Genomic DNA, 57,671 nt, shown 5'->3' with positions numbered 1-57,671 from the left:
CCTGATCGCCCATGAACTGTTCAAACACCGTCTGGTAAGCGCCGGGCAGCCAGCGGGCCGGGGCATACCAGTTCACGCAGGCAAGGAAGGCCGCGCCCGTGCAGCACCAGGCCAGAGGCTTTCTCCTTCCCCAATACTGCCATAGCGCCGCCCCCAGCACCAGATAAAGGGCTCCGGTGGGCAGCGGGCCGATGTAGCGGCTGAAGGCGGAAAGGGTCAGCGCCTCGCCCTCCTGGAACAGGTACACATAAGAATAGCACACCGATGCCGCATACACAACAAAAATCAATGTAAAAACTGTCAGCACCGGGCGCAGTCCGGTCCAGCGCAGCCGGGGCAGCAGGCAGGCCAGCGCCCACACCACTGCCAGCATCGCCAGGGCGGAAAGCCCCCATCGCTTGGCCAGCGGCTGAACCGCCAGCGCCCGCAAAAAGGAGGGGATCACCTGCCCCGCCAGACCCTCGCCCTTCAAAAAGGCGGTCAGATTCTCCAGCGTATAGGCCTGGGGCGCATCCTCGGTGAAATAGGAAACATACCCCTTTTCCACGCACAGCCAGCGCCAGCTTTGCCACAGACCCGCGGCAGCCGCCACGGCAACACCCGCAAAGGCAAGTCTGCAGGCCCGGCCTTTGCTGCAAAACAGCGCCCGCCGCCACAAAATCGCCGCGGCCAGCAGCCCCGCCGCCGCATACAGAATGCCGGTGCTCTTGGTCAGCACCAGCAGGCAGGCCAGCAGGCTCACGGTCAGCCCGTCCAGAAGATCCGGCCCGGTGCGGCTGCGCCAGGCAGTGTAAGCCATGCAGCCCAGCATCAGGCCCATCAAAGGCTCCACCACAAGGCTCTCGTTGTAATAGTGATTGAACACCGCCGGGAACAGCAGCAGGAACACCGCGCCGCCCACTGCGGCAGCGATTCGTTGCAGTCTACCGCCCTCGCCTGTTTTCTCCAGAAGGGGCAGCGTCAGGCCGGTGTACCACAGCAGCTGGCCCCAGAACAGCAGCGGATGGGAAAAGGGCTGCCCGATCTGCAAAAACACCAGCAGCATCTGGGCGCCGGGCGGATAGTCCGCATAGGCGCTGGCCAGCTGCGCTCCGTCGGGAAAGGCCTCCAGCCCGCACATCTGCTTGCTGAAAAGCGCCCAGTGGAGCAGGTCGTCCAGCATCACGAAACGGATCTGCCGCATCAGCAGCCAGCCAGCAGCCAGTGCCAGCACCAACGCCAAAACGGCCGGCCGCACAAGCACCGCCGTGCATCGGCCCGCGCCCGCTTTGCGGCAGCGAACCACCGCCGCAAGGAAAGCCACACCGGCGCACACTGCCATCACCGGCAGCGCCGTGCTTTTCTGCCCGGCCAGCGTGGCGCAGTAGGTCACAAGAGCGGCCCCGGCCAGAACAGCCGGGACCGTGCGTTCCATCGGCCGCTCCAGCGCCAGGGCCAGCGCCGCCGCCAGAACGAGCAAAATCAAAATCGTCACAGGGTTACTCCTTTTCCGGGCTCTCCGCCGGGTCGTTCACCGCCCAGGCGGGCGCTTCCCCGCTGCCCCGATAGATGGGCAGGCGCAGGGTCACAGTGGTGCCCTTGCCCAGCTCGGAGGCAATATCCGCCGAGCCGTCCAGCGCGGTCATGATCTCATCCACCACCGCAAGACCGATGCCGCTGCCGCGCACCGCGCCCTTGCCCTTGAAGAATTTCAGCTTCACATTTTCCAGATCGTCCGGCGCAATGCCCCGGCCCTCGTCCTTGATCAGCACGTATACATTCTCGCCGTCCTGCAAAAGATCCAGGGTGATGGCTCCGCCGGGCGAGGAATACTTCACCGCGTTGTCCATCACATTGATGAACACCTGGCGCAGTCGGCTCCCATCCGCCCAGATGGGCAAAGGCAGCTCCGGCTCCTCATACACCAGCCGCAGCCCCTCGGCGCGGATGCGCGCCTCCATGAACAGGGCCGCATCGGTGAGTTCGGCCACCAGATCCAGCGGCCGGCATTCCAGCTTCACGCCGCTCTGCAGCCGGGAAAAGCTGAGCAGCTCCTCCACCATATCATACAGCCGGTCGGTCTCCCGCCCGATGATGGACAGGCCCTTGCGGTAGTTTTCGTCCTCCGGGTCCCGGATATGGGCGATGGTCTCCACCCAGCCCCGGATGCTGGTGAGCGGAGTGCGCAGCTCGTGGCTCACCGACGAGATAAACTCGTTCTGCAGCCGCTCGGTCTTGGAAAGCTCCCCCGCCATCTGGTTGATGGTGTTGCACAGCCGCCCGATCTCGTCGCCGTCGCTGCCCTCGGGCAGGCGGGCGCTCAGATCGCCCCGGGCGATGGCATTCGCTGTCTGCTCCACCTCGTCCAGCGGACGCACGATGGAACGGATGAAAAACACGCCGCTCCAGACGCTGAACAGCAGAATCACCGCACCGAGGCCCAAAGCCAGCAGTATCCGCTCCACCATCATCTGGTCCACCATGGTCAGGCTGGTGACCATACGCAGGGCCGCCACATCCTCCGCCGGGTAGGGCACCATTACGGTAAGGGCCATCACCCGCTCGCCGGTCACGCTGGTGTACACGCTTCGGCCGCCGCTGTTGGAGGATTCCATGGCCATGAGAAAATCCTCGGGGGCCTTTTCGTAGCGCAGCGTTCCGCCCGAGGAGGTGGCAATCACCTGACCCTCGCTGTCCAGCAGCATGAACTCGAACTTGTCCTTCTCGTCGAACTGCTCCACCATCCGGCGCAGCAGGCTGCTCCGATTCTGGGAGGTCTGCTCCGCGCTCTGGCCGGTGGTGATCTTCAGCTGACCGCCCATGCTGGAAATTCGGCTGAGCATAGCCTGCTGCACCCCGTTGTAGCTGCCGGAGATCAGGGTATAGATATAGATGCTCACCGCACCCGCCACCAGCAAAAAGGTGATCAGAAGGCTGCTGCGCAGCCATCGTTTGGTGATGCTGTTCATGGCAGCCCCCTTCCTGCGTGTCTGCCTGTCATCCGTTCCAGCGGTAGCCGTAGCCCCACACGGTGAGGATGTGCTTGGGGCTGGAGGGCTCGTCCTCCACCTTCATGCGAAGGCGGCGGATGTTCACATCCACGATCTTCACGTCGCCGTAGTAATTCTCGCCCCAGACCCCTTCCAGGATCTTTTCCCGCACCAGTGCGGTGCCGGGGTTCTGGAAGAACAGCTCCATGATCTGGAACTCAACCTGGGTCAGATCAATGGGCTTGCCCGCCTTGTACAGCACCCGGCTTTTCTGGTCCAGAATAAACTGGCCGCTTACCATGCGGGTCTCGTCCGGCACAGGGGCCTCCGCCGCGCCCCGGTTGACCCGGCGGCACAGCGCCTCGATGCGGGCCAGCAGCTCGGATACGCTGAAGGGCTTGGTCATATAATCATCCGCTCCGATGGACAGCCCCCGGATCTTATCCTGCTCCATGCTCTTGGCGCTCAGGATGATGATGCCGATGTTCGGGTCGTCCCGGCGGATGGTCTCGCACAGGGAAAAGCCGTTCATACCGGGCAGCATCACATCCAGCACGGCAGCGTCGCACTTCTGGCCCTGGCTGAGCAGCGCCAGGCCCTGCTCGGCACTGCCTGCCTCCAGCACCTGATAGCCTGCCATCTGAAGATTCAAGGCGATCAGCTCGCGGATGCTGGTCTCGTCTTCCACAACTAACACTCTACGCATGCAATCAAACCTCCTATAAAAACGGGGCGGGCGGCTTTGAGCCGCTCACAGCATCCGGAAGCAGCCGGTCATTGCCGCCGGCTGCAGGTTTTCGCCGTTTTCGCCGATATGGGAAGCCAGAATCCTGGCCTGTACCTTTTTGCCGCCCACGTTCCCCAGGCGGAAATAGGACCCGCCCTCGGTGCTGGGCTCCACCACCCGGACCTCCAGGTAGCCGGTGCCGTCCTCCAGGCTGCGGATGGCCCAGCTGCCCTCCTGCGAGCCCTCCTTCACCTGGATCTTGCCCTCCCAGCTGGGGGGCAGCTCCAGATAAAAGCCGTTTTCCAGATCCACAATACCGAAGCTCTTCTCCGGGTCGGTGCTGGTGTAATCCATCCAGGCCACAAAGCTCAGGCGGCTCACCGAGATGTTTCCGTTGGCGTCCGGCAGCTCCACCGGAATCTCCACCGTTCCGTCGCCGTCGATGTCCCTGCTGGTGAGCAGGCTGGAATAACGGATGCTTTCGGTGTAGATATCCACCGGCAGCAGCGGAACATATTCCTCCAGCTGCTGGGTGGTCGCATTATAACCGAGCAGGATGCTGGCCAGCGCCGAGCCGGAACCCACGTAGCCGTCCAGCACCAGATAATAGCCGCCGTCCGACCCGCTGCTCAGATGCAGGCCCTCGCAGCTGGAAAAACGTTCCGGGCTCAGCCAGAATTCCTGGGCCATGGTAAATTCGCCCCGGATGGCCGTGAGCAGCTGCACCTTCATTCCGTCAACCGTCTGGGGGCCGATCAAAATCAGGTCCTTCAGGCCGCTTCCGGTGATGTCCTGCAATTCATACTGGGAATAAGCCTGCTCCATCACCTGGGTGAGGGTCTGGTCCTGATAGGCATACACCGAAAGATATTTTTCCCCGCTGGTGCCCACATAGCCAATCAGCAGCTGAACCCCGCCGTCACCGCTCATGGCTGCGGTGCTCACGCTGTCCACCTCGGCGGAAAGGCCCTCGATTTCCTGGGTCACCACCCAGCTGCCGCCGCTCTGCTCCAGAATTGCCAGGCAGACGTTCTGCATCCCGGAGCTCACATACAGCGCCGCCGCATCCATGGAGCCGTCGCCGTTCCAGTCTCCGAACAGAAAGGGGGAGAGGATATCGCCGTTCTGGGGGTATTTCAGCTGGGGCGCTTCGCCCAGATAGGCCGTGATCGCCCGCTGCACATTGGTCTGGGGACCGGCCAGCTGAGGGGCACGCAGAAGCTCCTCCACCCCGCCGCTCATGCTGCCGGTGCAGCCGCACAAAAGGCATGCCGCCAGCGTGAGCGCTGCCAAAGCCATTCGTTTCACGGCCGTCGCCCCCTTCCTGCCCGCGGCATCTCGTACCCCGAGCCAAAAAAGATAATCTGCTTTATTATATCACGATAATAAACTGATTCCAAGTAGCATCGTCAAAACCCCGGCCGCGAAGCCCGCCGCAGCCCGGGACCCTGGACCCAGCCGGTAGGCCATGGGCAGCAGCTCAAAGGCCGCCGCCCAGCACATCACCCCGGCCACTCCGGCCAGCATTCCGTTCAGAAAGCCCGGAGTGAGCAGAGACCCCAGCAGCCCAAAGGCCAGCACCGCCCCCAGCGGCTCGGCCAATCCGCTGGCAAAGGCCGCGCCCGCCGCCTTTGCCCGGCTTTTGGTGGCGTAATACAGCGGCGCAGCCACCGCCAGGCCCTCGGGCAGGTTGTGCAGCCCCACCGCCAGGCTCAGCCGCAGCCCCGCCGCCGGGTCTGCCACCCCTGCGAACAGGGTGAGTGCCCCCTCCGGAAGATTGTGGGCCAGCAGTGCCAGACCGGTGACCAGTGCGCCCCGAAACGCAGCCGCCCTGCCTTCTCCGCCCTGCTGTTGCTTTGCCTCGGGCAGAAGCTGCTCCAGCAGCGCCGCCGAAGCCATGCCCAGCAGTGCAAGGCTGGTCACCGCCAGCCCCGCGCCCACCGGACCCATAGCCTCCCGCCAGCCCGCCAGCGCATGAGGCAGCAGGTCCAGCAGGCTCACGGCCAGCATCACCCCCGCCGCAAAGCCGCTGCACAGCGCCATGGCCCGCCGTCCGGGGCGAAAGAGCGCGGCCACCAGACCGCCGATGCCGGTACTCAGCCCGGCCAGAACTGTCAACGTGAGCGCATGCAGCATACAACAACACCCCATATCCTTTTTGTACAAGGATATGGGGTGTGAAAAAGCGCTATGCGTACGGGCAATCAGCTCCGGCCGCTGAGCAGCACCCGGATCTTGGCCTCCAGCGCCAGCGCAAAGCGGGCCTGGCTGGCCGCGTCAAAGTGCATCCAGTCCGCCTCGCCCGGCTGCACGTAGGGGTTGCAGTCCATGAATTCGCAGCCGGTATCCCGGGCGGTCTGCTCCATCAGAGCGGGCAGCAGGCGGGATTTTTCCACGCAGCCCTCGCCCATCTCCTGGCCTATGCGGGGCACCTGATGTACCCGGGGATCGATCATGATGGGCGCCACGATCAGCACCCTGGGTTCGCCTGCCCACACCGGCAGCTGCTTTGCCCGGGTCACCAGACGGGCCAGCCCGTCGGCAATGTTCTGGGCAGTGGCGGAATAACGCTGCTTGCAGTCGTTGGTGCCCAGCATCACCACCAAGAGGTCCAGCGGACTGTGAGCGTTCAGCGCCGGGGCCAGGTGTGCAAAGCCGCAGAGGCCTTCGTTCAGCGGGTCCTCAAACACAGTGGTGCGGCCGCACATCCCTTCCTCCGCCACCAGATACCCATCGCCCAGCTGCTCCTGCAAAAGACGGGTCCAGCGCACGTCGTCCTCATAGCGGCCGCCGGTGGCGGCGCAGTAGCCCCAGGTGTTGGAATCGCCGTAGCATACAATGTGTTTTCTGTTCATGGATGTTCGACCGCCTTTTCCCGTTGTTTTCTGCCCCTATTGTAGCAGAGCCGGGAACGCAAAACAATGCCCGCGGGCAAAATTCATCCATCATCTACCCAGGTAAAGGGGCGATATTCCGGCACGTTGTTCCAGTAGTCCTCTTTCTCGATGAGAGCATAGTCTCCCCAAAAATACCGCTTCTGCTGCGGTTCGCCCGCTAGGCTCATACCAGCTCGAATACCGGTGTGATGCCGGCACTCCACCACGTAGCAGTTTCCCAGCGGGGCCAGCGCATGCAGCACATACTCCTCGCCGCTGCTTTCATTCATTCCCCGCAGTGTTGCCTCAGTGATGCTGCCGTCCGCCAGGTCCAGTGAACAGGCCAGCATGGGAAGGCTGGTGTTTTCCAAAAGGGCGTACCCGTCCCCGATGAACTGCACCCAGGCGATCGTCGCCGGTTTTTGCTCCTGCTGCCACACCAGCCGCTGCTTTCCGATGGACAGGTCCACTTCATACAGGCTTGCCGATTCCTGATCCTGAAAATACAGCATGCCGTCCTGAACCAGACTGAGATACCCGGTGGTATCCGGCAGGGTGAAAAGCTCGCGGGTTTCACCGGTGGCAAGATCCAGCAGCCAGAAAAAGTACTCCCGGTCCTCATTCCGCAGCCCACAGAACACCGGCTGCCCGTTCATTTCGCCGGTGAATATGCCGCAGGGAAGCGAGTCCGGGTATTCCACCCGGCGGGCAGAGGCTTCCTCCACGCCGCAGCGGTACACCTCCGGGCTGGAAAAGATATTGTCTCCCCGGTAAAAGAACCAGACCGCATCCTGCTGCGCAAAGGCCACCATGCGGGCTGCATCCGTCACCTGGCCGCCCAGGCGCGCATTTTCCAGCAGCCCCTCCCCGCCCGTCTCGCTCTTCCAGATCATTTTTGCGCCGCTGCCGTCCGGATTGCAGCGCCACACCTGTTCGCTCAGGTCAGGCGCATACTGGGTATCCGAGGTGGAGTAGTACAAAAATCTGCCGTCGGCGACCGGATAGCCGGTCAGATGTTCCCATGGCCCCATGGTCAGGGAGAGGGGGCGGGTGGTCATATCGGCAGTATCACACACCTCATTTTGGCCGGTGTAATACCGCTGTCCATCCCAGGGAAAAAGCCAGCCCTCCAACCGGGTCTCTTCCGCCTGCTCCGGCTCTGCCGAAGCCACAGGGGGCGCGGATTCGGTCCGCTGCCCGCAGCCCGCTATAAGCAGCAGTACCAGCGCCGATGCCAGCAACTGTTTTGCCCTTCTCATTCCGCCGCTTCCCCCTCCTGTTTAAAAATCCGATAGTCCGGCCTGCCCGCCCAGTAATCCTCTTTGGCAATGAGGGCCAGTCTGTTTTGGGGCGCATAGGAATACACCGGTTCCCCCTTTTCATTGATCCACAGCTGTTTCGTCCACCGGTCGCTTCCCACATCGATCAGGTAATATTCCCCGATCTGCGCCCGGATGTGCAGCAGCATGCCGTTCTCATCCGCCAGCACGTTTTCCACCCGCCGGCCGGTGGCGCAGTCCACATACCACACGTCACCTTCCGTATCCCGAACGCGCAGTTTTCCGTCCCAGATGTCCTGTATGCGGACGAGGGGCTCCCCCTCCTCCGAGCTGGCAAGCTGTTTGATATCTCCGGTTTCCAGATTCAGGCAGTTCACTTGATTTTTGCCGTCCGCACTGTCGGCGGCATAGCTTTCTGCGCAGACGAACTTTCCTCGGATCAGCAACGGCGGCCCCAGAAACAGGTCGGCTGCCTCGGCGTTTTCGCCGCTCAAAAGAACGGCAAGCTCCCCGGTCTCCGCATCCAGCTGAAACAGCCCCGCTTCCGGTTCCCAGGAATCCTCCAGCACAGCCCGGCCCTGATACTCGCCCCAGAAGCGCAGGTGACTGCCCAGCCGCTTCACCGGCTCACAGCTGCCGGACGCCGGGTCCCACGCATAAAGCCAGGTGGAATTCCCATCCTCCTCGGTCCATTGGTGTACAAGGAAGCAGCGCCGTTCACCGCTGCGCAGCAGGATGGGCCGTTTGCAGTATTCTCCCGCGCCGTCGGTATAGGCAATCCCGATCTGCTCATGCTCGCGGCATTCGTAAAGGATCTGTACCGCTCCATCCTCCAGCGGCATCCGGGCCAGCGCCTCACTGGCGGACTCTCCCGGCCGGGTCAGAACGAAATACAGCGCCTGGCCGTCCGAGACCGGGCCCTCGCCGGTTATCTGATATCCCCGGGGCAATTCTGGTCTCCAGGCGCGGGCGGTCATAGTTTCCAGATCATAGCGTATGTTTTGCGTGTAATAGCTCCGACTGTCTGTGCTGCGCAGCACCTGGGTCTGCGGCTCCTCGATCTGAACTTCGGGCGTTGGCGTGGGGGCTCCTGCCCCCAGGTCCTGCTCCTTTGCGCCACAGCCCGCCAGAAGCAGCAGAGGCAGCGCAACTGCCAACAGCCAATGATTCCGTTTCATTCAGGCCCCTCCTTCCGGCTTCATTTCTCCGTCAGGCTCACGTCCAGCTGGTCCAGCTCCTCCTTCTCCAGCGGGCAGACCCCGAACACCAGTGTGCCGTCCACATAATTTGCGTACAGATACAGCTTCGCCCCCGTCGAATACCGGGCTCGCAGCACGGCGGTGCTTTGCTCATCCACGGCAAGCTGCACGGTTACCTCCCGCGCCTGCCAGTCCTCCAGCGCATCCAGTCCGGTGACTGCCAGATATTCGTCCATCAGATGCTCCAGGTCCTGCCCGGTGTATTCCAGCGGGGTTCGCATCCGCATGCGTACCAGCTGCCCTTCGGCGCTCAGCTCCCATTGCAGAGAGAACCAGTGTTCCCCGTCCCATGTGGTGCTCAGGTTCCATGCGGAAAAACCCACGTTATCCGAAGCGGAACGCCAGGGAGGGGGTGCATTTGCTATTTGTCGTTCCAGTTCCGCCTGCTCCTCTTCGCCCCAGAAATCCATCTGGCCCAAAAAGTCATACAGCCGGTAAGGTGCGTCGCCCAGAGTTTCCTCGTCAGTCAGCCGCAAAATCGACCCCGCGTAGTTTTTGATTCCCAGCAGCTGGTCCCGGTCGTAAAGCTGGCGGGCAAAGTCGATGCTTCGGGCCTCGGCACTTTGCCCGTCGGCCGCCAGCTGGCGGGGCATGACCTGGGTATACAGCACCTCGTCGCTTCGCTCCATCAGGGGCAGCGGGGCGGCCAGCACCAAGGCCAGAAAAGCGAAAACTGCCAGAAAGGCCGCCGCTGTGAAAAGCTTTTGTTTCATACCGTCCCCTCCTGCAGGTTCAGTTCCACCACCGTGCCCTGGCCCAGCTTACTGGTAAAGTGCAGCTCACTGCCGTGGAGCCGTGCAATGCGGGCGCAGAGGGCCAGACCCATGCCGCTGCCGTTCTGAGCCCGGGCGCGGGATTTGTCCACCATATAAAAGGGCTCGGTGATGTGGGGCAGGTCCGCCTCCGGGATGCCCCGGCCCCGATCCGCCACCCGCAGCACGATGCCATTTTCGGTGCGGCCCGCCGTGATGTGCACCCGGTCGTCCTTCGGCTGGGCCCGGGCCGCGTTCACCACCAGATTGCGCACCAGGTCCGCCAGCAGGTCCCGGTCCGCCAGCACCGTGAGCGCCGGGTCACACCGGATCTCCAGCATGGGAGCAAGCTCGGGCAGGCTGGCCGCCGTATCCCGCAGCACCAGCGCAAGCCGCACCGGCTCCAGTGTGAGCTCCTCCTGTTCCACCAGGCCCATCAGCTGCATCAACTTGCCGCTCAACATTTCCAGCCGCAGGGCCTCTCGGTGGATGTACTGCACCGCCTGCCGCTGGTCCTCCGGGTCCATCTCGCCGCTGCGCAGCAGGTCGGAATAGCCCAGGATACTGGTCATGGGGGTCTTCAGCTCGTGGGTAAAGGCAGCCACAAACTGCTTTTGCCGCTGGATGGTGTCCTCCATCTGGTCCACCTTGTCCCGCACGGTGGCGGTCATGGCGTCAAAGCTGCGGCTGAGCGCGCCCACCTCATCCCGGCTTTTGGTGGCGGTGGATAGAGTATAATCCCCCGCCGCCACCGCACGGCTGGCCTTTTCCAGCTTTTTCAGCGGACGGATCATCCAGTTCACCGCCAGAGCCGCCGCCGTGCCCGCGAGGGCCAGCGCCGCCAGCTCCAGCCGGAACAGCTCTTGGAATTTGTCTTCCCGGGCCCGGAACACGCCCGTCACATCGTAGGCGCTCACCAGCCAGTATTCCTCACCGGCCACCTGTACTCCGCTGGCCATCAGCATATAGCTGCTCTCGCCCGCTTTTTGCAACAGCAATGCCTCTTCTCCGGCCTCGATGGCCCGGAGCACCTCCTGCTCCTCCAGCGCGCCGGGCAGGCTGGAATACAGCGACTCCTCGTTCTGATACACCGCGAAGCCGCCTTCCTCCTGCCCCACATACCGGCCCAGGCTTTCGCCGTAATCCACCACGGCCTGCCTGCTCAGCATTCCGTCACTGACCTTGACCAGCAGACCGTTCTGCAGCGAGTAGGTATCCCGCCGGTGGGCCAGAATATTCCGGGTGCGGGCCTGGTCGAAGTTCCTCTCAAAATCTGTTTTGAGCAGCCAGCCGCCGCCTGCCGCCAACAGAATGCCCAGCAGCAGCAGAATAGTCAGAACCAGTTTCGGCGCAAGTTTCATGGCGTTTCCTCCAATCGGTAGCCTATCCGGGGAATGGTACGGATCATGTGCTGCCAGCCCAGCTTTTTGCGCAGCCGGTGGATGTGAATGTCCAGAGTCCGGGTGTCCAGCTCGGCATCCCGCCCCCAGACCCGCTCATACAGGGTGTCCCGGTAGAGCGCAATGTTCTTGTTGTGCAGCAGCACCAACAAAAGCTGGTATTCCGTGGGGGTAAGTGCCACCTCCTGCCCGGCCTTTTTTACCTGACGGGTGGCCACATCCACCGTCACATCCCCGGCCTTCAACAGCGCCTGCCCCCGGCCGGAAAGCCGCAGCACGTTCTCCACCCGGGCCAGCAGCTCCTCGGGGGCGAAGGGCTTCACAATGTAGTCGCAGGCCCCCAGATGCAGCCCCTTCACCCGGTCGGCCACAGTGGTCTTTGCGCTGATGAAGATCACCGGGATGCCGGTGGGCCGGATGAAGTCGATCAGCTCGTAGCCGTCCGCCCCGGGGAGCATGATGTCCAGCAGTACCAGATCATACTCGTTTTGCTCCAGCAGCTCGGCGGCCCTCAGTCCGTCGAAAGCCATCTGGCAGGAATAGCCCATCCGGGCCAGCGTCATGGCGATCAGCTGCGCGATGGCCACCTCGTCGTCCACGATCAGAATCGGCTTCATGCTTCATGCCCCCTGTTTTCCGTTTCCACCCTGATGATAGCAGCGCTATCTTTCGGAGTTGTTACAAAATGTTCTGCTCTTCTCCATGATAGCAAACGGCACAACGAAAAAACAGGCCCCGGACCCTTTCCTCGGGTCCGGGACCTGTTTTCTCAGTTTTGCCGCGCTGCGTGCCGGTGTTATTGTTCATGGGACTTCCTGTCATTCAGGGCCTTCTGCACTGCGTCCAACTTTTGCAGCAACGCCAGCGTGCAGCCCACCACCAGGCCCGCCAGCAGCGCCAGACCGGTCATGATAGGGGCAAAATAGGAATTCACAAAGGCATCGCCCCCGATCAGACACAGCTGACCCAGCCCGCCCAGAAAATAGCTGTTGCCAAAGAAAAATACCACAAAGGTCAAAATCCCCGCCAATGCAGGCTTCATATCCGTTCCGTCCTTTCCTCTTTTGGGGATTATTCTTTCCGGAATGCTTCAATCACACTGAGCGCGAATCCGGCCAGTGTCACAGCAATACAGACCCCCAACGGAAGCTGTAGACGCATTCCCAGGAGGCAGCCGTACCAGCCGGTAATTCCGTTGTAGCTCCAGGGATTCATGGGGCTCAGTACCATGGCGCCGATCAGCAAAATCCCGCCAAAAAACCCCATACACATGAGGACCAACCCCAAAACCATTTTTCTGCTCATGCGTTCCCCTCCTTCTTGTTTGCCATTTCCAGGCATTCCATCACCGCGCTGCGCCATTCCTCCTGATTGGGTACGCTGCAGCGCCAGGTCTCGTCCGCATAGGAAATTTCCAGCGTTCCGTAAAAGTCATTTATCTCTACCAGCACCCCGCTGCCCTGAGTGCCGTCCGGCAGTTGGGTGTCGCCAAATTCCAGAAGCAGCAGCCATTTGAAGTCCTCCGGCTGCAGGGCATGGCTTTTGCCACCCAGCGGAAACAGGCTGAGCAGGCTGCGCCGGAAGGAGGCTGTTTCCAGCAGCTCGGTCACCTGCGCAAAGGCCGCGTCGTCCTTTTGCAGGGTAAGCGGGATTTCCTCCCCTGTATTCCCGCGCCGAAAGCTGGCCCGGACTGCCCGGCACTCCTCCAGCCGGATGCCCGGGCAGAGCTGCTCCAGGGTCATGGGCCTGGTGTAGCCCAACACAAAGCAGAGCCCCGCCAGCACCGCAAAAGCCGCCAGCGCACAGCCGATTTTTTTGCCCATACCGCCACCCCGTTTCCCTATTTGCTTTGAGTATAGCATCTCACGGGGGCAGTTTTCAACCAAAAGCGGGCCGCCGTTGGAAAACCCCGGCGGCCCGCTCAAAATTTTAATTGAATTAATATCCGCTGGACTCCAGGCCCTGCAGAATCTTCACTGCGCGGCTGGTGCCCAGACGATCAGCCCCCAGCTCCAGGAACTTCTCGATGTCCTCGATGGTGGAGATGCCGCCCGCAGCCTTGATCTTACAGCGGCCGCGGCAGCAGCGGGCAAACAGCTCGATGTCCGCAAAGGTGGCGCCGCCGGTGGAGAAGCCGGTGCTGGTCTTGATGAAGTCCGCGTCAGCCTCGCACACGATGTCGCACATCTTTTCCTTCTCGGCATCGGTGAGCAGGCAGGTCTCGATGATGACCTTCAGCACCTTGTCGCCGATGGCCTTCTTGATGGCGGCGATCTCGTCGCGCACAAAGTCATACTCGCCGTTCTTCAGGCGGCCGATGTTGATGACCATGTCCACTTCCTCGGCGCCGTTCTCAATAGCGGTCTTGGCCTCGAACACCTTGGTGGCAGTGTCGGTTGCGCCCAGAGGGAAGCCTACCACGGTGCACACAGGGATCGCGCCCTTCATGTATTCGCAGGCCTGCTTCACATAGCCGGGATTGATGCAGATGGAGGCGGTGTGGTTTTCCATTGCCTCGTCGCAGATCTTCTGAATGTCGGGCCAGGTGGCGTCGGCCTTCAGCAGAGTATGGTCAACCTTTGCCAGAATCTCTTTTTTATCCATTACTTAATTTTTCCTCCCAATTTGCACTGCTTGCACTGACGGGCCTTGTACATGCCCACCGCGCTGAACACAATCGCCGTTACGGACAGGATCACGCCCACGATCCCAAGGATCAGGCCGGTCAAACGAAACGCTTTCATAAACTCAACGATCTCCTTTCCCTGAGGTGCCGGGCAAAACAGCCTGCCGGTGGTGGCAGCGCCGCCCGCCCTGCTCTGGAATAGTTCCAGTATAGCATGTTTTCGCCCTGATTCCTAGTAGGTTACATGTAAATACTGGGCAAACAAAAAAACCGCCCGGCAGCTGCCGGGCGGCTTTTAAGCCATTTGATTATTCGGCGTCGCTGGCCTCGTCGTCCAGCAGAGCCTTCATGGACAGGCTGATGCGCTTCTTGTCGAAGTCCACATCCAGCAGCTTCACGTTGACCTCATCGCCAACCTTCAGCACGTCGCCAACCTTCTCCACGCGCTCGTTGCTGATCTCGGAGATGTGAACCAGACCGTCCACACCGGGCAGGATGCGAACGAAAGCACCGAACTTGGTGATGCTCACAACGGGAGCGGTGAACTCGCTGCCGATGGGATACTCGTTCTTCAGCTTCTCCCAGGGGTTGTCCTCGGCCTTCTTGTAGCCCAGGGAAACCTTGTGGTTCTCGGGGTCCAGAGCCTTCACATACACCTCGATGGTGTCGCCCACAGAAACGACCTCGCTGGGGTGCTTGATGCGGTTCCAGCTCAGCTCGCTGATGTGGCACAGGCCGTCCACGCCGCCGATGTCTACGAAAGCACCGTAAGCGGTCAGGCTCTTCACAACGCCGGTGTAGGTCTTGCCAACCTCAACGTCAGCCCAGAAGGCCTCACGCTTGGCAGCGTTCTCCTCGGCGGTGACCTTGTTGATGGAACCAACGATCTTGCGGCCAGCGCACTCGGTGATGATCAGCTTCACGTTCTGCTTTACCAGAGCGTTGATGTCCTCGTCACGGCGCATGGTAGCCTGGCTGCGGGGTACGAATACCTTCACACCCTTCACCAGAACGATCACGCCGCCCTTGTTGGTCTCGGTGACAACGCCTTCCATGACGGTGCCTTCCTCAGCGGCCTTGGCCACCTCTTCCAGACCCTTGCGGGCTTCCAGCTTCTTGCGGGACAGGTAGGCAACGCCTTCCTGATCGTTAACTTTTTCAACGACGAGGTCCAGCTTGTCCCCAACCTTGACCAGATCCTCCGCACGGGCTGCGGGGTCGTCGGTAAGCTCACTCAGTTTCACAAAACCGGTGTGTTTGGTGCCGATATCAACCTGCACCTCGTTGGGCGTAATGCTGGTAACAGTGCCCTCCACTACCTTACCTGCGAAAACAGGCTTGAGATTAGCCTCGCTTTCTGCGAACATCTCGGCAAAGCTCATCTCTTCACGGATTTCTTCACTCATACTGTTAAGTACCTCCTCAATTATAGACGATGGCGTGGAAGCCCCGGCTGTAACGGCCACTGTGCCCACACCCTCAAACCATTCCGGCAGAAGCTCCTTTGCGGTCTCCACCGTAACGGCCTTTGTGTGTTTTTCAGCGACTTTTACAAGCTTTTGGGTGTTGGAAGAATGATGACCTCCAATGACGACCATCAGGTCGCATTTTCGGCTGAGGTCTTCCGCCTCCTGTTGCCTCGTCCACGTCGCATTACATATTGTATCAAAAATCTCGGCGTTTGTATAGTCTTTTTTTATAAAGTTTGTACATTCTAACCATTTTGTTACCTGAAATGTGGTCTGTGCCACCACGATTATACCATTTTGCCCATTTTTCGGGCCCTGCCAGGCCTTTAATTCATCCAAATCGGCGAACACAAACACCTCGCCTTTGGTGTGGCCAACGATGCCCTGCACCTCCGGATGGGCCTTGTCACCCGCCACCAGCAGGGTTTTGCCCTCATCGCTGGCACGCTTGGCAATGCGGTGGATCTTGGCCACAAAGGGGCAGGTGGCGTCGTGCAGCACCAGGCCCTTTTCGGCAATGGCGGCATACACATCCGCGCCCACGCCGTGGCTGCGGATGACCACCTCGTATCCGTCGGGCACATCCTCCAGCCCGGCGGCGGTGACCACACCCTTGGACTCCAGGTCCGCCACGCACTGGGGGTTGTGGATCAGCGGGCCCAGGGTGGCCACCTTATGGCCTCCCTCGGCCAGCTGATAGGTCAGCTTCACTGCCCGATCCACGCCAAAGCAGAACCCGGCGGTCTTGGCTTTCAAAATCTTCATGGGTGCTTCTCCCTTTATTCTGCCCCGCCTGGGCGGGGTTTATTCAAACTTATTCTGCTGATACAGCTCTTCCCAGGCGTCGGCCAGCATAGCCTTGCACTCCCGCAGCTTTGCGGCAGACTTGTGTTCGCCCATGTCCAGCGCGGCGGCGGGGATGGGCTTGCCGAAGCAGACCTTCACCCCGCTGAACAGCTTCATATGGCCGTGCCGGTAGATGATACGGCAGGGGATCATATCCACCCCGGCGGCACTGGCCACCACAAAGGCGCCGCTCTTGATTTTGCCGGGCTCGCCGGTCTTGGAGCGGGTGCCCTCCGGGAAGATCAGAAGGCCCTGACCCTTCTTCACCTTATCAACGGCCACTTCCACCGCGCCGGTGTCGCCCTTGCCCCGCTCCACGCCGAACACGCCCACATTGCGGAACATCCAGCTCAGCACCGGATTCACCTCGAACAGTTCCTCCTTGGCCATGATCAGCATCCGTTTGCCCCAGAACCGGGCGATGACCACGAACACCGGGTCGATGGCGGAGATATGATTGGGGGCCAGTACAAAGCCCTTGCCGTCCCGGGGCAGGTTCTCCTTGCCCACCACCCGGATGCGGAAGACCAGATGCCAGATCAGCCAGGCGCCGGTCACCATAATCGCATAAAACATTCTCGCTTGTTTCCTTTCTCGATTTTGCTTGGATTGCAGGTGCTCAGACCCGGCTCAGGATCAGCTTCTTCATGGCCTGGAAGCTCTGTTCCAGATCCAGCTCGCTGGTGTCCACCAGAACGGCGTCCTCGGCCTGACGCAGCGGCGCGGTGGCCCGGTGACTGTCCTGATAATCCCGGCGGCGAATGTCCTCCAGCACGGTCTGGTAATCCGTGTCCACGCCCTTCTCCTGCAGCTCCTTGAAGCGCCGGTCAGCCCGGGCCTCTGCACTGGCGGTGAGGAAGATCTTCACGGTGGCGTTGGGCAGAATCACGGTTCCGATGTCCCGCCCGTCCATCAGAATATCGTGGGTGCGGGCCATGCCCCGCTGCAGCTCCAGCAGGAAGGCGCGCACCGGCGGATGAGCCGACACCGCACTGGTGGCCATGCCCACGTTCTCGGCCCGGATGGCCTCGCTCACATCCTCGCCGCACAGCAGCACCCGCTGGGCGCCGTTTACATAGCGCAGCTCAATCTGAATCCGGGGCAGAAGAGCCGTGACCGCGGCCTCGTCCCTGGGGTCCACGCCCTGGCGCAGGGCGTACAGGCCGATGGAACGATACATGGCGCCGGTGTCCACATACAGGTAGCCCAGCTCCTTGGCAAGGCGTTTTGCAAGGGTCGATTTTCCCGCCCCGGAGGGGCCGTCGATGGCAACAGAGATCATGTTTTCCTTACTTCCTTCTATTATATTCTATGCAAAGCGGCCCCGCCGCCTGTGTCACAAATTCGCAGCGAAGGCCTGGGCGGTGCACCAGGCGATCTGCAGATTGTAGCCGCCGGTGTAGGCGTCCACGTCCAGCACCTCGCCGGCAAAGTAAAGACCCGGACAGAGCTTGGACTCCATGGTTTTGGGGTCCACCTGCTTCACGTCCACGCCGCCGGCGGTGATCACCGCGTGGGCCAGGTCGCCCCGCTTGCTGATGGGCACCTCCCAGTGCTTGACCAGCCGCACCAGCTCCCGCTTCTGCTCCTTGGTGATCTGGTTGGCCCGGGTGGCCGGGTCCACGCCCCAGCGTTTGACCATCACCGGCTGCATGCTGGCGGGCAGCAGCTTCACCAGCGCGCCCTGGGCGCTCTTGTTGGCCAGCAGGGCGAAGTCGTTGGTGACCCGTTTATACAGCTGCTCCTCGTCCAGAGCAGGCTTCAGGTCGATGACCGCCTTCCAGGCATGCTTCTGCATATCCTTAATGTAACTGGAGGCCATCAGGGTCAGCGGGCCGGAAATGCCGAAGTGGGTGAACAGCATCTCACCCATTTCGGTGAACACAGCCTTTTTGTCCCGGTAGAGGGTGAGGGTCACGTTTTTCAGCGAAAGGCCCATCATGGCCCGGCAGTCCTCATCCGGCGAGACCAGGCTGCACAGACTGGGCACGGTGGGCACGATCTTGTGGCCCGCCTGCTTGGCCAGCTGGTAGCCGTCGCCGGTGGAGCCGGTCACCGGATAGCTCACGCCGCCGGTGGCCACCAGCACCGCGTCCGCGTTCAGCTGTCGGCCGCTTTCGGTCACGACGCCCACGGCCCGGCCCTCCTCGATCACCAGCTTTTTTGCCCCGTCATATAAGATCTGTGCCCCGTCCGCATAGCGCAGAAGGGCCTGGCGGATGTCCTCCGCCCGGTCGCTCACCGGGAAGACCCGGCGGCCCCGCTCGGTTTTCAAAGGAACGCCCAGCTCCTCGAACAGCTCCATGGTCTTGGCCGGGGGAAAGGCGTAGAGCGAGGAATACAGAAAGCGAGGATTGGTGCGCACGTTCTGCAAGAAGGTGTTCTCGTCGCAGTTGTTGGTCACATTGCACCGGCCTTTGCCGGTAATGAGCAGCTTCTGGCCGGGCTTTTCGGTGTGCTCCAGCACAGTAACCGAATGGCCCAGCCGCACGGCCGCGCCCGCGGCCATCAGACCAGCCGCGCCCGCGCCCACGATCAGGATGTTTGCCACTGATTTTTCCTCCAAAGGGTCAGAATACCGGCCCCGCTGTAAAGCAGCAGCAGCGGATGCACGGTGGAAAGGTACATGGTGGAGGTGCCAATGTTGAAGGAGGCCACCTCCACAAACGCGATCATAAAGCAGCGCAGCAGCGCCATTCCAAGCAGACCCAGCAGCAGCACCCACAGCAGGGCCTGCCCGGGCTGAATGGCTTTTTGCTTGCGCAGCTGCAAGAGAGCAAAGCCCTGTTTTGCCTGCAGCAGGACCGCCGCCACAAACAGGATGGGCACTCCGATCTCATAAATCAGCCGGATACCCTCCATGCCGGTGTACACCAGCTTCTGCAGCGGGCTGTAATAGGGCAGGTCGCTGCCCGCCTGGGCCGCGCTGTTCACCTGCTGGCCCAGATAGGCCTCGTAAACGGCCTCATCCTCCGGCAAAATCAGGCTGCGCTGGTCCGGGTAATAGGCAGAGCAGTCCATAAAGGCGAGGGCATGGAACAAGCTGTTGATTCCCTCGCTGAGCACACCCGGCACGTACTCCAGCCGGATGGGCGGGGTGGTGCTGCTGCGCTCAGGGCCATTCGCTTCCAGCTGGCCGGAATCGCACAGGGCGTTGATGGCATCCGCCAGCTGCTGCCAGTATTCCTCCGCCTTCTGAGGGCTGTCGTACACGCCCTCGTTCCAGGCAGCCTTGCGCAGCGCCCAGTAGAAGCTGCCGGACTGGTAATCGTCCAACTCCGGGTTGCGGAAGCTGTTCTGCAGGTCCTCGTCCTCCTCCAGCCAGTATTCCAGGGGCTGGAGCTGGGGCACCGCCTCGTACAGCTTCATGCGTACATCGGTGGGCACGCTGCACAGAGGCTTCCACTTCTCGGCTTTTACCCGGCTCATGGCACCCACCGCCGCGGCAAAGCTACCGGAGGAGAAATCACTCACCGCGAACAGACCGTAGTAGGCGTAGTTCACCGCGCTGTAAATAAGAATTGCCGCCGCCAGCAGGCCGTAGGGCACCGCCAGCAGGGCGCAGCGGCCCAGCTTTTTGACCAAAATGCCCTTGTCCCGCAGGGCGGTGAGGATCAGAATCAGGGTGCCCGCCGCCGCAAAAGGAAGCAGCCAGATGCCGTCCTCCCGGGTGAGCCAGGCAAGGCCCAGCCCCACGCCGGACAGCACCAGCCAGCCGATGCCCTGCTTTACCGGTTTGCGGCAGCGCAGCGCGTAACCGCACAGCCCGGCAAAAAACAGCATGCACAGACCGGGGAAAATATTGTCCCGGTAGACACGCAGGGTGAAGGAGGCGGTGGCCGCCGGGCTGAAGGCCAGCAGCGCAAACACGGCAAACCGGCTTTTCCACCGGCGCAGCACCGGCGCAAAGGCAAAGGCGCAGGCCAGAGCCGCCCCGCAGGTGAGCAGCTGGCCCGCCGCCAGGTAAGGCAGGTGCAGCAGATTGCACAAAGCCAGCCACACCGCGAAGAACATGTGCTTGGAAAGGGTGAGCCAGTTGTAGGCTCCCAGCCACTGCCCGGCGGTGATGCTCTGGGCTGCCCCGAACATGAGCTCATCGTCCAGCGGAGCGCCGCCCACCCAGACATAAACCGTCTGGAAGCGGGTCATCACCAGCTTGACGAGCACCACCAGTACCACCAGCACCCAGAAGGTGCGGCGGCTCATATCCTGTTGCAGCGCACTGCGCAGCCGTTTGTTCATGGCGTTTCTCCCTTTGTTTCTATAGATGGATCGGTTATTTCTGGATCTTCTCGATGCCCTCGATCAGATAGGCCTGCTTGCGGAATACCAGATCCACCAGCAGGCTCAGGTACTTCACCGCGATGGTCAGGATGACGAACATCCCGGCCAGGCCGCCGCTGAGCACCAGCATGGTGGTGGTCCAGCCGGTGACCGGCTCGCCCACCAGCCACACCACCACGGTGTAGACCAGGGCGATCAGGGTCAGCAGGGCCATCAGGCAGGAGATGCCGAAGCTGATCTTGTAGCCCGCGTTGGTGTAAAGGGCCAGACTGTCGATGGCCTTGTCCAGCCGGGCCTCCTGCTGGCCGCGGATGCTGCCCTCAAAATGCAGAGTCTTGCAGGCCAGACCGCTGGCCGCGTAGGCCGCCTTGCGGTAGGGAAGGTTCTCGCTGATGGCCTTCACCCGGTTGATAGCCCGGCGGCTCACCAGCCGGAAGGCATCGCTTTCCAGCTTGTAAATGCTGTTGCTGAAGGCATTGAACAGGGTGTAAAAGGCCTTGCTGGCCGTCTTCTGACGGCTGGGGCTCACGGTCACCACATCAAAGCCGGTGAGGGCCGTTTCGTAGGCCTGCCAGATCATTTCTGCCGGGTAGGGGGTATCCAGGCTGTCGAACTCGAATACAAAGTCGCCGATGGCCGCGTCCAGTCCGGCGTTCATGGCCTGCTCCACCCCCTGGTGCAGGCTCATGTTCAGAATGGTCAGAGGCTTTTCCATCCTCCCGGCCGCGAATTCCTTCAGCCGGGCCACGGTATCGTCGGTGCAGCCGTCGTTCACGGCCACGATCTCGTAGTAGTCAAAATGCTCTTCCAGCTGAGCCAGCAGCCGGTCGAAGAAGGGCTCCACCTGCCCGGCGAAGTCGTGCAGATAGACCACCGCCGAGACAAAATTCTTTTCCTTATTCGTGATCTGCGCCATATTGCAGCACCTCATCCAAATCGTAAACGGTATTGATCTTGCCGGACAGCACGCTCACAAAGGCCGGGTCCGAGGCATACTGCCGGATCACCGTGGGGCGGGAGTCATCGATCTCGCTGGCCTTCAGAATGGGCTTCATGCTGAACAGGCTTCCGGCATACTGGAAGCCGTATTCCGGCTTCAGATACTTGCGGGCCAGCTGGCTCATCATGGGCCAGGCGCTGGCGGGCTTTGCCGGGCACTCATTGCAGTTGTAAAGGTCTCCCGGGCGGCATTTCCCCTCGCTGCGGCTCTGGCACTGGAAGGTGGCCACGCTGTCGTAGCTGGTCACATGGGGGGTAAAGGTCACGCTGGTCAGGCTGTGGTAGCCGGTCTGCCCAAAGGGCATGATGGAGAAAAACGGCCCGTCCATCACGGTGATGCCGGTGTTTTTCAGCTTGTCATCCACAGTGCAGAGGATGATCTCACACAGCTCGTATTTGATTTTAAAGGGCTCATAGCCCAGCATGGCGTGCAGCTCGTTCACCCCGGCATAGGTGGCGTTCAAAAGGAACGGCGCTTCGGCGGTGATGTCCCCCGCCTTCACCCTCCAGGCACTGCCCGCCCGTTCCACCGACTCCGGCTTATGACTGTAGGCGATGGTCACATTCGGAAGCTTTGCCAGCTCCTTCAGGAAGTACTCCTTGAGCACCTGGGCGTCGTAGGTGTATTCGGTGGTCAAAAACGCGCCATCGCACTGGCCCGGGTTGAAGTATTTTGTGGGGGCCACATCGTCGCAGCGGATGTGCGCCGCCGCGCAGAAGTCCCGGAACTCCTGTGCGTTGGTCCAGGAGAAGTGGGCGCTGGTGGCGTAGACCTGATCAAATTCCTTGAGCAGGCAGAAGTCATAATCCCGGCAGAAGCGCTCAAAATAATGGGCGCTCTTGATGGCCGTGGAATAGCTGCGGGGGTAGTGGTAGCCCATATGCACCCGGGCCTGATTGATATAGGTGGCACGCATGAAGGGGCCGGAATCCTTTTCCAGCACCAGCACCCGCTGGCCCGCCGCGCCGCACTTCTGCGCCGCGTACAGACCGTAAAGGCCCGCGCCCACAATGATCTTATCGTAAACCTGCATGTCGCATTCTCCCCTTTAAGGGTTGTATTTTCCCCGCAGTGCGGCGAACAAGATTTTCAGCAGATTGGTGTTGCCCTGCAAGCCCTTGATCTTGGTGGGGGTGGGCTCGTTCTTGGGGTAGGCCCGCTCCACCGGCACCTCGCAGGCCTTCAGACCCAGCTGGGTGGCCCGCACGCTCAGATAGGCCAGCAGCTCATAGCCCACAAACACATCCCGCAGAGGCTTCACCAGCGGGTGGGTCAGGTAGGCCCGGCTGTAGCCCCGGTAGGCATTGGTGGTGTCGGTGAACCAGTGGCGGGCCGCCAGGCTGATTACCGGCGCGTGAATCAGGCGCACTGCCCAATAACGGCTGAAGGGGGTGTTGACCGCCTTGCCGCCGGGGATGAACCGGCTGCCCTGGATCAGGTCGTAGCCCTCCTCCAGCTTTTCAATAAAGAGGGGTACGCTCTCGATGGAGTCCTTGTTGTTGCCATCGATGGTCAAAATGCCCTCGTAGCCCCGTTCCAGCGCATAGTGGATGCCCATGCGCAGCTGGGCCCCCTGCTTGCCGGGACCCTTTTTGGTGAGCAGCGTATTCACGCCCCGGCGCTCCAGGCCCTGAGGCTCCATACTGCCGTCGGTGGAGCCGCCGTCGCACAAGATGATGTCGCACAGGCCGTCCACCGCGCCCTTCTGGGCCCGCTCCAGCTCAGTGAGGATGCGGTTGCCTTCGTTGATGATGGGAATCAGCAAACAGTAGTCGCTGCGCTTTTCCCGGAAGGCTTCCACCGTGTAGTCCGGCACGCCGGGCACATGTTTCACCCATTCGCTCATGCGCCGAACACCTCCGCCACATATTCCAGGCTGCGGCGCACGGTGTCCACGTCCGCGGTCTTCATCTCCACCGACACATAACCCTGGTAGTTCAGCGCGCCCAACAGCAGCGCCAGCTCCCGGTGGAGCGCCCGCTTCTCGATGGGGGCAAGGCCCGGCTCGCTGATGTGCACATGGCTCACATATTTCATATCCGCCGCGAAGTCGTTGGGTCGCTCATCGTTGGCGATCATGGTGCCCACATCCAGCGTAACACCCAGGCCGGGACTGTCCAGCTTTTTGGCCATGGCAAAGGCATCGACGGTGGTGTTGATGTAATTGGTATTATAAACCGGCGGGTTTGCCTCCAGACCGATGACCACCTGCCGCTGGGCCGCCATCCAGGCGATGCGGCTTAAAAAGTCCTCACCCTGCTGGGGGTCGACCCCTTCCGGCATGTTCCGGTTGCGAGGGCAGCCGAACACCAGATTGCGGCAGCGGCAGCTCACCGCGAACTCGATGGCCCGCAGGGTATATTCCTCCAGCTCCTTCGCCTCTTCCGGGTTGAAGATGTTGCCGGTCTTGCCGAACCAGATGCTCTGCATGCTGGGGATGGCAAAGCCGTATTTCTGGTGCATCACCCCGGCAAACAGGGCCGCACCCGCCGGGCAGTCGTAGGGATTTTCCGGGATCACCCGGGTGGGGGCGATCTCGATGCCCTGGTAGCCCAGATCCTTCAAAAGCTGCCAGACCTGCTCGTCGTTTTCAGCGGCCCAGCCGATGTTGGAAGCCGATAATTTCATTCCGTCCATCCTTTCATAAAGGCGCAGATACTCGCCAGCTCTTCTTCCTCGGTGCAGAGGTAACCATCCCTGCCGCCGAAGGCCCCGGCATGCAGGGTGCGCAGATCGTAGTCGAAGGGCTGCGCCGTCAGATGATTTTCAAAGGTCCCTCCGGTCGCCGCCTCATACACGCGGGCGGCGCTCACCGGGGGCGTTGCCAGATGCAGCGTGCGCAGATCCAGCTCCAGCGCCTTCTGAATGTCCGCCCAGAGGCGGCGCAGGTCGTAGAACTGGTAGACCGAGCGGCTGTCGGTGAAGGCCAGGGCGTTGAAATCGTTGGCCGCAAACCAGGCCTTCAATGCCGCCGGGTCCTGAGTGCCGTTCAGCTTGTAGAAGTTGTTGCCCGCGTCGGAGTAAGCTGCCTTCACCAGCTCGCTCTTTGCCGCCAGCTCTTCGTATTTGGCCGGGCGCAGCAGCGCCGGGGTGATGGTGTGCAGGTCGTACAGAAAGTTCTTTTTCAGGCCCAGCCCGTACAACGCGGGCAGACGCACGATCAGCGCGTCCGGCCAGTCCTCGCGCACCCAGCGCTCCAGCTGCAGCCGGTTGGCACCGTAGGCGGCAAGACCCTCGGGCCGGGGCTCGTCCGCCTCGGTTTTGCCCTTGCTGTCTGCATAAACGCAGATGGAGGAGATCAGCACCAGCTTTTTGGGGGCCAGCTGCCGCAGGTTTTCCCGGGCCGCGCACATCACCGCCAGGTCGGCCTGTGGGTCCTGGTTGGCCAGGAACATGGCGGCGGGCACCCCGGCGTAAACCACCAGATCGTTTTCCCTGCCGAAGCCCTCCTGCACATTGCTGGAATGGTAGGCTGCATCAAAGGGATGGCTGGCCATCAGGTTGCCTCCCACAAAGCCGGTGCTGCCCACCAGAACACTGTTTGCCATGCTGCTGCTCCTTTCGCCGCGTTTTCTCATAGTCATACAGGGTACATTATACACAAAAAGCCCCGAAGTTACAAGGTTCGCACCGGTTTGAAGCCCTTTTCTCATTGTAAGAAAACCGTAAGAGAAACCACCCTCCGGCTGTAAGAAACCTTTGCTATAATAAGGATGCGCTCAAAGGGGCCTTGGAAAACGCCCCGGTTTTGGCTACAATCAACAAAAGAGCGGTTTTGGCAAGAGGAGGCGGTTATATGGACCAGCAGGCCTGTATCCTGGTGGTGGATGACGATGCCGACATCGTGAACGCGGTGCGGCTTTATCTGGAAAAAGAGGGGTTTTGCGTGTACGGTGCGGCGGACGGCTTTGAAGCGCTGGATGTGCTGGAGCAGCGCACAATACACCTGATTTTAATGGATGTGATGATGCCCCGGATGGACGGCTTTTCCGCCATTCTGCGCATCCGGCAGAAGCGCAACCTGCCCATTCTGGTGATGAGCGCGAAAACCGAGGACAGCGACAAGGTGCTGGGGCTTTCCATCGGGGCGGACGATTACATCTCCAAGCCCTTCAGCCCCACCGAGCTGGTGGCCCGGGTGAAGAGCCATCTGCGCCGGTACCTGACCCTGGGCGGCGCTCAGGCGGGCGGTCCGCTGGTGCGGGTGGGGCGGCTGGAATACGACTTCGAGGCTCATCAGCTCACGGCGGACGGCGAGCCGGTGCGGCTGACGCCCACCGAGACCCGGATCATGGAGCTGTTTTTCCGCAGCCCGGGGCGGGTGTTCTCGGCCGAAGAAATCTACGCCGGCGCCTGGGGCGAGGGCAGCGTGTACGCCCCGGAAAACACCGTGATGGTACACATCCGGCGCATCCGGGAAAAAATCGAACTGAATCCGAAGGAACCGGAATATGTAAAGGTGGTGTGGGGTCTTGGTTATAAACTGGAAAAGCATTGAAGAAAAAAAGTGGCCGCTGGTGGTTCGCATTCTGGCAGGCTGGATGACGGCGGTATGCTTTTTTGTCATTTTTTACTGCATTCCACTGGACGACCGGCTGCTGCAGGTCTTCCTGCAGGGGCCCCGGTCCTATTCCGCGCTGATGCAGCGGCAGATCGAGGCGGTACCGGATTACCAGCGTTTTTTAAGCACCGTGTACTACCACGCCCGTGTGCTGTGTGCCGACGGGCTGGTCACCCCGGGCGGCGAGGCGCTCACGCCTCAGGCGATTTCCCAGAAAAAGCTGTTGTCCCGCCAGGCACTGGAGCAGCTGCAGCAGAGCGAAGAATACGCCAGCCGGGACATCCTGCTGTATCTGCGTGCCGAGGGTGAGAAGACCATCTCCTCCTCTCTGCTCGATTCGCCGGACGAGCTGCCTCAGGGCTACGAAATCGCCTTTCAGCTGACCGGTGGCCAAACCGGAGGCAGCAGTCTTTTGCAGAACGTTTACGACCGGATGGTGCTTCTGGATGACGGCACCGCCTTGAGCAGTACCCAGGAGGTACTGCTTGAGGGCATCACCGCCACCCGGGTGGAACCGCAGGACTTTTTGCCCAATGCTGAGATCGTGGTGGCGGTCAAGCAGGTGCCCTCCAGCGACACCGGCACCCTGGGCTTTGCCTACCGCTGGATCAACAATTCCGCTGTGCCCATTCTGGCCTGCATTCTGGTGGGGCTGGGCATCTGGGGCCTGCTCTGCCTGGCGGTGTGGCTGGCCCTGTGGAAAACGCGGCGGGCTGCCGCCCAATGGGCAGCCGGGCTGCTGCGCCGGGTCCCTCTGTTAATCAAGCTGCCGGCACTGGGCTTTTTGCTTCTCTCCGGCTACTTACTGCTGGCGATTTTGAGCTGCGCGGCACAAAGCTACCTGTACGGCTACTCGGTCACCTTCTTCGCTTCGCCTTTCGCGGCTGCACTTCTCTTGGTGGTGGATATTCCTCTGGTCTGGCTGTTCTGGCTGGAATTCCGTTTCAACCTGCGCCACACCCTGCACACCAGCCTGACCGCCCGCTTGATCCGCCGCTGCAAGCAGTTCGCCGCCGCCCAGCCCTGGAAGCGCCGGGCGATCCTGAAGCTGCTATTGCCCATCCTGATTGGGCCTCCCTGCCTGATGTTGGCACTGCCTCTGTCCTTCTTCTGCTATTACAGGGTCTTTTATTATGTCTGGGATTTACAGCTGGCTGTTCTTCTGTTCCTTGTCCTCTTCCTGGGCGGCGCCTTCCTCTTTGTAACCGGCCTTATGCGCCTGAATCGCTTTTTAAATGAAGCGAACCAGCTGGCGGATAAGCTGGCTGCCCTGCGCGCCGGGGAGCACACTGCCCCGCTGGCACTGCCCGAAAACTCTCTCTGCGCGGTGCCAGCGGCAGACCTGAACGCGCTGGAGGAGGGCATCCAGACCCGGGTGGAACAGCAGATGCGCGCCGAGCGGCTCAAGCTGGAGCTGATCACCAACGTGTCCCACGATCTGAAAACGCCCCTGACCAGTATCATCAATTATGCAGGGCTTCTCTGTGAGGAGACGCTGGAGCAGCCCGCGGCGGACTACGCCAAGATTTTGAAGATGAAGGCCGACCGGCTGAAAACCATGGTGCGGGATGTATTCGAGGTGAGCAAGGCCGCCAGCGGCGAGCTGCCTCTGCAGACCCGCACGCTGGATCTTGCCAAGCTGATCCGCCAGACTCTGGCGGACATGGATGAGGCCATTGAAGCCAGCCCCCTCTCCTTCGTGACCCAGCTGCCCGAACAGGCCTGGATCTTCGCGGACGGCGACCGGCTGTACCGGGTGTTCCAGAATCTTTACACCAACGCTCTGGCCTACTCGCTGCCCGGCAGCCGGGTCTACACCCAGATGGAGCGGGGCGAGAGCCGGGTCTCCATCAGCATCAAAAACGTGACCCGGGACCCCATTGCCCCCGAGGATGCCGAGCATCTTCTGGAGCGGTTCGTGCGGGGCGATTCCGCCCGCAGCGGCGAGGGCAGCGGCCTTGGCCTTTCCATCGCCAAAAGCTTTGCCGAGGCCTGCGGCGGTCGGCTTTCGGTACATGCGGTGGCGGATCTGTTCTGCGTACTGGTGGAGTTTCCCCTCTGCCCGCCGCCTGCACCGGAACCTGTGCCGGAACGCACTCCCGAATCCCCCTCGGAGCCTATGCCGGAATCCACACCGGAGCCTGCACCGGAACTTTTTGCACAGCAGGAACCGGAGCAACCCGCTTGACCATTTTTTCTCCCCAGTCTTTGACTGGGGAGTTTTTCTTTTTCAATGTCTCATGGCTCAAAATCCGGGCTTTGCTCTTTCCTTCAAGACAAAATTCGTTTATACTGTATAAAAACACAGTTGAAAATTTACAACATTTTCCCGCGTCTGCTGATTCGGGGCCACTGCCAGGAAAGGGGGGAACTTTACCCGTGCCAAAGCACATCCATCGCCAGATCGTCATTGCCTTTTCACTGATTCTGGCGGTCTGCATCGCGCTCACTGTCTCTTTCTATATCTTCTCCCGCAACGGTGCGCAGGTACAGCACGAGGAGGCTGCCCACTCGCTGGAGGCCACAGCAGAAACCGCCCGCAACATCGTAAACTCCCATATCCAGGGCAACCTGCAGACTCTGGTCACCCTCTCCTCGTTCATCGGCTACGATTCTGACGAAGGTCTCCCCCCCCAACAGCTGCTGCACGACCCGGCCTTTCTGGCCCAGCTGGATGTGGTAAACTCCCAGAACGAATTTCTGCGCATGGGCGTGGTGGACACCACCGGCCAGGGCAGCTTTGTTCTGTTGGACGGCAGCTCCCAGCTGGAGCAGGACCTGAGCCAAGATTCCGCCGTGCAGCGGGCACTGGCCGGTGAAGGCAACATCTCCTTCACCTTCTGGGATGATACCCTGGGCTGCTATGTGAACCGGTACGCGGTGCCCATCTACCAGGGCGGCGTGGACGGTCCGGTGATCGGAGTGCTCACCGGCACCAACAACACCGACGCATTGCGGGAGCTGCTCAGCCCCAGCCTGCTGCTCAACGGCCAGGTCCACGCCCATATCGTAAACTCTGAGGGCAAGTTCGTAGTGCGCAACCAGACCTATTTCATCAGCGAAGACGCCCGCAGCATCTTCGATACCCCCGCCTTCAGCGATGAGCTGCAGCAGACCATCCTGAGCGCCTTCGCCGTGAACGAATCCGCCTTTTTCAGCCTGACCAACGAGGGCGCCCTGTATGAGGTGGCGCTGATTCCCATGGACGTCAACGACTGGTACGTCATGTGCGTGGTGCCCCAGCGTATCCTGGTCACCGATCTGAGCCAGTGGTTTAACCTGCAGCGCATCACCTTTTTTGTGATTTTCCTGCTGGTGATCCTGCTTACCCTCTATATCTACCGGATGATGCGCCAGAACAACCGCTCTATGAACAAACTGACTTATTTCGATTCCATCACCGGGGCCTACAACCGGGTTCGCTTTTTGCAGGAGATGCCCGCCAAGCTCACCGCCGCCCCCAAAGCCCTGATCGTGCTGGACATCGACAACGCCCCCACCATCAAAGACCTGTACGGACTGGAGCGCTTCAACTCCCTGCTGCGCCACATCAAGGAGGCGCTGGACCAGCAGATGGGCCCCACCGAGCTGTTCTGCATGGGCCGCAACGAGCGTTTCCTTCTGCTGCTGGACTGTGCTGAGCCTGAGCAGGTGCGCCAGCGCATGAGCCGCTTTTTCTCCCAGATCCGCCAGTTCCGGGTATCGGAACACCAGAACTATCAGGCGGTTTGCTCGGCAGGTGTGCGCTTTGTCACCAACACTACCCCGGACCTGGAGCGGGCCATCACCGAAGCGGCCATGACCGCCGAAACCACCTCCGGCTCCCGGCAGGACGAGCTGCTCTTCTTTGACCCGGCCATCTACGAGCCGGTGATCCTGCGCAATCAGATTGAGGAAAGCATGGATTCTGCACTGATAAGCGGCGAGTTCGTGATGAAACTGCAGCCCAAGATCGACCTGGTCACCGGCCGCCCCGGCGGCGCCGAGGCACTGGTGCGCTGGATTCGGCCGGATGGACTTTCCTTCTACCCGGACCAGTTTATCCCGGTGTTCGAGAAAAACGGCTTCTGCGTGGAGCTGGATTTCTACATGGTGGAACAGGCCTGCCGTACCCTGCGCCGCTGGATGGACGAAGGCCGTCCGGTCGTGCCCATCTCAGTGAACCAGTGCCGGCTGATGCTGTATGAGGCAGGCTATGTGCAGCGGCTGTGCGGCATTTTGAACCGCTGGAACATCCCGCCCCGGCTGATCGTGCTGGAGGTCACCGAAAGCCTTGCTCTGGAAAGCATCGACCGGGTGCGCGCGGTGCTGATCGGGCTGCGCAGCCAGGGCTTTGCCATTTCGATGGACGATTTCGGCAGCGGCTACTCCTCGCTGAACACCCTGAAGGATCTGCCCATCGACGAGCTGAAGCTGGATCGGGTATTCCTGGCCGCCCGGGACGAGACCGACGAGGAGAAACGGGACCTGGTGATGAAAAATGTGATCCATCTGGCCCAGGAGCTGCACATCACCACCGTGGTGGAGGGCGTGGAAACCATCGCCCAGGTGGACTTTATCCGCAGCATGCATTGTGACCTGGCCCAGGGCTATTATTTCGACCGTCCCATCAGTGTGGAGGATTTTGAGGCCAAATACCTGCCGATTCCTCCTTCTGATTTGGCATAATCTATAAGTTCAGCGCCACTTTTCCAGCAGAACTTCCAAAGTTTTTTTCGTTCCTGTTTTTTTGTTGACAAGGCTTTCCGGCCTGTGCTATTCTGTGAACAGTTCAAAGTCGATACGGCTTGTGACTGGTAATGCAGGCAAGACCAAACTCCTCTCGGTGCGATTGATCGCCGGGTGTAGTTTGGTCTTTTTTATTTCCCAAAACCCGTCCATTCCAATGCAGCGTGATGTAAGGAAAGGTGATGAAACACATGAAGCACGGCATGCCTGCCGGTGCGGTTTGCGGGGGGATGAGCCCATGACCTCCCCTATGGAACAGCACGGTACCTACAAGATCCTGCGGGTGATTGGCAGCAACTTCGTCTGCTCGCAGGACTCCAGCGGCCAGGAGATCATCCTGCGCGGCCTGGGCATCGGGTTCAAGAAATCCGCCGGGGACCTGCTGCCCGCCGCCCGGGTGGAAAAAGTTTACGCCCTGCGGGACCCCGGCCAATGCGACCGGCTGATGCAATTGATGCAGGACGTGCCCAGCGAATACCTGGACATCAGCACCCACATCATCGAGACCGCCGAGCGGGTTCTGGGGCGGCGGCTCAGCGAAAACGTGTACATCACCCTCACGGACCACATCTCCTTTGCGGTGGAGCGGCTCCGGAACGGGGTGGAATACCCCAACCAGCTGCTCTGGGAGATCAAAAACTTCTACCCCCAGGAGTACGCTTTGGGCCAGCAGGCGCTGGATGTGATCGAGAGCGTTCTGGGTCTGCGGCTGCCGGAGGACGAGGCCGGCTTCATGGCACTTCACATTGTGAACGCCGAGCTGGACGGCCGCATGGCGGACATGGTGCCCATCACCAAGCTGATCCGCGAGGTGGTCAACTACGCCCAGGCCTACTACGGAGTGACCTTTGACGAAAGCTCGGTGGATTACGAGCGGTTCGTGGTGCACCTGAAGTTTTTGGCCCAGCGGCTGTTTCAGGGCCGCTACGCGCCGGACGGTGACACCGGTTTCCAAAATCTGATTGCCCGCCACTACGCGGCCGATTATGAATGTGCCCAGGCCATCGGCCAGCACATCCGGGAAGTGTTCGATCTGAACTTTCCCAGCAGCGAACAGTTCTTTTTAACCGTCCATCTGCACCGGCTGTCGGTGTCAATGGGCCTGAGTACAGAGGAGGAATGAAACTTATGAAAGACAAGATCTTCGGCGTATTGCAGCGTGTGGGCCGCTCCTTCATGCTGCCCATCGCCATTCTGCCGGTGGCCGGCCTGTTTCTGGGCATCGGCGGCTCGCTGACCAACGAGACCATGCTGGAGGCTTACAACCTGATGGGCCTGCTGGGCCCCGGCACCTTCGCCAACGCCATTCTGCAGGTGCTCAACTCCGCCGGTTCGGTGGTGTTCAACAACCTGCCCATCATCTTCGCCATGGGTGTAGCCATCGGTATGGCCAAGCAGGAAAAGGAAGTGGCGGCCCTGGCTTCCGCCATCGCCTTCTTCATCATGCACGCCACCATCGGCGCCATGATCGGCGCCTTCGGCGCGCCGGACCTGGCGGGCGCCACCGCCGAGGTTCTGGGCATGACCAGCCTGCAGATGGGCGTGTTCGGCGGCATTCTGGTAGGCCTTGGCACCGCGGCGCTGCACAACCGGTTCTATAAGATCCAGCTGCCCCAGGTGCTTTCCTTCTTCAGCGGCACCCGCTTTGTGCCCATCATCTCTTCTGCCGTTTACCTGATGGTGGGCATCGCCATGTACTACATCTGGCCCACCATCCAGATCGGCATCAACGCCCTGGGCGGCTTCGTGCTGGCCTCCGGCTATGCGGGCACCTGGCTGTACGGCTTCATCGAGCGTGCGCTGATCCCCTTCGGCCTGCATCACGTGTTCTACATCCCCTTCTGGCAGACCGCCGTGGGCGGTACCGCTGTTGTGGGCGGTCAGCTGGTGGAAGGTGCACAGAACATCTTCTTCGCTGAGCTGGCCACCCCCGGCATCACCCACTTCTCGGTATCCGCCACTCGCTTTATGACCGGCAAGTTCCCCCTGATGATCTTCGGCCTGCCCGGTGCAGCCTTCGCCATGTACCGCTGCGCAAAGCCTGAGAACCGCAAGGCGGTGGGCGGTCTGCTGCTCAGCGCGGCCCTCACCTCCATGCTCACCGGTATCACCGAGCCCCTGGAGTTCACCTTCCTGTTCGTGGCTCCCGCCATGTACATGGTACACTGCGTACTGGCCGGTGCTTCCTACATGATCATGCACATTCTGAACGTGGGCGTGGGCCTGACCTTCTCCGGCGGCCTGATCGACCTGACCCTCTTCGGCATCATGCAGGGCAACGAAAAAACCAGCTGGCTGTGGATTCCCGTGGTGGGCGTGGCCTACTTCCTGATCTACTACTTCGTGTTCAGCTTCATGATCCGCAAGTTCAACTACATGACCCCCGGCCGCGACGACAGCTCCGAGGCCAAGCTCTACACCCGCAAGGACCTGGAGGCCCGCAAACAGGCCGGTGAAGTGACCGAGGCTGAAGCAGCGAATGAGCTGTCCGCACAGATCACCCAGGGCTTGGGCGGCAAGGACAACATCTCCGATGTGGACTGCTGCATCACCCGCCTGCGCTGCACCGTGAAGGACCCCGCCAAGGTGGACCAGCAGCTGCTGAAGGCCAGCGGCGCTTCCGGTGTGATCTGCAAAGGTCAGGGCGTCCAGGTAGTTTACGGTCCCCGGGTATCCGTCATCAAGTCCGACCTGGAGGCTTACCTGAAATCCTCCGCTTCCGATCATCCCGCTCCCGTGGCCCAGCCCGTCCAGGAGCCCAAGAAGGCGGAAGAAAAAACCGCCGACGCCCCCAAGGCTGGCGGCGAGCGGCTGACCGTGGTCAGCCCTCTGGCCGGTAAAATCATCCCGGTGGAAGAGGTTGCCGACGGCGTATTCAGCGAAAAGATGGTGGGCGACGGCTTTGCCGTGGAGCCTGAGTCCGATGAGGTTCTGGCCCCGGCTGACGGCGAGATCACCCTGGTGTTCGACACCAAGCACGCCTTCACCATGCGCACCGCCCAGGGCGTGGACCTGCTGGTCCACATGGGCATCGACACCATCCGCCTGAACGGCGAGCCCTTCACCCTGAACATCCAGCAGGGCGACACCGTAAAGGCCGGTCAGCCCATCGGCACCATGGACCGTGCGGCCATTCTGGCTGCGGGCTACCGCACCGTGACCCCCGTTGTGGTGGGCAATCTGGCCGATCTGGGCGGCTTTGAGCTGACCCGCACCGGCGAGGTAAAGGCCGGCGATGCGGTGATGGAAGTCTTCTGATTTTTGCTATCCTCTCAACTCCTGGGGCGATACCGCGCAATTCCAGGTGGTGGAGCGCGCCAGAAAATTTTTTGTGAGATGAACCCAAAAGCGCAGGCAAGCCTTGGTGGCTTGGCGAGCATTTTGGGAAAATATCACGGAAAATTTTGGCGCGATACGCCGCCTGAGCCCATCGGGCGTGAATTGTGCGGTGTTGCCCGCAATACACAGATGCACAACGCCCCGACCTGGTTTCAGGCCGGGGCGTTGTGTTCGTTATGGTGATTTTGAAGCTCAGCCCTCACTCAGATACTGGCGGGGGTCCTCGTAGTTGCCGCCCCGCAGCGTTTCCAGATGCAGGTGAGCTTCCAGACCGCTCTCGGCGGGAGCCTGACCCAGCGTGGCAATGGCCTGACCGGCCAGCACCTCGTCGCCAGCCTTTACCAGTACGCTGTCGCTGGCAAGGCCGCAGTAGCGCCAGGTGACGGCACCGTCGTCGATCTCCACGATCTGGCCCCACATGCCGTCCTCATACACGGCGGTGACCCGCCCGACCACCGCGCTCTTCACCGGGCTTTGGTCCTCACAGAAGATATCCAGCCCGTTGTGGGTGCGCCAGTCCTTCAGGGTCTCGTTGTACACCAGCTCGTCGCCGCTATATTCCTGCCCGGTCTGCCCATCCACCGGCCACACGAAGGAGGGCGCCGGCGCAGCGGCAGGCTCTTCGGGTGCGGCAGTAGGCGCGGGCTGCTCCTGCGAGCCAGAGGAGGAAGCCGGCGAGGGCGATGGCTTGGCCGAGGCGCTGGGCCTGGGCGTAGCGGTGGGGGCCGGGGTGGCCTTGATGGGCACATCCTCCACATCCTGTTCCACCGGTGCCTCGGGCAGATCCCATATCGCCTCACCTCCCTGATCCGTCTGCGGTTTGTTCTGTTCCACGATGTTCTTCACGGCAAAAAAGCTGCACGCCGCCGCGATCACGATGCACAGCGAAAGCGCCCAATACAGCCCCCTGCCCCGAAACAACGAAGCGATCCATTTCATTCCCTTTGCTCCTTATCTTTTGCAGTTTTGCGGCGGCGCGGCCGGTTGCCCCGCCGATGCTTTGCTGCCGCTTTGCCTTTAGTTTTGCGCCAAAAATGCCGGTTTATACATGTGCCGGATGTCACTTGAAATCCCCTTTTTTGAATAGTACAATAAGGGTGAAAAAGTCAGCGGCCGCAAGCGGGCGGCCAATTCAAGCGAACGGAGGGCTGTTTTTGACCAAACCTTACATCGCCGGTATCGGCGGCGCAAATGTGGACATCCACGGCCAGAGCTTCGCGCCCCTGATCATGCGGGATTCCAACCCCGGACGACTGCATCTGTCCATGGGCGGCGTGATGCGCAATATTCTGGACAACCTCACCCGCCTGGGCGAAACCTGCCAGATCGTGACCGCAGTGGGCGACGACGCCTACGGCCAGATGCTGCGCACCGGCTGCCAGGCTCTGGGCATGGGCACCGAGGGCATGCTCACCCGGCCGGGGCATTCCTCCTCCACCTACATCTCCATCATGGACTCCGCCGGCGACATGCTGGTGGCCATGAGCGACATGCGCATCCTCACCGAGATGGACGAGGACTTTGTGGCCGGGCAGCTGGAGCTGCTGAACGGGGCGGAGCTGGTGGTCTGCGACGGCAACCTTTCCGCCAGCGCGCTGAACTACCTGACAGCCCACTGCACCGCGCCTCTGTGCGTGGACCCGGTGAGCACCACCTGGGCCCGCAAGCTGGTTCCCATTCTGGGCCGGTTCGACACCATCAAGCCCAACCGGCTGGAGATGGAGATTCTGGCGGACATGCCCATCGCCACCGAAGAGGACCTGGAAGAGGCCTGCACCCGCGTGCTGGCCACCGGTGTGCGCCGGGTCTTCGTGAGCCTTGGGGCAGACGGCATCTATTACAAGGGCCCGGGCGGCAGCATCCATCGCCGCAGCCGCCGCTTCGACCAGATGGCCAACGCCACCGGCGCGGGCGACGCCACCATGGCAGGCATCCTGCACGCCACCCGCAAGGGTCTCAGCGAAAGCGAGATCCTGGATTGGGCGCTGGGCGCAGGCCTTGTGGCCATCAGCGGCAAGGACACCATCAATCCCGACATGAGCGAACAAGCCATTCAACAAATGATAAAGGAGTATGTGAAATGAACCTGAAGCAGTATCTGGACATCACCCCCGAAGTAAAGACCGCTCTGGAAGAGGGCAAGCCCGTTGTTGCCCTGGAGAGCACCATCCTGTCCCACGGCATGCCCTACCCCCAGAACCTGGAGTTCGCCGCTGAGGTGGAGAAGATCATCCGCGCCGAGGGCGCTGTGCCCGCCACCATGGCCATCATTGACGGCCGCATGAAGGTGGGCCTGTCCGCCGGCGAGCTGGAGCTGATGTGCAAGGGCGAGGGCGTTGTGAAGGTAAGCCGCCGCGACCTGCCCATGATCCTGGCCGAGGGCGGCACCGGCGCCACCACCGTGGCCTCCACCATGATCCTGGCCAACCTGGCCGGCATCAAGATCTTTGCCACCGGCGGCATCGGCGGCGTACATCGCGGCGCCGAGACCACCATGGACATCAGCGCTGACCTGCAGGAGCTGGCCCACACCTCCGTGGCCGTTGTCTGCGCGGGCGCCAAGATGATCCTGGACATCGGCCTGACTCTGGAGTACCTGGAGACCATGGGCGTTCCCGTTCTGGGCTACCAGACCAGCGACTTCCCCGCCTTCTACTGCCGCAAGAGCGGCTTCGGCGTGGACTACGCTGCCAAGGACGCTGCCGACGTGGCCAAGATCGCCAAGACCAAGTGGGACCTGGGCCTCAACGGCGGTATGCTGATCGGCAACCCGGTGCCCGAGGAGTTCGCCATGGACTTCGACGAGATGAGCGCCATCATCGACAAGGCTCTGGCCAGCGCCAACGCCGACGGCGTGCGCGGCAAGAACATCACCCCCTACCTGCTGGCCCATATCGTGGAATACACCCAGGGCCGCAGCCTGGCCACCAACATTCAGCTGGCCTACAACAACGCCCGCGTGGCTGCCCGCATCGCCCGGGAGTACGCCGCTCTGTAAGCGTTTTACATCAAAGCATTTTGCCCCCTGCCATATTGGCAGGGGGCTTTTTGTTGCCTTTTTGCCTTTATTTCCAGCTCTGCCGTCTGCCCGCCAGATGACTCAGGTAGCCGTGCAGGGAGGCTGTGCTCTGCACCAGCTGGAAGAAAAACAGGAACAGAATAAATCCTCCCACCGTGTTCTTAAACGGAATGTTCAGCCGCCGCTGGTAGCGGTAGACGGTCCAGAAGCACAGCGCCCCCACCAGCGCAGTGAACGCCGTGAGCAGACCCACCAGATAGCAATAGCCAAACAGGGCCAGAATCACCCCGGGTACAAAGCCGAACAGGTAGGCCAGGTCCAGATAAATGATGCTCAGGTTCACGCTGGTGAAGTAACGGGTGCAGCCCCGCTGCTGCCAGGGCGGCACCTCCCGCAGGCCCTCCAGCATGCCCATGGCCCAGCGACGCCGCTGCCGGTACAGCCCGCCCAGGGTCTCCGGTACCCTGGTGTAGCCCACCGCGGCGGGCTCATAGCCGGAGGCATAGCCCAGCGCCAGCAGCCGGTAGGTGAGCACGATGTCCTCGCCCATCACCTGCCGCCAGCCGCCCGCCTTACGCACGGCGCAGGTATTGTAGGCACTGAAGGCTCCCTGAGCCACCAGGGTGGAGCCGTAGCTGCCCTGGAACCGCTTCACCGCCGCGATGCTGAGCAGATAATCGTAGTTCTGCATCCGTGCCGTCAGGCTACGAGTGGGGTTCTGCACAAACAGATTGCCCGCCACGCAGCTCCGCCGGGTACTCACAATATGATTCATAATTCGCTGCACCGCGTTACCCTCCAGCCAGGTGTCCGCGTCCACCGTGAGAAAATGGCGGGTGCCCACCTTACTGAGGCCCAGGTTCAAAGCGTTGGCCTTGCCCGGCTGCCCGCAGTACAGATACCGCACCGGCCGGTTTTCCGGTGCCAGCCGGGCCATGGCCTGAATCTGGCGCTTGGTGCCGTCGGTGGAGGCATTGTCCACCGCCAGAATGCAGATGCGCCCGGCATACCTCTGGCTGAACAGCGCCTGAATGGTCCCGGCGATGCTCGCCTCCTCGTTGTGTGCGCACAGGATGACGGTGGTGTCCTCACAGGTCTGCGGATACTGCCGCACCTTCCGGTGCAGCAGGTTGGAAAAGAATATGGCGCTCATTAAGTAACCCGGCAAAAAGGCAATGCCGATGACCACCGCCCACACATAGACCGGCGGCAGCACCTGCGCCGTTTCCTCGATCCAGGGGAGCGACAGCCAGACCGAAAATGCCAGCCACAGCATGCCGAACCCCACGGACAGGATAAATTTTTTGTTCACCCGAATCCCCCCTTTTTTCGACAGCCTATGTCAAAGGAGGGCGAAGGGTGTCAGGCCTTTATGGGCGGGGCAATCGGTTTTCCTGCATTTTTACACAAAAAAATTCCCCCGCGGCCTGCCTGCCGCGAGGGGATTCTGATGGAAAAAGAATTTTCTGGGATATTATGGATCTGCACTCAGCTTCGGTCCCGACGCAGATTGCTGGGCTTCAGCGGAATGGACATGACCACCGCGATGCCCATGGCCAGCGCCACCGCGATTTTCAGCGTCTCGGCACCCTTGGCCGCGCATTGGACGGTGTCGCCGGTGATAAAGGCATAGGCAGTGTAGTAAATGCCCGCACCGGGCACCAGCGGGAAGATGCCGGGGATCAAAAACAGGGTCACCGGGGCCCGGCGCACAATGGCAAAGGCGCGGGTGGCGATGGTCAGCGGGATCACCGCCACCAGACTTGCCAGCACCGAGCTGGGCTGCACCAGCATCATGGCCCAGTAGACCAGCCAGCCGATGGCGCCCACGATGCCGCAGGCGGCAAAATGCCGGGGCGGCACATGGAACAAAAGGCCGAAGCAGACGGTGCCCAGAAAGGCCAGCGCCAGCTGGCGCAGAAACTCGATCATCAGCAGCATCATACATTCACCCCCGGAATCATGGTGGCCAGGCCCAGAATCAGGCCCACGCCGCAGGCAATGCAGGCGGCGGTGAGCAGGGCATCCAGCATGCGGATGGTGCCGGACAGAAAGTCCGCCATAATCAGATCACGGATGCCCAGGGTCAGCGCCATGCCAGGCACCAGCGGCATCAGGGCGCCGATGATGGCCTTATCCATGTTCTGACCGAAGCCGTTGAGGAACAGCAGCATGGTGACCAGCGCCACAAAGGCCGCCCCCAGAAATTTGGTGATCAGCTTGTTCAGGCCCCAGCGGCCCATCCACAGCAAAAACACCTGCAGGCCAAGGCCCACCGCCAGAGCGATCAGGCCGTCCTGCCAGATACCGCCGAACATGAGCGCAAAGCAGGCGCTGCCCGCGCCGCAGGCCAGAATCTGGTCCCGGCTGGGGGCGTAGGGCATGGTTTTGATCCGCTCCAGCTCTTCGTAGGCCTCATCCAGAGTCACATGCCCCTGGGCGATCTTGCGGGACAGAGCGTTCACCGCCTCCACCCGGCCCAGGTGCACCTCACTGGCGGGCACACTGCGGATCTGGGCCGGCTGGCCGTAGTCCGAACCCATGCTGGCGAACAGGCCGTTGGTAAGTACGTAACCGTGGAAGCTGTCCACCCCAAGGCTTTTGGCCATGATCTCCATGGTCTGCTGGGTGCGGCTCACCTCGGCCCCGTTTTTCAGCAGCACCTCGCCTGCCGCCATCACAAATTCCAGCACACGCTGCTGGTCGTTCATATCGCTTCTCCCCTATTCTTCTGCGTTTTGCGCCGCTCGGCTTTTTGCAGCGCTTTCCCGGTTTCCCTCATAGACAGATTTCAGCGCGGGAGCTTACCCGCCCCCGCGCCGCGTTTTATTCCCGGATGTTGTCCCGTACCTGGGCAAACTCCGGCAGAGTCTTGAACAGATGCCCGGCGATGACCTCCATCAGCAGGAAGTCCTCCTCGCTGTCGATGTCCAGCACGCCGGTATCCAGCATCTTGCTCACGCCGATCTTGCCGTCCCACAGAATGCCGGTGGTGTTGTTCGCCAGAAAATCCCGGCGGAATACATAGATGCTGGCGTTCACATCGTAGAACACCGGGGCCTGCTGGCGGGCGGTGTAGGTGGCGTTGTCGATGCCCTTTTCCACGTGGTCGCCGCAGTCCCGCACCATGTTGAAGCAGGGGTTCCGGCGGGACTCGGTGACGCTGAACACCAGGTCCAGATCCGGGCGGGAGGCCTTCATCTCAAAGGCGTTCTGCACGTCCTTGGCGGTGCGCAGCGGGCTGGTGATGTCCAGATCCATCACATAGTCGTAGGTGCAGCCGTTTTTCTCCTCCATGCGTGCCAGGCTGTCCTGAAAGACGGCCATCTTGGGCACGGTGTCGCCGCCCAAAGCCTCGCCGCGGGGCAGGAACACCACCTCGGGATATTTGGCGGCCACCAGATCCGCCAGGGCCTGACTGTCGGTGTTCAGGCAGATGTCCACCTGCACATCCGGCCGGGCGGCCTTGAACAGAGAAGCTGCGCTCAGGGTGTAGTACACCAGCGGTTTTTCACAGAACACCTTCAGGTTCTTGTTTTTGAATCCCTTGCTGCCTGCGCGGCCGCAGATGGTGATGAGCAGTTTTTCCACGTTTCGTTCCTTCTTTCCCTTTTATTCCTCGCCCAGGGTCAGCTTGAGCACATCCAGCGCCATGGCCGGGCTGTTGATGCTCTCGCCCTGGCCGTTGATGGCGTAGTCCAAAAAGTACTCCATCTCTCGCATGTAGCGGTCGTTCACCGGCTCCTCAAAATGCTGCACCAGGCCATTGGCCAGGGTCAGGGTGCCCGCGCCGAAGTCGGCGGTCACGGTGCCGTCGGCGCAGAACAGCTCGATGGTACGCCGGTAGGTGCGGCCGAAGTAGTCCAGATGAATCTCCGCCAGCATATTCGGATAGCGGGCGATATAGACGGACAGATCATCCGAGTCGATTTCCAGATCGGAATAGGTGCCCTTGAAGTTGTAGCTTTCCAGAGGCTTGCCGAACAGCTCCACCATGTAGTCCCACTCATGGATCAGGTCTATGGTCACGCCTCCGCCCATGTCCTTGTGGGCGGAGTAGACCTTGCGATAGTCCACACCGGGCCGCCAGTCCGGCAGGTAGGACGAGCAGATGACCCGGGCGGAGTAGGGCCGCAGGGTGGGCATCAGCTTTTTCAGCGCCAGGAAGGTGCCGCACCAGCGCATGGGCGCGGCCACATAGGCCTTCTGGGTCTCAAGACCCAGCTCGGCCAGATCGTAATCGGTGTGATCGAAGATGGGCTTTTCGATGAACAGGTTCTCCGCCTTGCCCGCCAGATCCGCCAGGGTGGAGGCGTGCAGGCTGGTGGGGTTGGTGATGAAGGCCACATCGTAATGGCCCAGCTGCTCGAAGTCGATGTACTGGTGCTTGATCACCGCCGCCAGCTCGGGGGGCAGAGGCTTCAGGCTGGAGCGCAGCGCGTCCACCTCCAGGGAAACGCCCCGCCGGGAGGCAATGTGGATCAGGTTGTTCAGATGCCGCTTGCCGATGGAACCCAGGCCCACAAACAATACTTTCATGGTGCTTCCTCCTTTTGTTTTGTTGGCAAAAACAGCTTTATGCCTCCTCGATGGCCTCGATCAGCCGGATGGTCTCCAGATCCTTTTCGAAGCTGTAGCGGGGCTGCTCGGCGCCCTTGAGCACCGCGAAGAAGTTGGCCAGCTCGTCCACGTAGGCGTTTTCCACGATGTTGTCGCTGTAGCGGGAATCGTGCTCAAAGCTCTCGTAGGTGTTCACCGGCAGCTTTTCACCCTTGTCGTGGTCAAAGGTGTAAAGGCTCCTGGGGTTGCCCTCCCAGAACAGGTGCAGCCCTTCGCCGAAGCACTCAAAGTTGCGCACCGCCTTGGGGCTCACCACGTCCACCGCCAGCATGCCCTTCACGCCGTTTTCGTGGCGCAGGGTCACAAAGTAGCTGTCCGGGTAGTCCACCTCCAGCTGGCTGATTTTGTCCTTTTCCACATGCAGGCTCTTCACCGGGCCGAAGGTGTCCAGCAGCCAGGGCAGGTCGATGCCGAAAATCTCCCGCACGCCGCCGGTGCGCTTGTCGCCCACAAAGAAGTTCTTGTAGTTCTCCCAGGGGTGCCAGTCCGGCAGGTACTGGCCGATGTGATAGATGTAGTTCACCGGCTTGTCAAAGGCTTCCACCTGCTGCTTGATGTACCGGGTCTCGCCCCGGTAGAGCATGGTGGAGGAAAGGAACAGGGGCAGGCTCTTTTCCTTGGCCTTTTTCATGTTCTCTTCGTAGCCGTCGCTCACCAGGTTCAGCTCGGTGAATACCGGCAGGCCCGCGTCCAGCAGCTCGCTGATGATTCCCGCATGGGTGATGGGTGCGGTGCAGACCAGCGCCGCGTCGAATTTTTCTGCTGCCACCGCTTCGCCGATGCTGGCATAGGCGGTGATGCCCAGGCCCTCGGCCTCGGTGCGGCGGGATTCAGTGGTGTCCACGCCGCTGATTTCAATGGACGCGTCCATTCCCTTGGCCAGGCGGGCACGGCGCTTGCCCATGCTGCCCAGACCCACGATCAAAAGTTTCATTTGTTCACACCTCGCGTTTTTTGTTCCGACGGTTCTTTTGCCGCCCGCCGGGAATTATTCCTGTTTCAGCCATTCCGCCGGGACCCAACCGGGCCGGTCGCCGGTCTTGATGAGCGCCCAGTCCCCTGCCCAGGCGGCAAGCCCCACCCGCTGGCCCGCTTGCAGCGGCGGGCGGTAGTCGGTGTAATCGTCCGCCAGCCTCCAGCCGTTCCCGGTCTGCTCCACCAGCTGAGCGGGAACTGAGAACTCCCGGCCGGTTTTTTCGTGGCGGCAGCGGCACAGCCCGCCCTGCCATTGCAGGGGCTGCACTGCGTAGCTGGGCCAGTTGATGTTCACAGTGGCGGGCTTTTCCGCCTGCGGACGCAACACCCGGGCGGCGGGCAGCTCGTCCACCCATTCGCAGCCCAGATACTCTCCGTCCTGTAAAACTGCGCCGTTCAGCTGGCCACCGGTTTTGACCCGGTTGCCCCCGTCGATGCAGAGGATGTTCCGCGCTCTGTCATAATAGGGAGAAAGGCGGCACTCGGTCAGGTCGTAATTGCAGGCCGGGTAATGGCCCACGATCAGCAGACGTTCGAAGCGCCCGGCAGTTTGCAGAAAGGCCCGCCGGGTGATCACATCCACCGGGTCCTGCTGGTCCGGCGGCAGCGCCGCGTCCATGGCCGCATGGGCGAAATAATACTTTTCACTTGCCAGAATGCGGGGTAGCCCGGCCAGAAAGGCCGCCTGCTCCGGGTAGGTCCGGCAAAGCGCCTGAATGGTACCGTGGGCATCCGCCAGCGCCTCGTCCCTGCCGATGCCCTGGGCCGCGCACTGCTCCCAGAACAGCTGCCTTGGCTGGCGGTCCAGAAACACCGGCAGCCAGGGGGCTTCGGCCTCGTCGTTCATGCCGTCGCAGTTGCCCAGCAGGATGTGTACATCCGGCAGCTCCGCCAGCTCCATGGCGAAATCCAGCATGGCCATGTTTTCCTCGCCCTTGGTCAGCAGGTCCCCCGCCAGAACCAGTGCATCCGTGCCGGGGCGGTAGTCCAGCTTTTTCAAAAGGCGTTCCAGCAGAGCCCTGCAGCCGTGGATATCGCTGATGGCAAGCACCCGCTGGCCCGGCTTGAACTCCGCTTTTCGGAGCATGCCCGGGGCCATCGGGTACCGCTTACTCCACGGGTCCATCGTAGAATCCCTTGGGCGCGCCGAAGTCCGGCCGGGCCAGCTGGGCGCGCAGGATCTCCACAATGCGGCCGCTGGTATCGCCCCCGTTGTAGGGGCTTACGGTCTGCTTTGCCTTTTCGGCAAATTCCTCACTGAATGCGGTTTCGAGAGCCGTCAGAATCTCGCCCTTCTCCGCCTTGCAGCAGAGCACGTTGGGGCAGATGATCCGCCCGGCCTGCCGCTCGCCGATGTTCACCGTGGGCACCCCGAAGGTGGGGGTTTCCACCACGCCGGAGGAGGAATTGCCCACCACCGCCGCCGCGCAGGCCATGGCGGAAAGATACCGCTTAACCCCGAGGCTGGTAAAGGCGATGGCCTTGTCGGGATGCTTTTCCACCCAACGGTCGATCAGCTCGTTGATGGCAATACCACCCGCGTCCGCATTGGCCTTGGTGATGAGCCAGCGCACCGGGCGGGTCTTTTGCAGCTGCTCCATGGCGGCCAGCAGCTGGGCCACCTGTTCGGTGGGGCTGGCCCCGCCCGCGGTTTCCGGGTGGAAGGTGACCAGCGCGAAGGGACCGGAGAGATCAAAGCCCAGACTCTCGCTCAATTCTTCCCGGCTCATCTTGGGCATGGTGCGGATGTTCTCATCCCCCAGACCGCCCACGTTGAACACAGTGTCCGGCGCTTCGCCCATGCGGATGACCCGCCGGGCGTATTCCGCGCAGCTGGGGAAATGCAGGTGAGCCATCTTGGTGATGCAGTGGCGGTAGTAATCGTCCGCCGCGCCCAGGGTCACGTCGCCGCCGCTGATGTGGGCGATGGGCACACCGGTCATGGCCGCCGCCTGCGCCGCCGCAAAGATCTCGTACCGGTCGCCCAGCACCAGCACCGCGTCCGGCTTATTCTCCCAGAACCAGCGGCTGAACTGCTGGATGGTATAGGCCACCGTGTCCGCCGTGGCCAGCGGGCCGGTGCCAAATTTCAGAATGGGGATACGGGCGGCGATGGGTACCCCGTCCGCCTCGATCTCCTGCACGGTATTGCCGAATTCCGGGGCCAGATGGGCACCGGTCGCTAATACTTTTAGTATAAAACCGTCAGATTTCAACAGTTTTTGGATCACCGGACGCAGCAGACCGTACTCGGCCCGGGTCCCGGTGACGACCGCAAGGGTCTTTGGCTGGGCTGCCATGGGCAGCACCCCCTTTTGTAGTTTGCATCGCGCCGCCCCGAAATGCAGGGCAGCAAACGCGCGGCACTCCACGCATTACAGCTCGATTTTTTCGTCCTCTTCAAAATCCCGCTTGGCGGTCTTGCCCAGCACCTCGTACCAGCGCATGGGGCTGATGCCGTCGCCGGGGCGCTTGGTGGTCAGGTTCTCGGCGGTGAAGGTCTCCCCCGCCTTGATGGACCGGGCCGCCACGATGCTCTTGCGGGCGATGGGCTTGTTCTTGGCCTCGCTGGCGCTCACCGCCTTGCGGCCAGTGCCCAAGGCGGCTTCGGTGTGGCGCACCGCATCCACCATGGCCTTCAGCTCGGCGGGCTCCAGGCTGGCCTTGTGATCCGGGCCCTCCATGGTCTTGTCCAGCGTGAAGTGCTTTTCAATGACCGTTGCCCCCAGGGCCACCGCAGCCACGTCGCACTCCCAGCCGGAGGTGTGGTCGGAAAGGCCGTAGGGCAGGCCGAACTGCTCGCCCAGCTCCAGCATGGCCAGCAGGTTCGCGTCCTCGTAGGGGGTGGGGTACTCGGTGTTGCAGTGCAGCACGGTCACCTCAGGGCAGCCGTTTTCCTCCAGGATGCTCAGGGCGTCCTCGATCTCGGGCAGGGTGCTCATGCCGGTGGACAGGATCACCGGCTTTTTGGTGCGGCCCACCGCCTCCAGATAGGGCAGGTTGGTGATCTCGCCGCTGGGCACCTTGCACATGGGCAGGTCCAGACTGGCCAGGAACTCCACGCTGGGCAGGTCAAAGGGGGCGGACAGATACTGGATGCCGATGTAATCGCAGTATTCCTTCAGTTCTTTATGGGCCTCAAAGCCGAAGTGAATGCGGCGCACCATCTCCAGCTGGCTCTCCTCGGCCCCGGTCTCCCGCTTCTGGTACTCCGCCTTCTGGGCGAATTTGGAGATGACCAGCTCGGGCACGGCGGTCTGGTATTTCACCACATCCGCGCCGCATTCCTTGGCCACCAGGGCCATCTTCTTGGCCAGCTCCAGACTGCCGTTGTGGTTCACACCGGCTTCCGCAATGATCAAAACGCTCATGGAATCGCTCCGTTTCTTATACAAAACGTAATTTTTATTTGTTTTTCAACTGTTTCCCATCGGTTTTCGACCGCAGGCGCGGCCGTTTTGTGGAAATTCAGCTGTTGCCCTCCAGGCGGCGGCGCATGTGGTCCAGCTCCTCGATCTGGCCCATGTCCATCCAGCTCTGCTCGCTGATGGGGTACACGCCCACCTTTTCACCGATGGAGCGGTAGTGCTCGATGATGTCGGTGAAGCCCTGCTTCTTGCCGTCCTCCAGCTCCTCCACCACGCGGGGCTCCACCACATACACGCCGGTATTGGTGAGGAAGTTCATCTCCGGCTTTTCCCGCATGGTCTGGATGGTGCCGTCGTTGTTCAGCTCGATGACCCCGTAGGGCACGGTGAAGTGCTTCACCGCGCAGACCATGGTGATGATGTTGCCCTGGCTCTTGTGGTAGTTCAGAATGTCGCCGTAGTCGGCATCCAGCAGGATGTCGCAGTTGGACAGAAAGAAGGTGTGGTCCAGCTTGCCCTTCAACAGGCACAGACCGCCGCCGGTGCCCAGAGGCTGGTCCTCATCCGCGTAGGAAACCTGATAGCTCTTCTCCAGATCGTTGAAGTAGCTCTTGATCATGTTCTTTTTATAGTTGACCACCAGATGGAAATCGGTGCAGCCGAAATCGCAGAAGCGGTCGATGATGAGCTCCAGGATGGGGCGCTCGCCCACCGGGATCAGAGGCTTGGGCAGGATCTTGGTATAGGGGTACAGGCGGGTGCCCAGACCGCCGGCCATAATGACCACCGGCAGCCCGGCGCAGGTGCGGTTGTCCAGGTCCACGCCGCTGGTGAAGATGATGTCCACAATGCGGCCCTGCTTGTCCAGCAGGGGCAAGGCATCGATGCCCTGCTCTTCAATGTAGGCCCGGGCGCGGCCGCGCTGCTCCAGGGGCAGGCTTTTGGGGTGGTAGTTGGCGGCCTCGCGCAGCGGGCCCTCCAGCGCGCCGCCCCGCAGGATGTACTTGCGGATGTCGCCGTCGGTCACCGCCGCCGCCAGCTTGCCCTCCGGGGCAATGAACAGGATGCGCTGGCCGGTCTCGTCCAGCTTTTTCAGGGTATTCAGCACACTGGTATTTTCATCGATCAGCAGCTCGTCGATGCGCAGCATGGGCGCTCGCCTCTCTTTCGTGGATGTATTGTTACAGCGCCAGCAGCGCGTCGATGACCCGCTGGCAGTCCTCGCGGGTCAGATTGGTGGAGCAGGGCAGGTTCACGATCTTGGCCCGATAGTCCTGGGCCTTCTCGTCGCTGAACACCTGGTTTTTGCCGTAGTCCGCCTGCTCGTGGATCAGCGCCCACACCGGCCGGGTCTGGATCTTCTGCTCCTTCAGCGCCTGAATGATGGCGTCACGCTGGTGGCGGGGGTCCTCCAGATACAGCGAGAAGAACCACTTGTTGGAGCGGGTGCAGTCGTCCCGGAAGGGCAGGATGCGGTAGCCGTTCTTGCCGTCCAGCGCGTCCTTGTACATCTGCCACATCTCATGCTTGTGGGCGATGAAGCCCTCCACCTGCTCGATCTGAGCCAGGCCCAGCGCCGCCTGCAGATTGGTCAGGCGGTAGTTGTAGCCCACCTCGTCGTGCAAAAACTGCAGCTCGTCGGCCTTGGCCTGGGTGGACAGGTGCTTTGCATGCTCGGCCCAATCCGGATGGTTGGAGACCACCATGCCGCCGCTGCCGGTGGTGATGAGCTTGTTGCCGTTGAAGCTGTAAACGCCCACGTCACCGATGGTACCGGCGTACTTGCCCGCGAAGGGACCGCTGGTGTAGTAGGTGCCCAGAGCCTCGGTGGCATCCTCGATCAGGATCAGGTTGTATTCCCTGGCGATGCGGGTAAACTCCACCATATCCGCCATGTTGCCGAACACGTGCACCACCAGCAGAGCCTTCACATGGCGGCCGGAGGTGTTGTTGATCAGCTTGCCGCCTTCCATATGGCACTCCTCTTTGCAGAAGCGCTCGGCGGCGGCGGGGTCCATGCACAGGCTGTCGTCACAGCCGATGAACACCGGCTCGGCATTGGCATAGCGCACCGGGTTGACCGCGGCAATGAAGGTGAGGGTGGGCACGATCACCTCGTCGCCCATGCCCACGCCGGAGATCAGCATGGCCAGGTGCAGGCCGGAGGAGCCGCAGTTGCAGGCTACGGCCCGGTCCATGTGCACATAGTCGGCGATGGCCTTTTCAAAGTCGCCCACCTTGCTGCCGCCGGTGGACACCCACTCGCTGACCACCGCGTCGTTCACATATTCTTTCTCCTTGCCGGAAAAATTGGGAACGGACAAAGGAATAAAGTTTGCCATTTTCAATAACCTCTTTTCCAAAGATTGGGCTGGCGCCGGGCCGCTGTTGAAAGCGGCACTCAGCGCTTTTTCTTTGTTTGATATGTTTGCCAGGCGCTCTGAGCCAGCGACAACGCGCAGGCACAAAGCCCCGGGTAAAGCACAAGTTCCATGGCCCCGTACCAGCCGGGGGCAAAGTAGCTGACCACGCTGGCCGGCTCGTTCATGGAAAAGCCGGAAAAGGTCATGGTCACCGGCTTTTCCTCCTCCGGGCTGCAGGGGTCCAGCCGCAGGGCGGCAATGCTGCCCTGCGGCAGGGTGTACACATAGCTGCCATCGTCCTGCTGGGCGGCAAAAACCCGCTTGTTCACACTGAAGGGCTCGCCCTCAGCGTTTGTGTAATACAGGCACATCTCCCGGGGGCTGCGGTCGAAGCTGGCCGTCAGGCGCAGGGTGCGCACCGTCATGCCGTCGGTATTGTGCCAGATCATCTGGGGGTCGCCGCTGGTGGTGATGTAGCTGCCGTCCTCCAGCAGCTGCATGTCCACCAGTTCAAAATTCTCCAGGGTAAGCTCACACTGGTAAAGACTTCCGCCCGCCTTGGCGATCATATCCGTTCCAAGGCTCCAGACGCTGCCCCCCAGCCAGACGATCAGCGCCGCCGCATAGCACACAAGGGGCAGAAAGGCCGGGCGTTCCAGCCATTGTTTCAGTTTCGGAATCATCGGGGCACCTCCATCGCAACCGGCTCATAGCCGCCCGGGGCAATGCGGTAGAGCAGCGTCTCGCCGTTTTCGGCAGCAGCCAGGCCATCGGTGAACAGGCTGCCGTATCCGGCCACAAAGCCCGCGTCCAGCTTGTCCACAAAGATGTATTCGCAGCCGCTCTCAGCCACGGCCTTTGCAAAGTCCTCGGTGCGGTAGGCGTGGAAGTAAAGCGCGCCGCCCTCCTTGACTTCGGGCATATTCTCGGGCAGACAGAAGGTACCGCCGCCCGCGCCGTACAGGCCGGTCTCCTCGTCCAGCTCCCAGCCGCTGTAATCCAGAATATTGGGCTGGAAGTAGCAGCTGTAGGTGAACCAGAGCAGGCCGTCGTCGCCCTGGCTCACAAAGAAGATGCGGTCGTCCTCGTCGATCTGGGCCTTCACCGCGTCCACCTTTTCCATGATCAGGTACTGGTCCGCAAAGGTGGCGTCGGAAAAGCCCAGCACGCTCATCTGGGGCAGCACCATCATGTTCACCCGCAGCAGCATCAGGCAGGCAAAGGCCAGCGCCCCCGCCTGGCCCAGAAGCCGCCAGCGGCCGGTCTGCACCACCCAGGCCAGCACCGCCGCTGCGATCACAAACCAGGCGATGTAATAGGTGTACATATAGCGGTTGTAAGCGTCCAGAACCTCCGCCTGGAAGTCCTTGAAGATGAAGCCGTAGCTGATGGTGATCACATAGCTGTAAGCCGCAAAGCCCAGGGTGCTCAAGCCCATCCAGCACAGCACCCGCAGCCGCTGACGCATGCCTTTTGCAAACACCAGGGCAATCACGAACATGCCCAGAATCAGGCCGGTCACCAGAACGCCCTGCCCAACCATGGACACCAGCCGTTCCTTGCTCAGGAAGGCCGCCCACATGTTCCGGATGGCAGCAAAGAACTGCTCCTGCCGGGCGGCGTACTCCTCCGGCACCGACAGGCCCAGCAGCATTTTCGTTCCCTGCAGCGCCGCGCCGAAGGGGCTCAAAGAGGTCACACCGCTGCCGCCGCTCTCGGCGTTTTTCTGCACCAGTATCGCAATGTAGCTGCTCCACACCTTGTACTGAGCCAGCGGCACTGCCAGGCACAGCACCGCGAAGCCGAAGCGCCGGGCCAGGCCCTCCTTCCAGCGGTCCTTGTAATCAAAGAGGAAGGCATCCGCCGCGATGCAGCCCGCCGCGATCAGGGCAATGGGGAAGGTGTTGTCCTTGATGTTGGCCATCAAAGCCAGCACCGGCAGCACCGCCCAGCGGGGCCCTGCGCTCTTTTCGCTGCGCAGAGCCAGCCACATGGCCACCGCGCCGCCCGCCAGCATACCGGCGGGGATGTCGCCGTAGGCGCTCATGTAGGTGTCGTCCACCGCAACGGTACGGGCATACACCGTGAAAAACCAGGGGGTGCACCAACCGATCACCGCCATGGGCAGCGCCAGCCGGTAGTGTTTGAAGCCGATGACGCCCACCAATGCCGCAATGCAGGCGAACAGCAGCAGGTCGTAGGCCAGATACACCTTGAAGGGCGCGAAGGTGCCGAAGAACTGCACAAAGTAGCTCAGCACGATCAGTCCGCAGTTCTGGGTGGCCTGCCAGGGGGTACCGTATTCACAGATGGTATACAGATGATCGGTGGTACTGGTCATCTGCGCCGCCGGGCCCCAGAAGCTGAACTCGTCAAAATCATGGAACATGGGCTGGCGGACGGAAAAATACACCGCGAAGCTGACAGCCAGCCCCCAGAACACCACCGCGCCGGGGCTGAGCAGCCGCCGGGCCTCGCTGCGTTTGGTCACCAGGGCAAAGATGCCCAGGCCCCAGGCCGCCAGATAGAACACCCAGCCGCCCGCCACCAGCAGATCCGCCACACCCGCCAGGGTAAACCAGATGCCGGTAATGCCCAGCGCGGCAAGCGGAGCCAGCGCACTGTGCAGCCGGGCCTTCAGGGTAAGGAAAGCGCACAGGCCGAACAGGGCCGTAAAACTCAAAACCAGATCAAAATACTGCAAGCTCATTTCTCCTTTTTAAAGGCACTTCCGCCCCGGGGCTTCCGGCGTGCAATGCGCGCCGATTCCCGGAACGGCTCAGGCTCCAATACCGCCCACAGCTCCCACAGCACCGCCACAATTACCGGCGGTACCAGCAGCCCCAGCACAAGGCCGGTGGCGGTGGGAACAAAGGCGGTGTACCAGCCCTCGGCCGGGTTCAGGGTGACCCCGTCAAAGCGGGTGGTCACGCCGCCCACGCTGTCCGGGTCCAGGCGGATCTCGCTCACCACGCAGCCGCCCAGATCAAAGCGGTACACGCCATCCGCGGTCTTTTGTGCATACACCATCTGGGCCGCGGAAAAATCCGCCTGGTCCGGCGCTTTCCAGTAAAGCACCACCGCCTGGCCGGGGGTGAGCTGCTCCACGCGCAGCTCCACCGTTTCCAGATAAACCCCTTCCGGGTTCGGGGCGGTCCAGTGCAGCTGGGGGTCGGTATCGGTGGAGACGTACCACACGCCTTCCTCCTCGCCCTCCAGCTCCTGCACGCCCACGCCGGTCAGGTCCTGCCAGGCAAGCTCAGTCTGCGCCTTCATTCCCTTATGGGCATACCAGGCGCTTTTGGCAAGGCTTACCCCGCCAAAAATCAGCCAGAGGGCCAGCACGGCAAGATAAGCCGCCGCCAGCCAGCGAATCGGTCGTTTCATGCCGCGCCTCCTTCCTCGCGCACCCAGCGCACGGTGTCGCCCTCATACTCCACCCGCAGCAGGATCACCGAATCGGTGCGCCGGTCGGGCAGATCGTCGATGCCGAAGGCGGGGCCGATGGTTCCGGCGATGTAATCGTCGCTCTCGTCGATGAGGATGTGGGTGTAGCGCTTGTCCAGCAGGAACAGGCGCAGATCGTCCGCCGTGCAGACGGTCTGGTAGGGGTATACCTCCGGCATGCCCTCCTGGGCACGGGCCGGGTCCACCAGATTCATATGGGTGGTGTCCCAGCTCCAGTCGCCCTCGTGGCCGTAGCCGAAGCCGCCGAAACCCCGGGCCAGCGTGGCATTCAGGTCATAGCCGAAGTAGTTCCAGCGGGTGGCGTCGTCACCCTGGCTGATGAGCAGAATGGTGTCGTCCCAATCCAGCAGGTCGTTCACCTGCCCGGCCCGCTCCTTCACGTCATCCCGCACCGCGTAGACCACGTGGGGATAGTTCCAGAAGCCCGCGGCGGGCACGCCCCGCCAGCCGATCAGCACACAGAACACCGCCAGCACACCCACAGCGGCCAGCCGGGCCAGCTTGGCCCACGCGCCGCCAAAGCCCGCCCGGGCCAGAAGGCCCAGCGCCATCAGGAAAAAGCCCAGATAATAGGGCCCGATGTAGCGGATATAATCCTTCAGCTGCAGCGCCTCCGGGTCCTTGAAGTTGAACACGTACAAAAACAGGTGAAACACCAGAAAGGCCACCAGTGCCAGGGTGCCGAACACCGCCAGCACCACCGGGCGGCGGCGCTCCTCCCCCTCTTTCCGGGCAAGGAACACCACAGCCAGCACAAGGAAGATAGCCGCCAGTGCCAGCGCGCCGCCGCCCAGAAGGCAGACCGGCACGCTCACCGGGCTTTTCAGCATCAGGGCGCTCACCTGGGTGAACTTTTCGGTGGGTTCTTCCATTCCCAGCAACTGCCGTACGCCGGACAGAATGGCTGCCCCCTGGCTCATGGCCGCGTCGCCGCTGCCCACGGTGGTTTTGTCCGCGCCGGTCATGGCCGCCACATAGCGGGTCCAACCCAGATAAAAGCCCGCCACCGGAACGGCCAGCAGCACAGCGCCGCCCACCACCTTGGCCAGCCGGCGGCCAAAGCCCGCCAGTGGCCCGGTGAACAGGGCATCCGCGCAGATCAGGCCCACCGCGATCAGAGCATAGGCCAGGCCCATGTCCTTGATGAGGGTCAGAAAGCTCACCTGCACCAGCAGCACCGGCAGGCAGCATTTTTTCTCTTTTAGCGCAAAATACAGGCAGACCGTGGCCCCGAACACAAAACCCAGGGGCAGATCGCCCAACACCGAGAGGTACACGGTGGACAGCTCGCCCACCGAGGGGGCGCTGAAAAAGTAGGGCAGCAGAAAGCCGCAGCCTGCCAGCACCAGGGTGCTGCTCCAGCGTTTGCCCGCCAGCGCGGCCATGGCGGCCACCGCCGCGGCCAGCATGGCGTCGTAGGCAAAATAGGCGCTCCACTCCGAGAACCCGGCGCTGAAGAACTGGAACAGGTAGACCACCAGCATCATGCCCGGGTTGGAGGCCTTGGCCAACAGGTTGCCATGAGCTGCCGGATGCAGCACGTTCTGCAGCTTGGTCAGCTTGGCGGCGGAGCCCCACAGGGTAAATTCATCGTTCTGGGCAAACTCCGGCCGGGTGATGGAAAACACCACCAGAAAGAACACACTGGCCGCCAGGAACACACCGAAGGCCGGTGTGAACAGGGTCTCCAGCGTTTCGGCCAGCCGTCGGCGGGCCAGCAGAACAGCTACAAGCGCCGCCGCGCCCAGATAAAACAGCCAGCCGCCCACCGGCAAAAGGCCAACAAAGCCCCAAAGGCAGAGCCACACCGCCCCGCCGCCGATCACCGGCAGCGCAAACAGGGCGGCATCCGCCCGGCAGAGCCGGGCCAGGAAGGCGCTGTACAGCCCAATGGCCGCCAGCGCCAGGAATCCGCTGATCGTTACCATCACCATCCCGCGTTTTCCCCCTTTTCAGTCAAATCAAAAATCGGTCAGCCGGGCAAAACGAATACCGGCCCGATGAAGTAATGCTGGAACAGCAGCACCGCGCCCAGCATGCCGAAGGCGGCAAAGGTCCACAGCGCCACCGCCTGGGGCTTTTTCTGCCCCGCGGCAAGGCGCGGCTCCAGCACGTGGCTGAGCACCGCCGCCAGCAGCACCGTGAGCATCAGGAACGCGGGCAGGAAGTACCGCGCCTGCACACCGATGATGCGGATCATGCCCACCGGCGTACTGGTGATATACATGGCAGTGGCCGCGCCGGTGATGTACAGCACGCTCAGCGCGCCCAGGCCCAGCGCGGGCGCGGGCTTCAGGCTGCTCTTCTCATGCACCGACAGCACCGCGCCGAACAACAGCAGCATGGGGCTGACAAGGCTGATGAAGGGCACCTCCAGATCCAGCGCACCGAACAGGCCCATCTGGCCCACGTAGAATTTGTTCTCGTAGAAGGTACCCAGCAGCACCGCGATGTAACGCAGCGGGTTCGAGAGGATGAACGCCAGCTGACTCACCTCACCGGCCCCGGCGATCTGCCGCCCCACGTAGGGATAGTTATAGCGGAAGACGGTGCCGTACCAGTCGAAGAACTTACCCAGGGCAAAGCCGCCCACCAGGCAGGCCGCCGCCAGCTGCCACTTCTTCCAGCGGGTCTTCCAGGCGCTCTTGGGCAGCACGATGGGCAGCACCAGCCACAGCAGGTTGATATAGGGCTTGGCCACGTTCATCATCACAAAGGCAAACAGGAACAGCCCGATGTCCCGGTCGGTGATCTCATCCTTGCAGTAGAAGCTGGCCACCAGATAGTAAAAGCCCAGCAGGGTGGCGTCATAGCTCACCGAGGCGGCCATATACAGGCTCAGGGGCAGCAGCATAAAGGCCAGGAACACCGGCTTGTAGCGCCTGCAGTTGCGCAGCGCCAGCCAGCACAGCGCCGCATAGGCGGCCAGATTCGCCAGCCGGGCGGCGTACATGCAGCCCAGCGCGCCGAAGCCCAGCAGTCGGGCCACCAGAATGCCCAGCGCCTGGGGCGCCATGGAGATGGTCATGAAGAAATAGGGCTCGCTCACCGGATTTTCGGTGGGCTGGCCGTCAAAGTAGGCGGCAAAGCCGTCGGCCACGCCGCTCACCGGCCCGCCCTCGCCCTGCTGCTTGAGGGCATAGCCCTCGGTGGTGTACACGCTGGGGTTGCCGTCCTCGTCGGTGGTCATACCCTGGCTGGTGTGGCTGTTCACCCAGGCTCCAGGGAAGCTTTCTACCAGCTTGGCCACGTCGTCCGGATAGGTGCGGTTGGCATCGAAGTCAAAATGCCCCAGGCTCAGCGAATAGCTGCGCAGAAAGTGGTTGGTCTCGTCCGGCGTTTGCAGGGGCGGGTTGGCAAAGCAGAACAGCGCGCCGCACAAAAAAATGCAAATTGCGGCCTTGGTGTCCAGCTGTTTGACAAAGCGCACCAGCAAAAACACCGCCAGGGTCGCCAGGCTGGCCAGGCCCACCATTGCCGCGGTGAGAGGCAGCGCCGCGATGCGGCCCTCCAGATAATAAAACACCCGCCAGTAATAGGCAAAGCACACGGCCCCGGCACAGGCACACAGCCAGCCCAGCAGCCAGAACACCCCGCCGGGCAGCCGCCGCAGCCGGGCCAAAATGTCTTGTTGCGTCATAGAAATTCCTTTTCGCTTCGTTGATTTTTGCCGTTTCTCAGCGGCGGGAAAACTCCCCTTTTTAAACGGCATAAGCCGGGCAGACCTTTTTGCAAAAGTCCGCCCGGCAATGGCAAGGCAAGCCCGGGGGCTTACCTTACCCACAGGCTTACAGATTATAAACGTCCGGCTTGTAGCGGTCCAGGTTGTTTTTCAAAAACTCAATGGTCGCCGCCAGACCCTGCTCGAAGGTGTACTGGGGCTTCCAGTCGGTCATGGAGCGGATCTTGGTGGAATCGCCCAGCAGGCGGTTGACCTCGCTCTTCTCGGGGCGCAGGCGCTGCTCGTCGCACACGATCTTCGCCTCGGGGTTGATCTGGCGGATCAGCTCGTTGGCCAGATCGCCGATGGAATGCTCCTCACCGGTGGCGATGTTCACCTCCTGGCCGATGGCTGCCTCGCAGCCCGCCAGTGCCATGAAGCCCGCCGCGGTGTCCTTCACGTAGTTGAAGTCACGGGTGGGGGTCAGGCTGCCCAGCTTGATCTCGGTTGCGCCGGTGAGCAGCTGGGTGATGATGGTGGGGATTACGGCCCGGGCGCTCTGGCGGGGGCCGTAGGTGTTGAAGGGCCGCACGATGGTGACCGGCAGATCAAAGCTGCGGTAGAAGCTCTCGGCCAAACGGTCCGCGCCGATCTTGGTGGCGGAATAGGGGCTCTGGCCCTGGTAGGGATGCTTCTCGTCGATGGGTACATACTGAGCGGTGCCGTACACCTCGCTGGTGCTGGTGACCAAGAGACGCTTGGTGCCCACCTGACGGGCCGCGTTCAGCACGTTCAGGGTGCCCTTGATGTTGGTGTCCACGTAGCTGTCCGGGCTGTGGTAGCTGAAGGGGATGGCGATCAGCGCTGCCAGGTGATACACGATGTCCTGCCCTTCCATGGCGTAGCGCACGCCGTTGGGGTCACGGATGTCGCCCATGAACACCTCGATCTCGTTTTTGATCTCCTTGGGCAGGGTGTCCAGCCAGCCCCAGGTGCCGAAGGAATTGTAGTAGCAGAAGGCCTTGACCTTCTCGCCCTTTCGTACCAGCTCCTCGGTGAGGTGGCTGCCGATGAAGCCGTCGGCTCCGGTGACCATCACAGTGTTCGCCATATCGCAGAATCTCCTTTGCAACTTCGTTTGTTTTTATACCAAATATCCAGCCGCGCCGCCGCCCGCCGCACTGCGGGTCGGGGCCGGTTCGGTTGTTACCCAGTTGTTACTTAGTATAATATAAACCACCATTAATTTCAACAAAAACAGCGCCCTTGTCCATCGCCAGCGCACCTGAACACCCGTTTTCCTTTACAGTGGCCAAAAAAGCCGGTATAATGAGGGTTTGGGAAGAAGTTCCCATAATATACCGAAATAAAAAGGATGGGCAACCGTTTTGAGCTTTCAAAATCTTTCTTACCTTGCCTTTGCGCCGCTGGTGGCTTTTGTATATCTGAAGCTTATGCCCCCGCGCTGGCAAAATCATTTCCTGCTTGCGGCAAGCCTTGTTTTCTATTGGTGCAACCGCCCCACCGGCGACGGTTTTGCCGGCCTGTGGCAGGCGCTGCCCATTGCTCTGCTGGCGGCCAGCTGTGTGTTCGTGTGGCGCATGGGCCTGAGCCTGCAGGCCGCGCCGCCCGAAAAGCGCGGGCGAAAGCTGGCGGCAGCGGTGATCGTGCTGCTGGCTGTTTTGGCCGTGTTCAAGTACTTCAACCTGGTGCTGGCCGTGCTGCCCTTTGCGCCCGGCGTGCTGCACCGCCTGCCCTTCCCGCTGGGCATCAGCTTCTACACCTTCGCCGCCCTCTCCTATCTGATCGACGTGAGCCGGGGCGACATGCCCGCCGAAAAGCGGTTCATCAATCTGGCGGCCTTCCTCAGCTTTTTCGGCACCATCACCGCCGGGCCCATCTGCCGGGCCCAGAAGGTGCTGCCCCAGCTGAACGAAGAACACCGGTTCGACGCGGTGCGCACCGTGCGGGCGCTGCAGCTGTTCGCCCTGGGCTTTTTCAAAAAGGTGGCGGTGGCGGACGTGCTGATGATGTACGTAAGCCAGGTCTTTGCGGACATTCCCGGCCACGGCGGCCCGGCG

Annotated in this window: 52 protein-coding genes (2 of these 52 cut by a window edge); 8 read left to right on the top strand and 44 right to left on the bottom strand. The window is 61.6% G+C overall.

Annotation, left to right across the window (positions count from 1 at the left end; translation table 11 throughout):
• The 26 genes from B5F28_RS01030 to B5F28_RS00910 form a co-directional block, all read right to left on the bottom strand.
• Positions 1-1,474: the 5' portion of a hypothetical protein gene (locus tag B5F28_RS01030; protein WP_143424663.1), read on the bottom strand. The gene continues 380 nt to the left of window position 1, outside the view; only the first 1,474 of its 1,854 coding nucleotides appear in the window; it begins with the start codon at positions 1,472-1,474; the stop codon falls past the left edge of the window.
• 4 nt (positions 1,475-1,478) lie between these two features.
• Positions 1,479-2,948 (bottom strand): sensor histidine kinase, encoded by a 1,470-nt coding sequence (locus tag B5F28_RS01025; protein WP_087292240.1) that lies wholly within the window; start codon positions 2,946-2,948, stop codon positions 1,479-1,481.
• Positions 2,949-2,976: 28 nt separating this feature from the next.
• Entirely contained in the window at positions 2,977-3,675 is a 699-nt protein-coding gene (locus B5F28_RS01020) for a response regulator transcription factor (protein ID WP_087180809.1), read from the bottom strand.
• A gap of 45 nt (positions 3,676-3,720) precedes the next feature.
• Positions 3,721-5,004: a hypothetical protein gene (locus B5F28_RS01015; protein ID WP_143424662.1), complete on the bottom strand. Its 1,284-nt coding sequence runs from the start codon at positions 5,002-5,004 to the stop codon at positions 3,721-3,723.
• 69 nt (positions 5,005-5,073) lie between these two features.
• Positions 5,074-5,832, bottom strand: a complete 759-nt coding sequence (locus B5F28_RS01010; RefSeq protein ID WP_143424661.1) for a ZIP family metal transporter — start codon at positions 5,830-5,832, stop codon at positions 5,074-5,076.
• Between the two features lie 68 nt (positions 5,833-5,900).
• On the bottom strand, positions 5,901-6,551 hold the full coding sequence (locus tag B5F28_RS01005; RefSeq protein ID WP_087292230.1) for a GDSL-type esterase/lipase family protein: 651 nt from the start codon (positions 6,549-6,551) through the stop codon (positions 5,901-5,903).
• Positions 6,552-6,634: 83 nt separating this feature from the next.
• On the bottom strand, positions 6,635-7,831 hold the full coding sequence (locus B5F28_RS01000; RefSeq protein WP_143424660.1) for a hypothetical protein: 1,197 nt from the start codon (positions 7,829-7,831) through the stop codon (positions 6,635-6,637).
• Positions 7,828-9,030, bottom strand: a complete 1,203-nt coding sequence (locus tag B5F28_RS00995; protein ID WP_087292224.1) for a hypothetical protein — start codon at positions 9,028-9,030, stop codon at positions 7,828-7,830. Before B5F28_RS00995 ends, B5F28_RS01000 begins: the two co-directional genes overlap by 4 nt.
• Before the next feature lie 20 nt (positions 9,031-9,050).
• Positions 9,051-9,824, bottom strand: coding sequence for a hypothetical protein (locus B5F28_RS00990; protein WP_087292221.1), 774 nt, complete (start codon positions 9,822-9,824; stop codon positions 9,051-9,053).
• A complete protein-coding gene (locus B5F28_RS00985; RefSeq protein ID WP_087292218.1) occupies positions 9,821-11,224 on the bottom strand; it encodes a sensor histidine kinase in 1,404 nt (467 codons plus the stop codon). The genes B5F28_RS00990 and B5F28_RS00985 overlap by 4 nt, the downstream gene beginning before the upstream one ends.
• Complete coding sequence (locus B5F28_RS00980; RefSeq protein ID WP_087292215.1) at positions 11,221-11,880, bottom strand: response regulator transcription factor; 660 nt, start codon at positions 11,878-11,880, stop codon at positions 11,221-11,223. Before B5F28_RS00980 ends, B5F28_RS00985 begins: the two co-directional genes overlap by 4 nt.
• A gap of 179 nt (positions 11,881-12,059) precedes the next feature.
• Entirely contained in the window at positions 12,060-12,305 is a 246-nt protein-coding gene (locus B5F28_RS00975) for a hypothetical protein (protein WP_087180800.1), read from the bottom strand.
• Between the two features lie 29 nt (positions 12,306-12,334).
• The gene (locus tag B5F28_RS00970; protein WP_087183674.1) at positions 12,335-12,568 is read right to left on the bottom strand and encodes a hypothetical protein; all 234 of its coding nucleotides are present in this window, start codon (positions 12,566-12,568) and stop codon (positions 12,335-12,337) included.
• Positions 12,565-13,086 carry a hypothetical protein gene (locus B5F28_RS00965; RefSeq protein ID WP_087292212.1) on the bottom strand — a complete coding sequence of 174 codons (522 nt, stop codon included), beginning with the start codon at positions 13,084-13,086 and terminating at the stop codon, positions 12,565-12,567. The genes B5F28_RS00970 and B5F28_RS00965 overlap by 4 nt, the downstream gene beginning before the upstream one ends.
• 115 nt (positions 13,087-13,201) lie before the next feature.
• Positions 13,202-13,867: a deoxyribose-phosphate aldolase gene (deoC, locus tag B5F28_RS00960; RefSeq protein ID WP_087292209.1), complete on the bottom strand. Its 666-nt coding sequence runs from the start codon at positions 13,865-13,867 to the stop codon at positions 13,202-13,204.
• Positions 13,867-14,007 carry a hypothetical protein gene (locus B5F28_RS14640; protein WP_158097475.1) on the bottom strand — a complete coding sequence of 47 codons (141 nt, stop codon included), beginning with the start codon at positions 14,005-14,007 and terminating at the stop codon, positions 13,867-13,869. The genes deoC and B5F28_RS14640 overlap by 1 nt, the downstream gene beginning before the upstream one ends.
• Before the next feature lie 190 nt (positions 14,008-14,197).
• Positions 14,198-16,123, bottom strand: coding sequence for a bifunctional 4-hydroxy-3-methylbut-2-enyl diphosphate reductase/30S ribosomal protein S1 (locus tag B5F28_RS00955; RefSeq protein ID WP_087292206.1), 1,926 nt, complete (start codon positions 16,121-16,123; stop codon positions 14,198-14,200).
• 39 nt (positions 16,124-16,162) lie between these two features.
• Positions 16,163-16,780 (bottom strand): lysophospholipid acyltransferase family protein, encoded by a 618-nt coding sequence (locus tag B5F28_RS00950; RefSeq protein WP_087292203.1) that lies wholly within the window; start codon positions 16,778-16,780, stop codon positions 16,163-16,165.
• Between the two features lie 43 nt (positions 16,781-16,823).
• Positions 16,824-17,486: a (d)CMP kinase gene (gene cmk, locus B5F28_RS00945; protein WP_087292200.1), complete on the bottom strand. Its 663-nt coding sequence runs from the start codon at positions 17,484-17,486 to the stop codon at positions 16,824-16,826.
• Between the two features lie 54 nt (positions 17,487-17,540).
• The gene (locus tag B5F28_RS00940) at positions 17,541-18,755 is read right to left on the bottom strand and encodes a BaiN/RdsA family NAD(P)/FAD-dependent oxidoreductase (RefSeq protein ID WP_087292197.1); all 1,215 of its coding nucleotides are present in this window, start codon (positions 18,753-18,755) and stop codon (positions 17,541-17,543) included.
• Complete coding sequence (locus tag B5F28_RS00935; RefSeq protein WP_087292194.1) at positions 18,740-20,446, bottom strand: hypothetical protein; 1,707 nt, start codon at positions 20,444-20,446, stop codon at positions 18,740-18,742. The genes B5F28_RS00940 and B5F28_RS00935 overlap by 16 nt, the downstream gene beginning before the upstream one ends.
• Before the next feature lie 34 nt (positions 20,447-20,480).
• Complete coding sequence (locus B5F28_RS00930) at positions 20,481-21,404, bottom strand: glycosyltransferase (RefSeq protein ID WP_158097474.1); 924 nt, start codon at positions 21,402-21,404, stop codon at positions 20,481-20,483.
• Complete coding sequence (locus B5F28_RS00925) at positions 21,385-22,521, bottom strand: FAD-dependent oxidoreductase (RefSeq protein ID WP_087292187.1); 1,137 nt, start codon at positions 22,519-22,521, stop codon at positions 21,385-21,387. Before B5F28_RS00925 ends, B5F28_RS00930 begins: the two co-directional genes overlap by 20 nt.
• Before the next feature lie 15 nt (positions 22,522-22,536).
• Positions 22,537-23,334, bottom strand: a complete 798-nt coding sequence (locus B5F28_RS00920; RefSeq protein WP_087292184.1) for a glycosyltransferase family 2 protein — start codon at positions 23,332-23,334, stop codon at positions 22,537-22,539.
• Positions 23,331-24,116: a sugar phosphate isomerase/epimerase family protein gene (locus tag B5F28_RS00915; RefSeq protein ID WP_087292180.1), complete on the bottom strand. Its 786-nt coding sequence runs from the start codon at positions 24,114-24,116 to the stop codon at positions 23,331-23,333. The genes B5F28_RS00920 and B5F28_RS00915 overlap by 4 nt, the downstream gene beginning before the upstream one ends.
• Positions 24,113-25,036 (bottom strand): sugar nucleotide-binding protein, encoded by a 924-nt coding sequence (locus B5F28_RS00910; protein WP_158097473.1) that lies wholly within the window; start codon positions 25,034-25,036, stop codon positions 24,113-24,115. Before B5F28_RS00910 ends, B5F28_RS00915 begins: the two co-directional genes overlap by 4 nt.
• A 248-nt stretch (positions 25,037-25,284) precedes the next feature.
• On the opposite strand from B5F28_RS00910, the gene B5F28_RS00905 reads away from it, so the two are divergent.
• The 5 genes from B5F28_RS00905 to B5F28_RS00885 all read left to right on the top strand — a co-directional run bounded on the left by B5F28_RS00905 (position 25,285) and on the right by B5F28_RS00885 (position 34,035).
• The gene (locus tag B5F28_RS00905; RefSeq protein ID WP_087292174.1) at positions 25,285-25,986 is read left to right on the top strand and encodes a response regulator transcription factor; all 702 of its coding nucleotides are present in this window, start codon (positions 25,285-25,287) and stop codon (positions 25,984-25,986) included.
• Entirely contained in the window at positions 25,961-28,237 is a 2,277-nt protein-coding gene (locus tag B5F28_RS00900) for a sensor histidine kinase (RefSeq protein ID WP_087292171.1), read from the top strand. Before B5F28_RS00905 ends, B5F28_RS00900 begins: the two co-directional genes overlap by 26 nt.
• 191 nt (positions 28,238-28,428) lie before the next feature.
• Positions 28,429-30,717, top strand: a complete 2,289-nt coding sequence (locus B5F28_RS00895; protein ID WP_087292168.1) for a putative bifunctional diguanylate cyclase/phosphodiesterase — start codon at positions 28,429-28,431, stop codon at positions 30,715-30,717.
• A gap of 298 nt (positions 30,718-31,015) precedes the next feature.
• Positions 31,016-31,900, top strand: a complete 885-nt coding sequence (gene licT / locus B5F28_RS00890; protein WP_087292165.1) for a BglG family transcription antiterminator LicT — start codon at positions 31,016-31,018, stop codon at positions 31,898-31,900.
• 5 nt (positions 31,901-31,905) lie between these two features.
• The gene (locus B5F28_RS00885; protein WP_087292162.1) at positions 31,906-34,035 is read left to right on the top strand and encodes a PTS sugar transporter subunit IIABC; all 2,130 of its coding nucleotides are present in this window, start codon (positions 31,906-31,908) and stop codon (positions 34,033-34,035) included.
• 273 nt (positions 34,036-34,308) lie between these two features.
• Here the strand turns inward: B5F28_RS00885 and B5F28_RS00880 are convergent, their stop codons facing one another.
• Positions 34,309-35,055: a M23 family metallopeptidase gene (locus B5F28_RS00880; RefSeq protein ID WP_087292159.1), complete on the bottom strand. Its 747-nt coding sequence runs from the start codon at positions 35,053-35,055 to the stop codon at positions 34,309-34,311.
• A 215-nt stretch (positions 35,056-35,270) separates the two neighbouring features.
• On the opposite strand from B5F28_RS00880, the gene B5F28_RS00875 reads away from it, so the two are divergent.
• Positions 35,271-36,200: a PfkB family carbohydrate kinase gene (locus B5F28_RS00875; RefSeq protein ID WP_158097472.1), complete on the top strand. Its 930-nt coding sequence runs from the start codon at positions 35,271-35,273 to the stop codon at positions 36,198-36,200.
• Positions 36,197-37,114, top strand: coding sequence for a pseudouridine-5'-phosphate glycosidase (locus B5F28_RS00870; protein WP_087292153.1), 918 nt, complete (start codon positions 36,197-36,199; stop codon positions 37,112-37,114). Before B5F28_RS00875 ends, B5F28_RS00870 begins: the two co-directional genes overlap by 4 nt.
• Before the next feature lie 67 nt (positions 37,115-37,181).
• Here the strand turns inward: B5F28_RS00870 and B5F28_RS00865 are convergent, their stop codons facing one another.
• The 17 genes from B5F28_RS00865 to B5F28_RS00785 all read right to left on the bottom strand — a co-directional run bounded on the left by B5F28_RS00865 (position 37,182) and on the right by B5F28_RS00785 (position 56,701).
• The gene (locus tag B5F28_RS00865) at positions 37,182-38,447 is read right to left on the bottom strand and encodes a glycosyltransferase family 2 protein (protein ID WP_087292151.1); all 1,266 of its coding nucleotides are present in this window, start codon (positions 38,445-38,447) and stop codon (positions 37,182-37,184) included.
• A gap of 176 nt (positions 38,448-38,623) precedes the next feature.
• A complete protein-coding gene (locus B5F28_RS00860; protein WP_343212729.1) occupies positions 38,624-39,079 on the bottom strand; it encodes a threonine/serine exporter family protein in 456 nt (151 codons plus the stop codon).
• The gene (locus B5F28_RS00855; protein WP_087292149.1) at positions 39,076-39,846 is read right to left on the bottom strand and encodes a threonine/serine exporter family protein; all 771 of its coding nucleotides are present in this window, start codon (positions 39,844-39,846) and stop codon (positions 39,076-39,078) included. Before B5F28_RS00855 ends, B5F28_RS00860 begins: the two co-directional genes overlap by 4 nt.
• 115 nt (positions 39,847-39,961) lie before the next feature.
• Positions 39,962-40,726, bottom strand: coding sequence for an acylneuraminate cytidylyltransferase family protein (locus tag B5F28_RS00850; protein WP_087292145.1), 765 nt, complete (start codon positions 40,724-40,726; stop codon positions 39,962-39,964).
• A 21-nt stretch (positions 40,727-40,747) separates the two neighbouring features.
• Positions 40,748-41,674 carry a Gfo/Idh/MocA family protein gene (locus tag B5F28_RS00845; protein WP_087292142.1) on the bottom strand — a complete coding sequence of 309 codons (927 nt, stop codon included), beginning with the start codon at positions 41,672-41,674 and terminating at the stop codon, positions 40,748-40,750.
• Between the two features lie 37 nt (positions 41,675-41,711).
• Positions 41,712-42,689: a Gfo/Idh/MocA family protein gene (locus tag B5F28_RS00840; protein WP_087292139.1), complete on the bottom strand. Its 978-nt coding sequence runs from the start codon at positions 42,687-42,689 to the stop codon at positions 41,712-41,714.
• Positions 42,690-42,743: 54 nt separating this feature from the next.
• Entirely contained in the window at positions 42,744-43,856 is a 1,113-nt protein-coding gene (locus tag B5F28_RS00835; protein ID WP_087292136.1) for a metallophosphoesterase, read from the bottom strand.
• Positions 43,840-45,030 carry a UDP-N-acetylglucosamine 2-epimerase gene (gene neuC / locus B5F28_RS00830; protein ID WP_087292133.1) on the bottom strand — a complete coding sequence of 397 codons (1,191 nt, stop codon included), beginning with the start codon at positions 45,028-45,030 and terminating at the stop codon, positions 43,840-43,842. The genes B5F28_RS00835 and neuC overlap by 17 nt, the downstream gene beginning before the upstream one ends.
• A 75-nt stretch (positions 45,031-45,105) precedes the next feature.
• Positions 45,106-46,101, bottom strand: coding sequence for an N-acetylneuraminate synthase (gene neuB, locus B5F28_RS00825; RefSeq protein ID WP_087292130.1), 996 nt, complete (start codon positions 46,099-46,101; stop codon positions 45,106-45,108).
• Between the two features lie 97 nt (positions 46,102-46,198).
• Positions 46,199-47,248 carry a sugar phosphate nucleotidyltransferase gene (locus B5F28_RS00820; protein WP_343212728.1) on the bottom strand — a complete coding sequence of 350 codons (1,050 nt, stop codon included), beginning with the start codon at positions 47,246-47,248 and terminating at the stop codon, positions 46,199-46,201.
• A 31-nt stretch (positions 47,249-47,279) separates the two neighbouring features.
• Complete coding sequence (locus tag B5F28_RS00815; protein WP_087292127.1) at positions 47,280-48,440, bottom strand: LegC family aminotransferase; 1,161 nt, start codon at positions 48,438-48,440, stop codon at positions 47,280-47,282.
• A 59-nt stretch (positions 48,441-48,499) separates the two neighbouring features.
• Positions 48,500-49,144: a hypothetical protein gene (locus tag B5F28_RS00810; RefSeq protein ID WP_087292124.1), complete on the bottom strand. Its 645-nt coding sequence runs from the start codon at positions 49,142-49,144 to the stop codon at positions 48,500-48,502.
• Complete coding sequence (locus B5F28_RS00805) at positions 49,141-51,165, bottom strand: hypothetical protein (protein WP_087292121.1); 2,025 nt, start codon at positions 51,163-51,165, stop codon at positions 49,141-49,143. The genes B5F28_RS00810 and B5F28_RS00805 overlap by 4 nt, the downstream gene beginning before the upstream one ends.
• A gap of 2 nt (positions 51,166-51,167) precedes the next feature.
• Positions 51,168-51,848: a hypothetical protein gene (locus B5F28_RS00800; RefSeq protein ID WP_087292118.1), complete on the bottom strand. Its 681-nt coding sequence runs from the start codon at positions 51,846-51,848 to the stop codon at positions 51,168-51,170.
• Positions 51,845-53,863, bottom strand: a complete 2,019-nt coding sequence (locus B5F28_RS00795) for a hypothetical protein (protein WP_087292114.1) — start codon at positions 53,861-53,863, stop codon at positions 51,845-51,847. The genes B5F28_RS00800 and B5F28_RS00795 overlap by 4 nt, the downstream gene beginning before the upstream one ends.
• A gap of 38 nt (positions 53,864-53,901) precedes the next feature.
• Positions 53,902-55,569 carry a DUF2142 domain-containing protein gene (locus B5F28_RS00790; RefSeq protein WP_158097471.1) on the bottom strand — a complete coding sequence of 556 codons (1,668 nt, stop codon included), beginning with the start codon at positions 55,567-55,569 and terminating at the stop codon, positions 53,902-53,904.
• A 148-nt stretch (positions 55,570-55,717) separates the two neighbouring features.
• Positions 55,718-56,701 carry an NAD-dependent 4,6-dehydratase LegB gene (locus B5F28_RS00785; protein WP_087292108.1) on the bottom strand — a complete coding sequence of 328 codons (984 nt, stop codon included), beginning with the start codon at positions 56,699-56,701 and terminating at the stop codon, positions 55,718-55,720.
• Positions 56,702-56,978: 277 nt separating this feature from the next.
• On the opposite strand from B5F28_RS00785, the gene B5F28_RS00780 reads away from it, so the two are divergent.
• Positions 56,979-57,671: the start of an MBOAT family O-acyltransferase gene (locus B5F28_RS00780; protein ID WP_087292105.1), read on the top strand. The gene runs 873 nt beyond the window's last position; 693 of the gene's 1,566 nt are visible here — the first part of the coding sequence; its start codon is at positions 56,979-56,981; the stop codon falls past the right edge of the window.

Source organism: Gemmiger sp. An194, from assembly GCF_002160145.1.
In the GTDB taxonomy this organism is placed as follows: domain Bacteria; phylum Bacillota; class Clostridia; order Oscillospirales; family Ruminococcaceae; genus Allofournierella.
The sequence above is the reverse complement of the archived record's forward strand: the minus strand, read 5'-3'. Positions and strand labels throughout refer to the sequence as shown.

Bases quoted from the DNA above. Each gene is read 5' to 3' on its own strand.
- B5F28_RS00970 (WP_087183674.1), bottom strand. From the start codon at position 12,568: ATGAGCAGAAAAATGGTTTTGGGGTTGGTCCTCATGTGTATGGGGTTT.
- neuC (WP_087292133.1), bottom strand. From the start codon at position 45,030: ATGGCAGCCCAGCCAAAGACCCTTGCGGTCGTCACCGGGACCCGGGCC.
- B5F28_RS00855 (WP_087292149.1), bottom strand. From the start codon at position 39,846: ATGAACGACCAGCAGCGTGTGCTGGAATTTGTGATGGCGGCAGGCGAG.
- B5F28_RS00815 (WP_087292127.1), bottom strand. From the start codon at position 48,440: ATGGCAAACTTTATTCCTTTGTCCGTTCCCAATTTTTCCGGCAAGGAG.
- B5F28_RS00860 (WP_343212729.1), bottom strand. From the start codon at position 39,079: ATGATGCTGCTGATGATCGAGTTTCTGCGCCAGCTGGCGCTGGCCTTT.
- B5F28_RS00870 (WP_087292153.1), top strand. From the start codon at position 36,197: ATGAACCTGAAGCAGTATCTGGACATCACCCCCGAAGTAAAGACCGCT.
- neuB (WP_087292130.1), bottom strand. From the start codon at position 46,101: ATGAGCGTTTTGATCATTGCGGAAGCCGGTGTGAACCACAACGGCAGT.
- B5F28_RS00835 (WP_087292136.1), bottom strand. From the start codon at position 43,856: ATGGACCCGTGGAGTAAGCGGTACCCGATGGCCCCGGGCATGCTCCGA.
- B5F28_RS00785 (WP_087292108.1), bottom strand. From the start codon at position 56,701: ATGGCGAACACTGTGATGGTCACCGGAGCCGACGGCTTCATCGGCAGC.
- B5F28_RS00975 (WP_087180800.1), bottom strand. From the start codon at position 12,305: ATGAAGCCTGCATTGGCGGGGATTTTGACCTTTGTGGTATTTTTCTTT.
- B5F28_RS00800 (WP_087292118.1), bottom strand. From the start codon at position 51,848: ATGAAACGACCGATTCGCTGGCTGGCGGCGGCTTATCTTGCCGTGCTG.
- B5F28_RS00965 (WP_087292212.1), bottom strand. From the start codon at position 13,086: ATGGGCAAAAAAATCGGCTGTGCGCTGGCGGCTTTTGCGGTGCTGGCG.
- B5F28_RS00910 (WP_158097473.1), bottom strand. From the start codon at position 25,036: ATGGCAAACAGTGTTCTGGTGGGCAGCACCGGCTTTGTGGGAGGCAAC.
- B5F28_RS00980 (WP_087292215.1), bottom strand. From the start codon at position 11,880: ATGAAGCCGATTCTGATCGTGGACGACGAGGTGGCCATCGCGCAGCTG.
- B5F28_RS00790 (WP_158097471.1), bottom strand. From the start codon at position 55,569: ATGACGCAACAAGACATTTTGGCCCGGCTGCGGCGGCTGCCCGGCGGG.
- B5F28_RS00840 (WP_087292139.1), bottom strand. From the start codon at position 42,689: ATGAAACTTTTGATCGTGGGTCTGGGCAGCATGGGCAAGCGCCGTGCC.
- B5F28_RS00820 (WP_343212728.1), bottom strand. From the start codon at position 47,248: ATGCTGCGCATCGACGAGCTGCTGATCGATGAAAATACCAGTGTGCTG.
- B5F28_RS00995 (WP_087292224.1), bottom strand. From the start codon at position 9,030: ATGAAACGGAATCATTGGCTGTTGGCAGTTGCGCTGCCTCTGCTGCTT.
- B5F28_RS00905 (WP_087292174.1), top strand. From the start codon at position 25,285: ATGGACCAGCAGGCCTGTATCCTGGTGGTGGATGACGATGCCGACATC.
- B5F28_RS00950 (WP_087292203.1), bottom strand. From the start codon at position 16,780: ATGTTTTATGCGATTATGGTGACCGGCGCCTGGCTGATCTGGCATCTG.
- B5F28_RS00930 (WP_158097474.1), bottom strand. From the start codon at position 21,404: ATGGCGCAGATCACGAATAAGGAAAAGAATTTTGTCTCGGCGGTGGTC.
- B5F28_RS01005 (WP_087292230.1), bottom strand. From the start codon at position 6,551: ATGAACAGAAAACACATTGTATGCTACGGCGATTCCAACACCTGGGGC.
- B5F28_RS14640 (WP_158097475.1), bottom strand. From the start codon at position 14,007: ATGAAAGCGTTTCGTTTGACCGGCCTGATCCTTGGGATCGTGGGCGTG.
- cmk (WP_087292200.1), bottom strand. From the start codon at position 17,486: ATGATCTCTGTTGCCATCGACGGCCCCTCCGGGGCGGGAAAATCGACC.
- B5F28_RS01025 (WP_087292240.1), bottom strand. From the start codon at position 2,948: ATGAACAGCATCACCAAACGATGGCTGCGCAGCAGCCTTCTGATCACC.
- deoC (WP_087292209.1), bottom strand. From the start codon at position 13,867: ATGGATAAAAAAGAGATTCTGGCAAAGGTTGACCATACTCTGCTGAAG.
- B5F28_RS01020 (WP_087180809.1), bottom strand. From the start codon at position 3,675: ATGCGTAGAGTGTTAGTTGTGGAAGACGAGACCAGCATCCGCGAGCTG.
- B5F28_RS00920 (WP_087292184.1), bottom strand. From the start codon at position 23,334: ATGAGCGAATGGGTGAAACATGTGCCCGGCGTGCCGGACTACACGGTG.
- B5F28_RS00880 (WP_087292159.1), bottom strand. From the start codon at position 35,055: ATGAAATGGATCGCTTCGTTGTTTCGGGGCAGGGGGCTGTATTGGGCG.
- B5F28_RS01010 (WP_143424661.1), bottom strand. From the start codon at position 5,832: ATGCTGCATGCGCTCACGTTGACAGTTCTGGCCGGGCTGAGTACCGGC.
- B5F28_RS00935 (WP_087292194.1), bottom strand. From the start codon at position 20,446: ATGAACAAACGGCTGCGCAGTGCGCTGCAACAGGATATGAGCCGCCGC.
- B5F28_RS00955 (WP_087292206.1), bottom strand. From the start codon at position 16,123: ATGAAGATTTTGAAAGCCAAGACCGCCGGGTTCTGCTTTGGCGTGGAT.
- B5F28_RS00990 (WP_087292221.1), bottom strand. From the start codon at position 9,824: ATGAAACAAAAGCTTTTCACAGCGGCGGCCTTTCTGGCAGTTTTCGCT.
- B5F28_RS00810 (WP_087292124.1), bottom strand. From the start codon at position 49,144: ATGATTCCGAAACTGAAACAATGGCTGGAACGCCCGGCCTTTCTGCCC.
- B5F28_RS00925 (WP_087292187.1), bottom strand. From the start codon at position 22,521: ATGCAGGTTTACGATAAGATCATTGTGGGCGCGGGCCTTTACGGTCTG.
- B5F28_RS01000 (WP_143424660.1), bottom strand. From the start codon at position 7,831: ATGAGAAGGGCAAAACAGTTGCTGGCATCGGCGCTGGTACTGCTGCTT.
- B5F28_RS00885 (WP_087292162.1), top strand. From the start codon at position 31,906: ATGAAAGACAAGATCTTCGGCGTATTGCAGCGTGTGGGCCGCTCCTTC.
- B5F28_RS00795 (WP_087292114.1), bottom strand. From the start codon at position 53,863: ATGGTGATGGTAACGATCAGCGGATTCCTGGCGCTGGCGGCCATTGGG.
- B5F28_RS00845 (WP_087292142.1), bottom strand. From the start codon at position 41,674: ATGAAAGTATTGTTTGTGGGCCTGGGTTCCATCGGCAAGCGGCATCTG.
- B5F28_RS00985 (WP_087292218.1), bottom strand. From the start codon at position 11,224: ATGAAACTTGCGCCGAAACTGGTTCTGACTATTCTGCTGCTGCTGGGC.
- licT (WP_087292165.1), top strand. From the start codon at position 31,016: ATGACCTCCCCTATGGAACAGCACGGTACCTACAAGATCCTGCGGGTG.
- B5F28_RS00915 (WP_087292180.1), bottom strand. From the start codon at position 24,116: ATGAAATTATCGGCTTCCAACATCGGCTGGGCCGCTGAAAACGACGAG.